This is a genomic window from Silvimonas terrae, from assembly GCF_014202765.1.
GTDB classification, from domain to species: domain Bacteria; phylum Pseudomonadota; class Gammaproteobacteria; order Burkholderiales; family Chitinibacteraceae; genus Silvimonas; species Silvimonas terrae.
Genome location: NZ_JACHHN010000003.1, coordinates 1 through 57,671, shown reverse-complemented (window position 1 = coordinate 57,671; position 57,671 = coordinate 1). Strand labels below are relative to the sequence as shown.

At 58.4% G+C, this 57,671-nt stretch carries 49 protein-coding genes and 1 pseudogene (1 of these 50 running past the window's edge); 36 read left to right on the top strand and 14 right to left on the bottom strand.

Annotated elements, in window-relative coordinates; genetic code table 11:
- The 3 genes in view from HNQ50_RS07560 to HNQ50_RS07550 are tightly spaced (each overlapping or abutting the next) and all read left to right on the top strand, a layout consistent with a single transcriptional unit that may run on beyond the window.
- A protein-coding gene (locus tag HNQ50_RS07560; protein ID WP_221303063.1) for an efflux RND transporter periplasmic adaptor subunit crosses the window boundary here: on the top strand, nucleotides 1–849 show its 3' portion. It extends 327 nt beyond the left edge of the window; 849 of the gene's 1,176 nt are visible here — the last part of the coding sequence; its start codon lies beyond the left edge, outside the window; its stop codon occupies nucleotides 847–849.
- A complete protein-coding gene (locus HNQ50_RS07555) occupies nucleotides 846–4,037 on the top strand; it encodes an efflux RND transporter permease subunit (RefSeq protein ID WP_184099249.1) in 3,192 nt (1,063 codons plus the stop codon). The genes HNQ50_RS07560 and HNQ50_RS07555 overlap by 4 nt, the downstream gene beginning before the upstream one ends.
- Nucleotides 4,034–5,563 (top strand): efflux transporter outer membrane subunit, encoded by a 1,530-nt coding sequence (locus HNQ50_RS07550; RefSeq protein ID WP_221303062.1) that lies wholly within the window; start codon nucleotides 4,034–4,036, stop codon nucleotides 5,561–5,563. The genes HNQ50_RS07555 and HNQ50_RS07550 overlap by 4 nt, the downstream gene beginning before the upstream one ends.
- Before the next feature lie 1,020 nt (nucleotides 5,564–6,583).
- Here the strand turns inward: HNQ50_RS07550 and HNQ50_RS07545 are convergent.
- The 3 genes from HNQ50_RS07545 to HNQ50_RS07535 all read right to left on the bottom strand — a co-directional run bounded on the left by HNQ50_RS07545 (nucleotide 6,584) and on the right by HNQ50_RS07535 (nucleotide 8,228).
- Entirely contained in the window at nucleotides 6,584–7,174 is a 591-nt protein-coding gene (locus HNQ50_RS07545) for a DUF2185 domain-containing protein (protein WP_184099247.1), read from the bottom strand.
- A 110-nt stretch (nucleotides 7,175–7,284) separates the two neighbouring features.
- Nucleotides 7,285–7,461 carry a hypothetical protein gene (locus HNQ50_RS07540; protein ID WP_184099245.1) on the bottom strand — a complete coding sequence of 59 codons (177 nt, stop codon included), beginning with the start codon at nucleotides 7,459–7,461 and terminating at the stop codon, nucleotides 7,285–7,287.
- Between the two features lie 173 nt (nucleotides 7,462–7,634).
- The gene (locus tag HNQ50_RS07535; protein ID WP_184099243.1) at nucleotides 7,635–8,228 is read right to left on the bottom strand and encodes a superoxide dismutase; all 594 of its coding nucleotides are present in this window, start codon (nucleotides 8,226–8,228) and stop codon (nucleotides 7,635–7,637) included.
- Nucleotides 8,229–8,770: 542 nt separating this feature from the next.
- Here HNQ50_RS07535 and HNQ50_RS07530 point away from each other — a divergent pair.
- The 3 genes from HNQ50_RS07530 to HNQ50_RS07520 all read left to right on the top strand — a co-directional run bounded on the left by HNQ50_RS07530 (nucleotide 8,771) and on the right by HNQ50_RS07520 (nucleotide 10,896).
- Complete coding sequence (locus HNQ50_RS07530; protein ID WP_184099241.1) at nucleotides 8,771–9,700, top strand: CobD/CbiB family protein; 930 nt, start codon at nucleotides 8,771–8,773, stop codon at nucleotides 9,698–9,700.
- A gap of 75 nt (nucleotides 9,701–9,775) precedes the next feature.
- Nucleotides 9,776–10,429 carry a fumarylacetoacetate hydrolase family protein gene (locus HNQ50_RS07525; protein ID WP_184099239.1) on the top strand — a complete coding sequence of 218 codons (654 nt, stop codon included), beginning with the start codon at nucleotides 9,776–9,778 and terminating at the stop codon, nucleotides 10,427–10,429.
- Nucleotides 10,426–10,896, top strand: a complete 471-nt coding sequence (locus HNQ50_RS07520; RefSeq protein ID WP_184099237.1) for a GNAT family N-acetyltransferase — start codon at nucleotides 10,426–10,428, stop codon at nucleotides 10,894–10,896. The genes HNQ50_RS07525 and HNQ50_RS07520 overlap by 4 nt, the downstream gene beginning before the upstream one ends.
- A gap of 105 nt (nucleotides 10,897–11,001) precedes the next feature.
- On the opposite strand, the gene tsaD is transcribed toward HNQ50_RS07520, so the two are convergent.
- Complete coding sequence (gene tsaD / locus HNQ50_RS07515) at nucleotides 11,002–12,018, bottom strand: tRNA (adenosine(37)-N6)-threonylcarbamoyltransferase complex transferase subunit TsaD (RefSeq protein ID WP_184099235.1); 1,017 nt, start codon at nucleotides 12,016–12,018, stop codon at nucleotides 11,002–11,004.
- 158 nt (nucleotides 12,019–12,176) lie between these two features.
- Between tsaD and rpsU the strand changes: the two genes are divergently transcribed.
- The 25 genes from rpsU (at nucleotide 12,177) to HNQ50_RS07390 (ending at nucleotide 42,558) form a co-directional block, all read left to right on the top strand.
- On the top strand, nucleotides 12,177–12,389 hold the full coding sequence (rpsU, locus tag HNQ50_RS07510; RefSeq protein WP_053936257.1) for a 30S ribosomal protein S21: 213 nt from the start codon (nucleotides 12,177–12,179) through the stop codon (nucleotides 12,387–12,389).
- 96 nt (nucleotides 12,390–12,485) lie between these two features.
- Complete coding sequence (locus HNQ50_RS07505; protein ID WP_184099234.1) at nucleotides 12,486–12,926, top strand: GatB/YqeY domain-containing protein; 441 nt, start codon at nucleotides 12,486–12,488, stop codon at nucleotides 12,924–12,926.
- 70 nt (nucleotides 12,927–12,996) lie between these two features.
- Nucleotides 12,997–14,952, top strand: coding sequence for a DNA primase (gene dnaG / locus HNQ50_RS07500; protein ID WP_184099232.1), 1,956 nt, complete (start codon nucleotides 12,997–12,999; stop codon nucleotides 14,950–14,952).
- 149 nt (nucleotides 14,953–15,101) lie between these two features.
- Nucleotides 15,102–17,054: an RNA polymerase sigma factor RpoD gene (rpoD, locus tag HNQ50_RS07495; protein ID WP_184099230.1), complete on the top strand. Its 1,953-nt coding sequence runs from the start codon at nucleotides 15,102–15,104 to the stop codon at nucleotides 17,052–17,054.
- 672 nt (nucleotides 17,055–17,726) lie between these two features.
- Nucleotides 17,727–19,127, top strand: a complete 1,401-nt coding sequence (locus HNQ50_RS07490) for an NHL repeat-containing protein (RefSeq protein ID WP_184099228.1) — start codon at nucleotides 17,727–17,729, stop codon at nucleotides 19,125–19,127.
- A gap of 148 nt (nucleotides 19,128–19,275) precedes the next feature.
- Entirely contained in the window at nucleotides 19,276–20,565 is a 1,290-nt protein-coding gene (locus tag HNQ50_RS22475) for a glycosyltransferase (RefSeq protein WP_184099226.1), read from the top strand.
- Entirely contained in the window at nucleotides 20,540–20,836 is a 297-nt protein-coding gene (locus HNQ50_RS07480; protein ID WP_184099224.1) for a hypothetical protein, read from the top strand. The genes HNQ50_RS22475 and HNQ50_RS07480 overlap by 26 nt, the downstream gene beginning before the upstream one ends.
- Before the next feature lie 108 nt (nucleotides 20,837–20,944).
- Nucleotides 20,945–22,117 (top strand): porin family protein, encoded by a 1,173-nt coding sequence (locus tag HNQ50_RS07475; RefSeq protein WP_184099222.1) that lies wholly within the window; start codon nucleotides 20,945–20,947, stop codon nucleotides 22,115–22,117.
- Between the two features lie 367 nt (nucleotides 22,118–22,484).
- A complete protein-coding gene (locus HNQ50_RS07470) occupies nucleotides 22,485–24,020 on the top strand; it encodes an undecaprenyl-phosphate glucose phosphotransferase (protein WP_246428635.1) in 1,536 nt (511 codons plus the stop codon).
- A 35-nt stretch (nucleotides 24,021–24,055) separates the two neighbouring features.
- Complete coding sequence (locus HNQ50_RS07465; RefSeq protein ID WP_184099220.1) at nucleotides 24,056–24,958, top strand: EpsD family peptidyl-prolyl cis-trans isomerase; 903 nt, start codon at nucleotides 24,056–24,058, stop codon at nucleotides 24,956–24,958.
- Nucleotides 24,955–25,743, top strand: coding sequence for a polysaccharide biosynthesis/export family protein (locus HNQ50_RS07460; RefSeq protein WP_184099218.1), 789 nt, complete (start codon nucleotides 24,955–24,957; stop codon nucleotides 25,741–25,743). Before HNQ50_RS07465 ends, HNQ50_RS07460 begins: the two co-directional genes overlap by 4 nt.
- A gap of 15 nt (nucleotides 25,744–25,758) precedes the next feature.
- Nucleotides 25,759–27,159, top strand: a complete 1,401-nt coding sequence (locus HNQ50_RS07455; RefSeq protein ID WP_184099216.1) for a Wzz/FepE/Etk N-terminal domain-containing protein — start codon at nucleotides 25,759–25,761, stop codon at nucleotides 27,157–27,159.
- On the top strand, nucleotides 27,156–28,016 hold the full coding sequence (locus HNQ50_RS07450) for a polysaccharide biosynthesis tyrosine autokinase (RefSeq protein ID WP_184099214.1): 861 nt from the start codon (nucleotides 27,156–27,158) through the stop codon (nucleotides 28,014–28,016). Before HNQ50_RS07455 ends, HNQ50_RS07450 begins: the two co-directional genes overlap by 4 nt.
- Nucleotides 28,017–28,050: 34 nt before the next feature.
- Nucleotides 28,051–28,929, top strand: coding sequence for an exosortase B (xrtB, locus tag HNQ50_RS07445; RefSeq protein WP_184099213.1), 879 nt, complete (start codon nucleotides 28,051–28,053; stop codon nucleotides 28,927–28,929).
- A complete protein-coding gene (gene epsI / locus HNQ50_RS07440) occupies nucleotides 28,926–29,621 on the top strand; it encodes an exosortase-associated protein EpsI, B-type (protein WP_184099211.1) in 696 nt (231 codons plus the stop codon). Before xrtB ends, epsI begins: the two co-directional genes overlap by 4 nt.
- A complete protein-coding gene (locus tag HNQ50_RS07435) occupies nucleotides 29,618–30,919 on the top strand; it encodes an O-antigen ligase family protein (RefSeq protein ID WP_184099209.1) in 1,302 nt (433 codons plus the stop codon). The genes epsI and HNQ50_RS07435 overlap by 4 nt, the downstream gene beginning before the upstream one ends.
- A gap of 182 nt (nucleotides 30,920–31,101) precedes the next feature.
- On the top strand, nucleotides 31,102–32,256 hold the full coding sequence (locus tag HNQ50_RS07430) for an acyltransferase family protein (RefSeq protein WP_184099207.1): 1,155 nt from the start codon (nucleotides 31,102–31,104) through the stop codon (nucleotides 32,254–32,256).
- Complete coding sequence (locus HNQ50_RS07425; protein ID WP_184099205.1) at nucleotides 32,253–33,164, top strand: glycosyltransferase family 2 protein; 912 nt, start codon at nucleotides 32,253–32,255, stop codon at nucleotides 33,162–33,164. The genes HNQ50_RS07430 and HNQ50_RS07425 overlap by 4 nt, the downstream gene beginning before the upstream one ends.
- The gene (locus HNQ50_RS07420) at nucleotides 33,161–34,219 is read left to right on the top strand and encodes an acyltransferase family protein (protein ID WP_184099203.1); all 1,059 of its coding nucleotides are present in this window, start codon (nucleotides 33,161–33,163) and stop codon (nucleotides 34,217–34,219) included. Before HNQ50_RS07425 ends, HNQ50_RS07420 begins: the two co-directional genes overlap by 4 nt.
- Before the next feature lie 89 nt (nucleotides 34,220–34,308).
- Nucleotides 34,309–35,799, top strand: a complete 1,491-nt coding sequence (locus tag HNQ50_RS07415) for a lipopolysaccharide biosynthesis protein (RefSeq protein ID WP_184099201.1) — start codon at nucleotides 34,309–34,311, stop codon at nucleotides 35,797–35,799.
- Entirely contained in the window at nucleotides 35,786–37,699 is a 1,914-nt protein-coding gene (locus HNQ50_RS22470; protein ID WP_184099199.1) for a heparinase II/III family protein, read from the top strand. Before HNQ50_RS07415 ends, HNQ50_RS22470 begins: the two co-directional genes overlap by 14 nt.
- Nucleotides 37,700–37,718: 19 nt before the next feature.
- The gene (locus tag HNQ50_RS07405) at nucleotides 37,719–38,972 is read left to right on the top strand and encodes a glycosyltransferase (protein ID WP_184099197.1); all 1,254 of its coding nucleotides are present in this window, start codon (nucleotides 37,719–37,721) and stop codon (nucleotides 38,970–38,972) included.
- Between the two features lie 77 nt (nucleotides 38,973–39,049).
- Nucleotides 39,050–39,955, top strand: a complete 906-nt coding sequence (locus HNQ50_RS07400) for a glycosyltransferase family 2 protein (RefSeq protein WP_184099195.1) — start codon at nucleotides 39,050–39,052, stop codon at nucleotides 39,953–39,955.
- Between the two features lie 46 nt (nucleotides 39,956–40,001).
- Entirely contained in the window at nucleotides 40,002–41,315 is a 1,314-nt protein-coding gene (locus tag HNQ50_RS07395) for a nucleotide sugar dehydrogenase (protein ID WP_184099193.1), read from the top strand.
- A complete protein-coding gene (locus HNQ50_RS07390; RefSeq protein ID WP_184099191.1) occupies nucleotides 41,299–42,558 on the top strand; it encodes a glycosyltransferase family 4 protein in 1,260 nt (419 codons plus the stop codon). The genes HNQ50_RS07395 and HNQ50_RS07390 overlap by 17 nt, the downstream gene beginning before the upstream one ends.
- Before the next feature lie 179 nt (nucleotides 42,559–42,737).
- Here HNQ50_RS07390 and HNQ50_RS07385 read toward each other — a convergent pair.
- Nucleotides 42,738–43,226: pseudogene (locus tag HNQ50_RS07385) on the bottom strand (FxDxF family PEP-CTERM protein); the annotation flags it as partial.
- Nucleotides 43,227–43,923: 697 nt separating this feature from the next.
- Here HNQ50_RS07385 and earP point away from each other — a divergent pair.
- Nucleotides 43,924–45,042, top strand: coding sequence for an elongation factor P maturation arginine rhamnosyltransferase EarP (gene earP / locus HNQ50_RS07380; protein ID WP_246428634.1), 1,119 nt, complete (start codon nucleotides 43,924–43,926; stop codon nucleotides 45,040–45,042).
- Between the two features lie 115 nt (nucleotides 45,043–45,157).
- A complete protein-coding gene (gene efp, locus HNQ50_RS07375) occupies nucleotides 45,158–45,721 on the top strand; it encodes an elongation factor P (protein ID WP_184099185.1) in 564 nt (187 codons plus the stop codon).
- Between the two features lie 76 nt (nucleotides 45,722–45,797).
- Here the strand turns inward: efp and HNQ50_RS07370 are convergent, their stop codons facing one another.
- From HNQ50_RS07370 to acs, 3 genes are all read right to left on the bottom strand, one after another.
- Nucleotides 45,798–46,517: a pseudouridine synthase gene (locus HNQ50_RS07370; RefSeq protein WP_184099183.1), complete on the bottom strand. Its 720-nt coding sequence runs from the start codon at nucleotides 46,515–46,517 to the stop codon at nucleotides 45,798–45,800.
- A gap of 10 nt (nucleotides 46,518–46,527) precedes the next feature.
- Complete coding sequence (uvrB, locus tag HNQ50_RS07365; RefSeq protein ID WP_184099181.1) at nucleotides 46,528–48,546, bottom strand: excinuclease ABC subunit UvrB; 2,019 nt, start codon at nucleotides 48,544–48,546, stop codon at nucleotides 46,528–46,530.
- Between the two features lie 295 nt (nucleotides 48,547–48,841).
- Nucleotides 48,842–50,812, bottom strand: a complete 1,971-nt coding sequence (gene acs / locus HNQ50_RS07360) for an acetate--CoA ligase (protein ID WP_184099179.1) — start codon at nucleotides 50,810–50,812, stop codon at nucleotides 48,842–48,844.
- Between the two features lie 277 nt (nucleotides 50,813–51,089).
- Here acs and HNQ50_RS07355 point away from each other — a divergent pair, with 277 nt between their 5' ends.
- Nucleotides 51,090–51,749 carry an aquaporin gene (locus HNQ50_RS07355; RefSeq protein ID WP_184099177.1) on the top strand — a complete coding sequence of 220 codons (660 nt, stop codon included), beginning with the start codon at nucleotides 51,090–51,092 and terminating at the stop codon, nucleotides 51,747–51,749.
- Between the two features lie 122 nt (nucleotides 51,750–51,871).
- Here the strand turns inward: HNQ50_RS07355 and HNQ50_RS07350 are convergent, their stop codons facing one another.
- Together HNQ50_RS07350 and HNQ50_RS07345 are read right to left on the bottom strand one after the other, a co-directional pair.
- The gene (locus HNQ50_RS07350) at nucleotides 51,872–53,557 is read right to left on the bottom strand and encodes a cation acetate symporter (protein WP_184099175.1); all 1,686 of its coding nucleotides are present in this window, start codon (nucleotides 53,555–53,557) and stop codon (nucleotides 51,872–51,874) included.
- Complete coding sequence (locus tag HNQ50_RS07345; RefSeq protein ID WP_184099173.1) at nucleotides 53,554–53,865, bottom strand: DUF485 domain-containing protein; 312 nt, start codon at nucleotides 53,863–53,865, stop codon at nucleotides 53,554–53,556. The genes HNQ50_RS07350 and HNQ50_RS07345 overlap by 4 nt, the downstream gene beginning before the upstream one ends.
- Before the next feature lie 264 nt (nucleotides 53,866–54,129).
- Here HNQ50_RS07345 and HNQ50_RS07340 point away from each other — a divergent pair, with 264 nt between their 5' ends.
- The gene (locus tag HNQ50_RS07340; RefSeq protein WP_184099171.1) at nucleotides 54,130–55,017 is read left to right on the top strand and encodes a LysR family transcriptional regulator; all 888 of its coding nucleotides are present in this window, start codon (nucleotides 54,130–54,132) and stop codon (nucleotides 55,015–55,017) included.
- A 111-nt stretch (nucleotides 55,018–55,128) separates the two neighbouring features.
- Here the strand turns inward: HNQ50_RS07340 and rpmG are convergent, their stop codons facing one another.
- On the bottom strand, nucleotides 55,129–55,284 hold the full coding sequence (gene rpmG, locus HNQ50_RS07335) for a 50S ribosomal protein L33 (RefSeq protein ID WP_184099169.1): 156 nt from the start codon (nucleotides 55,282–55,284) through the stop codon (nucleotides 55,129–55,131).
- A 14-nt stretch (nucleotides 55,285–55,298) separates the two neighbouring features.
- Nucleotides 55,299–55,532 carry a 50S ribosomal protein L28 gene (gene rpmB / locus HNQ50_RS07330; protein WP_184099167.1) on the bottom strand — a complete coding sequence of 78 codons (234 nt, stop codon included), beginning with the start codon at nucleotides 55,530–55,532 and terminating at the stop codon, nucleotides 55,299–55,301.
- A 327-nt stretch (nucleotides 55,533–55,859) separates the two neighbouring features.
- Between rpmB and HNQ50_RS07325 the strand changes: the two genes are divergently transcribed.
- Nucleotides 55,860–56,150, top strand: a complete 291-nt coding sequence (locus HNQ50_RS07325) for a helix-hairpin-helix domain-containing protein (protein WP_184099165.1) — start codon at nucleotides 55,860–55,862, stop codon at nucleotides 56,148–56,150.
- Nucleotides 56,151–56,424: 274 nt separating this feature from the next.
- Here HNQ50_RS07325 and HNQ50_RS22305 read toward each other — a convergent pair whose 3' ends face one another.
- The gene (locus HNQ50_RS22305) at nucleotides 56,425–56,547 is read right to left on the bottom strand and encodes a hypothetical protein (protein WP_281386153.1); all 123 of its coding nucleotides are present in this window, start codon (nucleotides 56,545–56,547) and stop codon (nucleotides 56,425–56,427) included.
- 734 nt (nucleotides 56,548–57,281) lie between these two features.
- Nucleotides 57,282–57,671, bottom strand: a 390-nt coding sequence (locus tag HNQ50_RS07320) for a DNA translocase FtsK (RefSeq protein ID WP_281386151.1), incomplete at its 5' end; no start/stop codon positions are given.

Sequence of the window (57,671 nt, the reverse complement as noted above, 5' to 3'; positions counted from 1 at the left end):
GGTGCCGAGCACAAACTGGTGTTTGCCAAACAGCAACTGGATCGGGATCACGCCCAGGCCAAACGCAACCTGATTGCCACCAATCAACTGGAACAGACCCAGGACAACTTCACCGCCGCCCAGGCCGCGCGGGATCAGGCGGCGGCACAATTGAAGCTGGCGCAGAACAATCTGCAATACACCTCGCTCACCGCCGATCATGATGGCGTGATCACCAGTGAAAACGCGCAGACCGGTGAGGTCGTCAAAGCCGGCCAGGCGGTGTATGGCCTGGCGTGGAATGGCGATACGGATATCAATCTGGACGCCGCCGAGCGTGATCTGGGCAAAATGGCGGTCGGCCAGGCTGCATCGGTCACCTTTGCCGCGCTGCCAGACAAACACTACGACGCCAAAGTGCGAGAGATCTCCCCCGCCGCAGACCCGCAAAGCCGTACCTACCGGGTCAAACTTACCTTGTTGCACCCTGGGCCGGAAGTGCGCCTGGGCATGACGGGCGACGCCATGCTGCAACCTGTGGGTAGCAAGAGCGCGGCGGTTGCGCGTATTCCGGATGCCACTTTCCGCCTGCCGGCTACGGCCATCTTCCATCAGGGTAAAGACCCGGCGGTGTGGGTGGTCAAGCCAGGCAATACGCTGGAATTGCGCCCGGTCAGCGTGGTGGATTACGGTGAGCGTACCGCCACTGTGGCCACGGGTTTGAAAGACGGCGAGCAAATTGTGCTGGCCGGGGTACACACGGTATTTGCCGGCGAGAAAGTCAAACCGGTCAAACCCCTGTTTGATGGTGAGGGCGACAACAGTCAGGCCAGCCAGCCTGCCGCCGTATCGGCGGAGGCGCTCCAATGAGTGAGCAGCAACCGGATCAGCACGCGCCGCAAGCGCCTGCCGAACACCCGCACGAAGAGCCACCCATCACACCGGCAGAGGCTAGTCACCGTTTCAATCTTTCTGCCTGGACACTGCATCACCAGCCGCTGGTGATCTTTCTGCTGGCCCTGATCACGCTGTTTGGCGTGCTCAGTTACGGCAAACTGGCGCAGTCAGAAGACCCGCCGTTTACCTTCAAGGTGATGGTCATCCAGACCAACTGGCCGGGCGCCACCGCACGCCAGATGCAAGAAGAAGTCACCGACCGCATTGTGCGCAAGCTGCAAGAAACGCCCAATGTGGATTTCATGAGCAGCTACTCGCGGCCGGGTACCTCCATGATCTTCTTCAATATCAAGGATTCCGCACCCGCCAAAGACGTGCCGGATACCTGGTATCAGGTGCGCAAAAAAGTCGGGGATATTGGTTATACGCTGCCGCCGGGCGTGCAGGGCCCGTTCTTCAATGACGAGTTTGGCGACGTCTACACCAATATCTACGCCTTGCAGGGCGATGGTTTCAGCTTTGCCCAGATGCACGATTACGCCGAGCGTCTGCGCTCAGAACTGTTGCGCGTGCATGGTGTGGCCAAGGTGGATTTTATTGCCGACCAGGAACAGCGCATTTACGTGGAAATCTCCAACACGCAAATGGCCAAGCTGGGCCTGACGCCGCAACAGATTGCCGATGCCGTCAACGCACAAAACGCGGTGGCTGCTGCCGGTACATTCTTCACGGCGGATGACCGCGTGTTTGTGCGCCCCAGCGGGCAATACAAAGATGTTGAAACCCTGGCCGATACGCTGATCCGCGTGAACAACCGCACCATTCGCCTGGGCGACATTGCCACCATCAAGCGCGATTACACCGATCCGCCTGCGCAATACATGCGCTTTAACCAGCAAAACGCGCTGGGCATTGGCGTGACCATGCAATCGACCGGCGACGTGATTGCGCTGGGCAAGGCGCTGGATGGCGAGATGAGCCACCTGCAGGCACAACTGCCAGCCGGGCTAAAGCTGGTGGAAGTCTCCAGCATGCCGCACGCGGTGTCGCACTCGATTGATGACTTTGTCGAGGCTGTGGCCGAGGCGATCGGCATTGTGCTGGTGGTCAGTCTGATCAGTCTGGGCTTGCGCACCGGCATGGTGGTGGTGATCTCGATCCCGCTGGTGCTGGCCGCCACGGCGCTGGGCATGCACATGTTCGGCATTGGCCTGCACAAGGTCTCGCTGGGCACGCTGATCCTGGCCTTGGGCTTGCTGGTAGACGACGCCATCATTGCCGTGGAGATGATGGCGGTGAAGCTGGAACAAGGTTACGACCGCCTGCGCGCGGCTGCGTTTGCCTACAGCAGCACGGCGTTTCCGATGCTGACCGGTACGCTGGTCACCGTCTCTGGTTTCTTGCCGATTGCGCTGGCAGAGTCGGCCACCGGCGAATACACGCGCTCCATCTTTGAGGTCTCCGCCATTGCGCTCATTCTCTCGTGGCTGGCCGCGGTGATTGTGATTCCGCTGCTGGGCTACCGGATTCTGTCAGAGCACCCGACCCGCCGTGCGTTTGGTCATCATGAAGACGGCCCACAGGCAGAACACCACGACATCTACGACACGCGCTTTTACCGCAAGCTGCGCCATGTGATTGGCTGGTGTGTGAAGCAGCGTGTCATCGTGTTGGTGATTACGGTGGTGATGTTCATTGCCGCCATGGCGGCGTTCACCCTGGTGCCGCAGCAGTTTTTCCCCAGCTCAGACCGCACCGAGTTGCTGGTCGATCTGCGACTGCCGGAAGGCGCGTCGTTTGCGGCCTCGCTGCGCGAGGCGCAACGGCTGGAAAGCATCATTGCCAAGCGGCCAGAGATCGACCATTACGTCGATTTTGTCGGGGCCGGCGCACCGCGTTTTTATCTGCCGCTGGATCAACAGCTTGATTCGCCCAATTTCTCGCAATTTGTGATCACCGCCAAATCCATCGAAGACCGCGAGAAACTGGCGCATGACCTGACCGACATTCTGCATAACCAGTTTGCTGCCGTGCGTACCCGCATCAGCCGGCTGGAAAACGGCCCGCCGATTGGCTTTCCGGTGCAGTTCCGCGTCACCGGTCCGGAAATCGGCACGGTACGCCAGTACGCGGAGAAAGTGGCGCAGATCATGCGGGCCAATCCGGATACCACCAATGTCCAGTTTGACTGGGATGAACCGGGCGAGCGCTCGGTGCACTTTGAAGTGGATCAGACCAAGGCGCGCGCGCTCAATGTCTCGTCGCAGGACATTGCCAACTATCTGCAAATGTCCCTGTCGGGCTACACCGTGACGCAGTTCCGGGAACGCGACAAACTGATTGCGGTCGATCTGCGTGCGCCGGAACGAGACCGGGTAGACCCATCCCGCATTGAGCGTCTGGCCATGCCGACGCAAGAGGGCACCGCCGTACCACTGGCCGCGCTGGGGCATTTTAGCTACGGCGTGGAATATGGCGTGGTGTGGGAGCGTGACCGCCAGCCCAATATCACTGTGCAATCCGACGTGCAGCACGGCGCGCAGGGTATTGATGTCACCAATGCCATCGACCCAAGGCTCGACAGCCTGCGTCAGCAATTGCCGATTGGTTATCGCATCGAGATCGGCGGTGCGGTGGAAGAAAATGGCAAGGCGCAAGGCTCCATCAACGTGCAGATGCCGGTGCTGGTGATTGCTGTGCTGGTGTTGCTGATGGTGCAACTGCAAAGCTTCAGCCGCGTGTTGCTGGTGGTATTGACTGCGCCGCTGGGGCTGATAGGCGTGGTCATCGCCTTGCTGCTGTTCCACATGCCGTTTGGCTTTGTGGCGATGCTGGGCACCATTGCCATGTTCGGCATCATCATGCGCAACTCGGTGATTCTGGTGGATCAGATTGAGCAAGACATCAAGAGCGGCCATCAGCGGCTGGATGCCATTATCGGTGCCACAGTGCGACGCTTTCGCCCCATTACGCTGACCGCTGCGGCCGCCGTGCTGGCGCTGATTCCGCTGCTGCGTTCCAACTTCTTTGGCCCCATGGCCACGGCGCTGATGGGCGGTATTACCGTCGCCACGGTGCTGACCCTGTTCTATCTGCCCGCGCTATATGCCTTGTGGTTCCGCGTTAAACGCACGGAAACGGCAGAGAAGGACGCATCATGATCCGTTCAACCCAACTCATGACCCGAACCCTGAAACCGCTGGCCCTGACCAGTCTGACCGTCCTTTTGACTGCGTGTGGTGCCTTTGGCCCGGAGCGCAATCCTCCCGCCATGGCGCAACCGGCGCACTATGCCATTGCCTCGCAACCCGCCGCCTTCGATGCGGACGGTACGGCGCAAACACTGGACGTGGGCGCGGCACCGGTGCCGCAATGGTGGACCGCCTATCACTGCCCTGAACTGAACGCGCTGGTGGAAGAGGGCTTGAACAACAGTCCGTCGCTCAAGTCTGCCCAGCGCACCTTGCAGGCCGCACGGGATGGCTTGCGCTCGCAGATTGGCGAATCGTTGTTTCCGAGCGTGGATGTCGGCTTTGCACCGGCCCGTCAGCGCGGGCTGGGCTTGCCTGGGCTAAGCCAGGAAACCTTCCTCTACAATGTGTTTGAAGCGCAGGTACAGGCGTCATATACGTTTGATTTCTTTGGGGCTTCGGTGCTCGCCGACCGCGCGCTGGCCGAGCAGGTGGACCAGCAGGCATTCCAGTTTGCGGCCACGCGCCGGGGGCTGGCGACCAATATCGTCGTCGCCACCATCAACGTGTCGGCTCTGCAAGAACAATTGAACTACACCACGCAAATGGTCGCCCTGGGTGAAGAGCGCGCACAGCAAATGAAAGATCGCTACGAACTGGGTAGCGCCGCCCATGACGATGCGCTGGCCGCTGAACAAGACGCCGCCAACACCGCCGCCACACTGCCGCCGCTGCGCATGCAGTTGCTGGCAGCGCGCCATGCCCAGGCCGTGTTGTTGGGCCGCGCCCCGGATCAGGCCCCGCCGGTGTTGCCACTGGAGAAATTCACCCTGCCGCACAATGTGCCGGTGGCGATCCCGAGTGACCTGATCCATCAACGCCCGGACATCCTGGCGGCCGAGGCGGCGGTACGTGCCACGGCCGATGAAGCGGGCGCGGCCACGGCGTCGATGTTCCCGGAACTGACCTTGTCGGCCAACTATGGTCGGGGCGGGTTCGACTGGACCACGTTCAGCTCGCCCGCCGGCTTGATCTGGGGCATTGGTGCGCGGCTAACGCAACCGATCTTCCACGGCGGCGCGCTGGTGGCCCGCAAGCATCAATACGAAAACGCCCACGAAGCCGCTGTGGCCGAATACCAGCAAACGGTATTGTCGGCATTCCAGAGCGTGGCCAACACGCTGGTTTCGCTGGAAGAAGACGCCAATACGCTCAAACAGACCGTGCGCGCTGAAACCGCGACGGCCGATATGGCCAGCGACACCCAGGCGCGTTACCGCCTTGGGGCGACACCGTACTACGCGACGCTGACGGCGGGCCAGCAGATGTACCTGGCACGGATCCAGTCCAGCCGTGCCCGTGCGGCGCGGCTGAACGACACGGCGGCGTTGTTTGATGCCATGGGAGACCCGCCGGTGAAGATGGAACCGCATGGGTTGTTTGGGATACGGATGCCGGAGCCTTATGTGGCGTCGGGGGTGACGGTGGCGAAGTGAAGGCGGTGTGGCCACCGCCGGTGGTCCTCGTTCGCAGGTGTAGGGTGGATTCGGAGCGTTAGCGACAATCCACCATTGCTGTGTTTGCGTGTTAGCGCCTGACGGCGCGGTTGTTTTTGATGCCGGCAGTGGCCGGAGCACGTTACTTTTCTTTGCTTTGCCAGCCTCGGCGGCCCCAAGAAAAGTAACCAAAAGAAAGGCGACCCTGCGACAGCGCCCACTTCGTGGGTTCCCTGCGCTTCTCGTGAGGGCCGGCTGGCTCCAGGGAACTCGCTACGCTCAAACACCCTTACGCCGAAACCCCGGCCCTCCCTGCGATGCTCGGCGCTGTCGGAGGGGAGGCAGGTCAAAAGCAACGGCAACATCAAATGCCAAAGCCAAAGCCAAAGCCAAAGCCAAAGCCAAAGCCAAAGCCAAAGCCAAAGCAACCCAACCCCGCAAACCGTCTGCTCGCAAGAGTGATTTACCTTGCTCACCACTTCGTCATTCCCGCGGAAGCGGGAATCCAGCCCGCAGCCCAACGGGCTGCCTGCGGTGGACGGTCACCATGACTCTGAACTCACCCGGGAGGAATGCAAGCATCGTAGCTGGATTCCGGCGCAAGGGGGCCGCCGAGGACCGGAATGACGACTCAGTGGAATGCATGCTGAATTTGCCGTTGCCGTTGCCGTTGAAGTTGAAGTTGAAGTTGGTGTTGGGGTTGCTTTTGATTTTCTTTCCCCGTCAAAGCCAAGCGCCGAAGAAGCGGAGGGAGACCTTAGGCTCCCGACCGACTGAGGGAAGCCCGGAGGGCCGCCACCCCGCTGCAACTGTCATCTGGAGCGCCAGTGTCTTTGTGGGGGTACCCACCAAGGGGGCAGGCTGGGGTCGCCTTTCTTTGGTTACTTTCTTTGGGGCCGCCGAGGTGGCGAAGCAAAGAAAGTGACGTGCTCCGGCCACCGCCGGTATCAAAATGTCTTTCACACCGCGCCGAAGGCGCTAAGCCATGGGTTCAACGACTTTCAAAAGCCCGGCACCCCGTCACGGTGCCACAAACATCCTCGTCTCCCCCACCCGCACAAACTCCGCCCCCGCTGGCGAATCCAGCAGATTCACAATCGAATCATCCACATTCAACACCGCCCCCAAGGTCACGTAAGAGACATTCGCCGGGCTGTCCATGTAGTCCTCGGATTCATCACCGGCCGTCATGCACCAGCCGCTGTCTTCTTTGCTCTCGGCCTCTTCACGGTACAAAAAGCCCACCGGGCGGCCCAGTTTCAGTACCTGATTGGAGACCAGGCAGTACGTCTGATACTGCGCCAGCGGGTTAGGTGTGGTGTCGTTCTCAATGCGCAGAATGTGACCGTGGGCGAAGGCGACAGAATCACCGCTGTTGATGCCCGCATCGGCAATCGGGTTATCGAAGACGCCACCAAACTGGCCCGCGCCAGAGACCAGTTTAATGGTCACGGCGGCTGGCAGCGGCTGGCTGGCGCCGGCCAGTTTCACGCCCAGTTGCACGCGCTGGCCCGGAGCCAGGGCTTTGAGGGCGACTTCAGACGGGGCGTTGAAAGTGTAGGGGAATTGCGCGGCGACGGCGGCGGCGCCATCCAGAGACCAGTTGGCCATGTCGGATCATCCGTTTTGCTGTGAATGGGCCAGATGATACGGTGCATGGCAAACAGACAAAAGCCCGGACTGTCGATGCCGCCGGGCTTTGTTGGGTGGCGTGTCGCGGTTTACTGCGGCGGATCGCGAAAACGGGTGTTGCGCACGGCCCCGACAATACCAAGGCCAATGGCAATAACCAGCCCGGCCAACAGCCAGTGGTCGGGTACGTGGGCCAGGTGGGCGGCGTAAGCCAGGCCGGCAATGGCAATGACCACGCCGATCAGATAAAGCGCAAAAGAAGACATGCGGCCTCCGGTTTCGGGCTTTTGGAGTGACCAGTGTGCCCACGCGCGGGAGGGCGTGCCATCGGCGGAGCAGGGCGCGTGTTGTCGGATATGGCTGACGCCAGCCATGAAAAAACCCCGCGGCCAGGCCAGCGGGGTTTTGGTCTGTTGCCGCAATGCGGCAATCAGCGCAATCAGGCAGCGAAGCGTTGGGAGACAACGTCCCAGTTCACCAGCTTCCAGAAACCACCCAGGTAGTTCGGGCGGCTGTTGCGGTAATCGATGTAGTAGGCGTGTTCCCAGACATCACAGGTCAGCAGGGCAACATCAGCGGTGGTCAGCGGGGTGGCGGCGTTGGAGGTGTTCACCAGATCAACGGAACCGTCGGCCTTCTTCACCAGCCAGGTCCAGCCGGAACCGAAGTTACCAGCGGCGGAAGCATTGAAGGCTTCCTTGAACTTGTCAAAAGAACCCCACTTGGCATCAATGGCGGCAGCCAGAGCACCCGTCGGAGCGCGGTCAGCACCGGCAGCGTTCGGGGTGAAGCCCAGCCAGAAGAACGTGTGGTTCCAGATTTGCGCCGCGTTGTTGAACAGGCCGCCGGCCGGAGCCTTCTTGACGGTGTCTTCCAGGCTGGCGTTTTCGAACTCGGTACCCTTGATCAGGTTGTTCAGGTTCGTGATGTAGGTCTGATGATGCTTGCCGTAGTGGTATTCCAGGGTCTCTTTGGACATGTACGGGGCAAGAGCGTCGAGTGCGTACGGCAGTTCAGGCAGTTGATGCGCCATGGGATTCTCCTCGGTTTGGCTGGGGATGCGGACCCGGTTGATATGCCATTGCGGCAGCCGGTACCCACACCGTTAAAACTGGACAAACGTGATCTGTGGAAACGCGATCTTATAACAAGTTGGGTGACAGCCAGATGTTTTCAAGTATCAGATTGCTGTTTGCAGGCTGACATGGCCGCCACGTTTGGGCGTCATCGGCGGGTGTGGTATCTTTGCGGGCCGAAGTACCGTGAGTTGCGCGTACTGTCTATCCTGTCATCATACGAAAAATCCGGAGCGATACCGTACGAGACGGGCTGATCTACCGGTCCGCCCCCGTCTGACAGTGTGTGTTCCGCTGGATGGAGCCAAGAACCTGTTCATGGTCTTTGCACGCCCGGCGGATTCATGACTCAAGCGGTGCGCTACGGCGTTGCAAGCCGCTTGTGGCGCCCTTGTGGTGCCCCGCTTTCGGGGTACCAGTACCACGGCGCGACTTGCGCCTTGTCCGGCACGCGCTTGTGTCATGAACGCTGGCGCGCAAAGATTATGAATAGGTTCTTATGACTTTTCTGGCATTGATTCTTGCGCTGGCGCTTGAGCAGTTGCGCCCCATTAGCAGCCGCAACCCTGCGTATCTGGCCTTTATCCGCATGGCCAATAATCTGGAACGCAGCCTGGATGCGGGTGAATTCCGTAATGGCGTCTATGGCTGGTTGCTGGCCATGATTCCGCCATTGGCGGTGGCGTTGATTGTTTACTTTGTGCTGGCCCATCACAGCAAGCCGCTGGCGGTGGCCTGGACCGTGGCCATGCTGTATTTCACCATGGGCTTTCGTCAGTTCAGTCACGCGTTTTCCGGGATATCCCGCGCCTTGCAGGCCGGCGAGACCGATGTCGCACGCCTGTTGCTGGCCGACTGGACAGGTCAACACACCTCTGAAATGAACGAAGACGAAATCTCCCGCGTCGCCATCGAACAAGGTCTGGTTGATTCTTACCGTTACGTGTTTGGCACAGTGTTCTGGTTTGTGGTGCTGGGCTGGTTTGCCGGCCCGGCTGGTGCGGTGCTCTATCGCACTTCCAGCTTGCTGGCGCAAAAATGGGGCGCGTTTGATAACCCCAATGCGTTCGGCCGTTTTGCCCGCTGGGTGCAGGATTTGCTCGATTACATCCCGGTGCGCCTGACCGCCGTGAGCTTTGCCATCATGGGCGACTTTCAGGATGCGGTGGATTGCTGGAGCGCCCAGGCGCGCACTTGGGCGGATTACACCAGCGGTATCTTGCTGTCTGCCGGCGCGGGGGCCATCGGCATCAAGCTGGGTGACGTGCTGCACCAGGATCACACCGTCAAGTTCCGCCCGGAACTGGGCCTGGGTGATGCCGCCAATCCGGATTACCTGGCCAGCGCGGTCGGCCTGATCTGGCGCTCTGTGCTGCTATGGCTGGCCGTGATCCTGATGCTGAGCCTGGCTGGCTGGGTCGGTGGTTGAGCCCGGAGCATCTTGATCCGCATCATTTGTCATCCAGAACTGTCAAAGTCCCGTTAGTCTGAGTGGAGCTGGGCCGTGCCGCAAATCCAGATCGCTGATCAAATCCTGAACGTGGCCAACCTGTTTTGTGTTGGCCGCAATTTTGCCGCGCACGCGGCGGAAATGGGCTCCTCCATCGGTGAGGAACCCATGGTATTCCTCAAGCCCACTTCGGCCATTTTGCCGGCGGGCGAGCCGATTCCCTTACCGTCCTGGTCGCGCGAAATCCATCACGAAACCGAACTTGTGGTGGCGATCGGCAAGGGCGGCCGCAATATCGATCCGGCCCATGCCATGGCGCATGTTGCCGGCTACGCGCTGGGGCTGGATCTGACCGCGCGGGACGTTCAGGCAGAAGCCAAGAAAAAAGGCCAACCCTGGACTCTCGCCAAAGGGTATTACGGCGCAGCCGTACTGACCGGTTTTGTGCCGGTGACGGCCATTGCCGACCCGGCCCAACTGACTTTTACCCTGCACATTGACGGCGAACTGCGTCAGCATGCCGATACCCGCAATATGGTGTTCAACATCCCCACACTGATTGCGTGGATTTCTTCCCGGTTTGGTCTGACCGAAGGAGACTTGATCTACACCGGAACGCCGGAAGGTGTTGGCCCGATCCAGGCGGGTGAAACACTGCAGCTGGTCTTGCCGGGCCTGATTGACCAGTCTTTTGTGGTGGCCAAATGAAACTGGTGCGTACCAGCGCCGATGATCTGACCGCTCTGCAGGCCTGCTTTTTTGCCTCGGTGTCTGTGCTGGCTGCCGCCGATTACACGCCGGAACAACGCCGGGCGTGGGTTGATCTGGCGCTCAATAATGCCGAAGACTGGCGGCAGAAACTGGCCACGCAATTTGGCTGGAAAGCCGTAGAAAACGAGACGGTGCTCGGTTTTATCCTGTTGGTGCCGCAAGACAATCTGGTCGATTGGTTGTACGTTGCGCCCGCTGCGGCCAACAACGGCGTTGCCACACAACTCCTGCGCGAACTGGAACGCACCGCGCGCAATCTGGGAATGTCGCAACTGGAAACGCATGCCAGCGTCACGGCGCAGCGCTTCTTTGCCCGTCGGGGCTATGAAGTGGTGGAACAGCAGGTGGTTGAGGCTGGGGGAAGTCACTTGCCTCGCGCCTTGATGCGCAAGTCATTGCAGTAACCCTGATTTAACCTGGTCGCCGCGCGCCTCGCTGCATCATCTATAAAAAAACGCCGCTGGTCGTTCAGACTGCGGCGTTTTTTTATGGCTGATGCCAGAAAGCGATCAGGCCACGGCCGGCAAGCTGGCCAAATCCCAGCGCGGACGCGCGTTATAGCTGTAACTGTGCGCGGCAAACTTGAGCCGCATGGCCCCCGCAAACGCAATCATCGCCCCGTTGTCGGTACACAAGGCCAGCGGCGGGTAAAACACCTCGAATCGGTGGCGCTTTGCCGCATCGTCCAGCGCATTGCGCAACTGCTTGTTGGCACCTACGCCGCCAGCAATCACGAGGCGCTGCATGCCGGTTTGCTTGAGTGCGGCCACACATTTTTTCAGCAGGACTTCTACCATGGCTTCCTGGAACGCCGCGCAAATGTCGGCCACGGTTTTTTCATCCAGTTCAGCTTGCTGTTTCACCAGATTGAGTACGGCCGTTTTCAAGCCAGAAAAGCTGAAGTCCAGATCGCCAGAATGCAACATGGGGCGCGGCAGTTTGAAGCGCGTCGCATCGCCCTGATCGGCCAGTTTTGAAAGGGCGGGCCCGCCTGGATAACCCAGGCCCAGCAATTTGGCGGATTTATCAAAGGCTTCGCCGGCCGCGTCATCGACTGTTTCACCCAGCAATTCATACTGGCCAATGCCACGCACTGCCATCAGCTGGGTATGACCGCCAGACACCAGTAAGGCGATGAACGGAAATTGCGGACGCGGTTCAGACAGCAGCGGCGACAGCAGATGGCCTTCCAGGTGATGCACATCAATCACCGGTTTTTGCAACGCAAAGCCAAGGGCATTGGCTACACTGGCACCCACCAGCAAGGCGCCGGCCAGACCTGGGCCGGCGGTGTAGGCAACGGCGTCAATATTTGCCAGTGTGAGCCCGGCTTCTGCCATACACGCCTCGGTCAGCGGTAGTACGCGGCGAATATGATCGCGCGAGGCCAGTTCTGGCACGACACCACCATATTCGGTATGCATGGCAATTTGCGAATGCAGGCGATGTGCCAAAAGACCGCGCTCTGTATCAAACAGCGCAACCCCGGTTTCATCGCATGAAGATTCAATACCCAACACCAGCATCTTGCCGCCCTGTGACCTAAACTCTTGGATTAAGGACGTTATCGTACCTGTTCACGCCACACCCGCAAAGCGTTGGGTTTTGACATTTGTTTTCAGGTGGTGGATAATCGCCAGCTTTCTTCCGGGCAATAGCCCTAAACAAACAGGATTTCTGCTCGATGCCTTCTGTACGCGTTAAAGAGAACGAGCCCTTTGAAGTGGCAATGCGTCGCTTCAAGCGCTCTGTTGAAAAAACCGGTCTGCTGACCGAACTGCGCTCCCGTGAATTCTACGAGAAGCCAACTGCTGAGCGTAAGCGCAAGCTTGCCGCTGCTGTGAAGCGCCACTACAAGCGCCTGCGCAGCCAGCAACTGCCCCCGAAGCTGTACTAAGCCGGGTCGCAATCGAATATTGAGAGGCCGCACACGTGCGGCCTTTCCGTCTTTGTGTCGTTCGCGGCGACACCTTCAGATCAAAAAGGAAACAGCATGAGCCTCAAGGCACGTATTACCGAAGACATGAAGACGGCGATGAAAGAGAAGCAGACGGAGCGTCTTGGGACGATCCGCCTGTTGCTGGCTGCCATGAAGCAGCGCGAGGTGGATGAGCGCATCGAACTGGATGACGCCGCCATTGCCGCCATCATCGAAAAAATGCTCAAGCAACGCAAAGACAGCATTACTCAATTCGAAGCCGCGCAGCGCCAGGATCTGGCCGACAAAGAAAAGTTTGAAGTTGCCGTGCTGACCGACTATCTGCCGGCACGCCTGTCTGACGAAGAAGTGGCCGCTGCGGTCAATGCCGCGATTGCCGCTCACGGCAAGACGCCGGCCGCCATGGGCAAGATCATGGCGGACCTGAAGGCGCAGCTTGCCGGCAAGGCCGACATGGCCGAAGTCAGCAAGCTCGTGAAGGCTGGCATGCAATAAGGCAGGAAGGGCACTCGCGTCGATCAAGGTCTGGTTTTGATGGCGTCTGTGTGCCCGTTCTGGCGCGCCGATGGCTCGTATTCCGGACTCCTTCATTCAGGATCTGCTCAATCGCGTTGACGTGGTCGACGTGGTTGAACGCTACTTGCCGTTGAAAAAGGCCGGGCAGAATTACTCTGCCTGCTGCCCGTTCCACAAAGAAAAATCACCCTCGTTCACGGTCAGCCCGACCAAGCAGTTTTATCACTGCTTTGGCTGCGGTGCGCACGGTTCGGCGGTGAATTTTGTCATGGAATACGAAGGGCTGAGTTTTCCGGAAGCCATACGCAAACTGGCAGAATCCGTGGGTTTGCAAGTGCCGGAAGAAGCCGCGCCCAATGAGCCCAAGGCCGAGCCGGGTATTTATGACGTGCTCAAGGCGGCTGGTGATTATTACCGCCAGCAACTCAAAAGCGCGCCGCAAGCCATTGCCTACCTGAAAGGGCGCGGGCTGGATGGCAAAACCGCGGCGCACTTTGGTTTGGGTTACGCTCCGGCCGGGCAGGCGCTCAAGCAGGTATTTGAAGACTACGACTGGAACAAGCTGCTGGCCGAAGCCGGTCTGGTGGGGGATGACGAAGAATCGCATCGCCGCTATGACCGCTTTCGGGACCGGGTGATGTTCCCGATCCTCAATCAGCGTGGTTCGGTGATTGGTTTTGGCGGCCGGGTTATGGGCGACGCCAAGCCCAAGTATCTGAACAGTCCGGAAACCCCGGTGTTTGAGAAAGGGCGGGAGCTGTATGGCCTGACGCAGGCGCGTGCCGCCATTCGTGCCAATGGCCGGGTGATGGTGGTTGAAGGCTATATGGATGTGGTGATGCTGGCGCAGCACGGCGTGGAATATGCCGTGGCAACGCTGGGTACGGCATGTACGCCGCATCATGTGCAAAAACTGCTTAAGCTTGCCGATGAAGTGGTGTTCTGTTTTGACGGTGACAAAGCCGGCCGCAAGGCGGCGTGGCGTGCGCTGGAAAACAGTCTGGAGTACCTGGTCGATGGCAAACGGCTGGCCTTCCTGTTTTTGCCGGAAGAGCACGATCCGGACAGCTATGTGCAGGAGTTCGGGCGTGAGCGCTTTGAAGAAGTTGTGAGCCAGGATGCTGTACCGCTGGCGCAGTTTCTGCTTCGCGAACTTTCCGCACAAGTTGAACTGGACACCGAGGAAGGGCGTGCCAAACTGGTTCATCTGGCCAAGCCTTTGCTGGCCAAGGTGCATGCGCCGGCTTATGCGCTCATGGTCAAGAAACGGCTGGCGCAATTATGCCAACTGGAACTCTCGGAACTTGAACCCATATTGAGTACAGGGCAGGGTGGCAGTGGCAACACTGCACAAGATCATCATTCTTACGCACCACCGCCGGGCTACGCGCCCATGCCTCAAGAAGAGGGTTGGCAACCGGTGCAGGATTATGAGCAGGACGGCGGCGCTATGCAGCAAGGGCAACGCCGGTTTCAGCGTCGTAGTGAAGGTGGCTGGAAGGGTAAGCGCAAGTCGGGTGGCAAGTGGCGCAACGATGAGGACGAACGTCCGTTTTTGCCGCCGCGGGTGCAGCCCGACATGGTGCAGGGTCTGTTGCAACTGGTGTTGTATGAGCCGGTACTGGCGACGGGTGTAGAGCCAGTCTGGTTAACCTGGCCGGACAATGGCGACGATCTGTTGCTTGATGTCCTGAAGTCGGCCCGGCAACACGGGGCACGCATGAACTCTTCGCAATTGCTGGAGTTGTGGCGTGAATCCGAGTACTACACGCGGTTGGCAGCGCTGGCCGCCAGGGGTGCTGAAAAATTTGACCGCTGGCCGCCGGAAGAGCGTCAGTCGGAGTTTGCAAATTCGCTTGTGGCGGCCGGGCAAAGTCTGGTGCGCGCGGCTACACTGAACCGAAAGGCAGAACTGGAACACAGGCAGGCCCATGGCGGGCTCTCCGATGCTGAAAGGCAGGAATATATGACCTTGTTGATCCAGTCCCGCTCATCGGCTAACTGACATGTTGCGCATCTATTCTTGCGCAATAAGTCCGGTCTGAAATGTACAGACTGGAACAATTGTAAAATGAATCTTCTGTTCCCATGTGGATCAGAGGGTTATCTGATATAATCCTCGGTTTTTCCGAATCTTTCTGAGTCTCACGAGTCATGGCGGCAGAACACGAATTCGATAAAGAAGACACCGAACGCACCGATTTCCGCGCTGGCGGACGGGAAAGCGACGATGAACCCCTTGATCCTGAAGCCCGTAAGGCCAAGTTCAAGTCCCTGATCGTGCTCGGTAAAGAGCGCGGTTATCTTACATACGCTGAAATTAACGACCACTTGCCTGAAGACATGCTCGATGCCGAGCAGATCGAAGGCGTGATCAGCATGATCAGCAACATGGGCATCCAGGTCTACGATGAGGCACCCGATGCCGAAGACCTGCTGATGTCCGACGCCACGCCAGCCGTGGCGGATGATGACGCTGTAGAAGAAGCCGAAGCTGCGCTCTCGTCAGTGGACTCCGAATTTGGTCGTACTACCGACCCGGTGCGGATGTACATGCGCGAAATGGGTACGGTGGAACTCCTGACCCGCGAAGGCGAAATTGAAATCGCCAAGCGGATTGAGGACGGCCTCAAGCACATGATCCAGGCGATTTCGGCCTGCCCGACCACCATCACCCAGATTCTGGAGCTGGTGGACAAGGGCCTGAACGACGAAATCCGCATCGACGACATTATCGACGGCTTTATCGACCCCAATGCGGTTGAGGAAGTCGCGCAGCCGCCGGTTGAAGTGGTCGAAGAAGAAGCGCTGGAAGACGACGAAGAAGGCGAGGAAGGCGAAGAGGGCGACGATAGTGCCGCCATCTCCAGTGCCAATCTTGAGCTGCTGAAGGAACAGGCGCGTGAGCGCTTTGAAATCGTCCGTGCCGCTTACGCACGTATGGTGGCCTCGCTGCAAAAAGACGGTGTGCAAAGCAAGGGTTATCTGGAAGCGCAACAAGTCATCTCTGATGAATTCCAGAACATCCGCTTCTCTGCCCGCCAGGTCGAGTTCCTCTGTGATCACCTGCGCACCATGGTGGATGAGATTCGCGGCTACGAGCGCGAAATCATGGACCTGTGTACGCAGAAGGTCCGCATGCCGCGTGAACATTTCATCAAAACCTTCCCGGGTCGTGAAACCGATCTGGAATGGGTGATTGAAGAGTTGTCCTCCGGCCAGGCCTATGCCGAAGTGCTTGAGCGTTATCAGCACGCCATCATGGAAAAGCAGGGCCGACTCAAAGAGTTGCAAGAAGTCGCCATGCTGCCGATCAAAGAGCTCAAGGAAATCAACCGTCAGATGTCGACGGGTGAAGCCAAGGCTCGCCGCGCCAAGCGCGAAATGATCGAAGCCAACTTGCGTCTGGTGATCTCGATTGCCAAGAAGTACACCAACCGTGGTCTGCAGTTCCTCGATCTGATCCAGGAAGGCAACATCGGCCTGATGAAGGCCGTGGACAAGTTCGAATACCGTCGCGGTTACAAGTTCTCCACCTATGCCACATGGTGGATCCGTCAGGCCATTACGCGTTCCATCGCGGACCAGGCGCGCACCATCCGGATTCCGGTTCACATGATCGAAACGATCAACAAGATGAACCGTATCCAGCGCCAGATCCTGCAGGAAACCGGTCTGGAGCCGACGCCGGAAGAACTGGCTGGCCGCATGGAAATGCCGGAAGACAAGATCCGCAAGATCTTGAAGATCGCCAAAGAGCCGATCTCTATGGAAACCCCGATTGGTGACGATGATGATTCGCACCTGGGTGACTTCATTGAAGATTCGGTGACCGTGGCACCGGCAGAAGCTGCGGTCTACGCCGGCCTGCGTGAAGCCACGCGTGAAGTGCTCGACACCCTGACACCGCGCGAAGCCAAAGTGCTGCGCATGCGTTTCGGTATTGATATGAGCACGGATCACACGCTGGAAGAAGTGGGCAAGCAATTCGACGTGACCCGTGAACGGATTCGTCAGATCGAAGCCAAGGCACTCAGAAAGCTGCGCCACCCGACCCGTTCGGAGCGGCTGAAGAGTTTCCTTGAAAGTGTGAGCAACGAGCCGTAATATCACGCCTCCCGGTCGGGTCACTGACCGGGAGTTTGTTTGATATGGGCCTCTAGCTCATGCCTGGTTAGAGCAGCGGACTTAACAAAGCGTCTTTCCTGTAGCCTGCAAGGTATGGATGACGTTGTATGGGTTGCCTTGGGGCAAGTTAGCTCTGCCCTCTGGTAGAACTGCTCAAATTCGGGGAAGCCTCTGGTATCGATCACCTCGACGCCGTGGTAATCCCGAGCGAAGCCCGCAAGCTGTGTGGCGGGAACGTGTAGAGACTGTACGGGCAGGTCGTAAAGACAAGAGACAGTCCAGACCACAAACCCGAAAGGGGCGGCGAAAGCCGTAGCTGGTAAGCATAATCCGTTGGTGCCGGGTTCGACTCCCGGGGGGCCCACCAGAATATCCGGTCGTGTCATCACATGACCACAGAAAACCCCGCTCAAGCGTAAGCCTGGCGGGGTTTTTTCATGCTTTGCGTTTGTGAGGTGGCGGGGAGCCATTTGCGCTGGATTGCCGCAGATGAGCGTGATCAGCTTGCCACGATGGGCGTCGACCGGCAGGCTTTTGATATCACGAGACATCTGCGAAAAGCGCCCCTGTTGGTCTTCACAGTTGTGGCGCCAGTCTGCCACACAGTAATCTGGTCCCCTTTGGTCAGCTGCGCATTATTTTGCGAAAAACATGAATAAAAACAGTTTGATTGGCATGGTGCTCTTGTCACTGTCGGTGTCACTGACTGCTTGTAATCATGATCAGAATGACCCCGCGCCAACGCCGTCTGATAGTGACACCCCCGGTGTGTCACCCACGCCTGCGCCAACCCCGACGCCGGTTGTGCAACAGTTACCCACCATAGGGGGCACGCTGAGTGGACTGGCCGCGCTGACTTCGGTGACCTTGCGCAACAATGGTGGAGACGCGCTGACTCTGACGGCCAACGGGCCGTTTTCTTTTGCAACGCCTGCTACGGCGTATGCCGTGACCGTGGGTGCGCAGCCGCCGGGTTTTCAGTGGTGTACGGTGACCAATGCCTCAGGCGCGGCGGTATCCAGCATCAATACGATCAGCGTGACGTGTGCCGGCGCGGTGGGGCAAGTCCAGACGGTCGCTGGCGCGGCCAACACGCCCGGTAACCAGAATGCGCAGGGCCCGGCCGCACGGTTCGCGGATCCCCTCGGTCTGGCGGCGGATGCGGCTGGTCAGGTGTATGTGGCCGATTTCGGTAACCAGCAAATCCGCAAAATTGCGGCTGATTACACGGTGTCCGCGCTGGCCGGCATTGCCGGTACGTCAGGTCATGCGGATGGGCCAGGCGCTACCGCCGGGTTTTACTACCCGCGTGGGGTGGCGATGGATGCCGGCGGCTACATGTATGTTGCGGACACCAACAATAATGAAATCCGCAAAATTGCGCCCGATGGCACGGTCAGCACGCTGGCTGGATTGTGGTCCAGTGCGGGGAACAACGATGGTCAGGGGGCGGGCGCCTCATTCTTCTTGCCCGGCGGGGTGGCGGTTGACGCCCAGGGGGTCGTGTATGTTGCGGACACAGAAAACCACAATATCCGCAAAATCATGCCGGATGGCACGGTGACGACCCTGGCCGGACGTGGCGTGGCGGGAGATGCTGATGGCATAGGCAATGCAGCCGCATTTGATGAGCCCGGCGCGATTGCGGTGGGTGTTGATGGCACGGTGTATGTGGCCGACACGACTAACAACAAAATCCGTAAAGTGGCCTCCAATGGGATGGTCACCACCCTGGCAGGTTCCGGCGTGACGGGGAATGCGGATGGGGTGGGTGCCGCCGCGCAGTTTTTCTCACCCTACGGGATCGCGATCGATGCCGATGGCAACGTCTATGTGGCGGATACCAATAACCGGGAAATCCGCAAGATCACGCCTGATGGCACGGTCAGCACGCTGGCGGGAACGAGTGCGGTCTCTGGCGTGGCCGATGGCAAAGGCGCAGCGGCCACATTCCAGTTTCCGTACGGTATCACCGTGGATGCGGCGGGTAATCTGTATGTCTCTGATTACAGCGCGGCCACCATTCGCAAGATCACCCCGGTTCAGCCGTAACGGCACGGTAAACGTGTTGCAGTGCACAGCGAGATTGCATTCAGTTTGATTCTGACTGTATCTTTCTATTCGTATTCATGAATAGAAAGCGTTTGAGCGGATTCTTGATAGAGAATCAGTTCAATGCCTACAGACAGGATGGCCCGTCGTGACTGAACACCCTCACCGTAATGCGGCTCCCCTGGCCGTGCTGGTTTGCGAAGCCTTGCCCCGCTCGGGCGAGAATGGACCGGGGAGCTACAATATGACCATTCTGCGGGCCATCGCAGCATTGGGTTACCGGCTGCATCTGGTGGTCACGGGGCTGAATGTCGCCGGGACCGTGGTCGCGCCGGAGGTGCCATGCACGGTCAGCTATCTGCATGCTCGGCAGGTGGGGCGCTGGCTGCTGCCTTTATCCGTGGGGGCCGCCGCGCGCTGGGTGAAAAACCGGCTTGGGCTCAAGGGGCGCAAAACGGCCACAGACAAGGTGGCCTGGATCGGGCGGTTTTTGTCAGAGCCTGAACTGGCGCGTATCCCAACTGGTTTGCCGGCAGAACCCGTGGCGGTATTGCTGGTCGACACCATTTTCCGTGCTGATGCGGTGCGCGCCATCCCGCAGGCCCGCACCAAAGTGCTGATTGCGCACGATGTGTTTCACCTGCGCTGTGCCTCGTTCCGTGCCAACGGTTTCATGCCACGCCCGGCAATAGTGCCGGAGCAGGAGGCGGCCAGAGCCCGCCTGTTTGACGCCATTATTGCCATCAACCCGCACGACGCCACCGAACTGGCAGCACTTGCCCCGGCAGCCCGGGTAAGCACCGTCTTGCCGGTGGTGGCCAATGCCGGGCGTGTGCCTGGCCCCCAGGCGGGGCATGAACGCCAACCTCACCGGATTTTCTATCTGGGCTCCCGGGCTTATCACAATGTGGATGGGCTGCGCTGGTTTCTGGAACACGTCTGGCCCGTGGTGCGCGCCAACGTGCCAGACGCGCATCTGGATGTCGCGGGCGCGGTCTGCGGTGAATTTGCGGGGGCCGGTCCTGGGGTGACTCTGCATGGACGGGTAGATGATCTGTCCAGCGTCACCCGCTACTGCAGTTTTGCGGTGAACCCGGTGCTGATGGGCAGCGGCATCAAGATCAAAATGGTGGATTACTTTTGTGTCGGTCTGGGGTGTATCACCACTGCCAATGGTGCCGCAGGTTTTCCTGAACAACCCGCGCCCCCGTTCGATGTGGCCGAGGGCAAAGCTGATTTTGCCAGTGCCGTGGTGCGCACCATGCAACAGCCCGACCACGCCGCCTTGCTGCGGGAGCGCACCATTGCCTACACCCCGCATTTCTCTGCAGAGGCCGCCGTGGCCCGCTTGCGTGAGCTGCTTCTATCCGGTGGGGGCGTGGCGCTGGCGGCTGCGGGCTCTGCGCCGGCAGATGCGCTGGTCCAACCCTCAATCTGACTTTCCCTGGCCTGGTCACTGTGGTGGCGCAGGCCATTTTTTTGCCTGGTACAAAGAAAGGTTCGACCTTGCTGCTGACTGGTTTCTATTTTTGAGGGCGACCGTTGTTCAGTCGGCGGTGGAAGCCGCTACCCTGATGGTGACCTTGCAACTGGTTGAAATCAATATGTTTTCTTTTGAAATTGTATCTGCGCTGCACAAATTCATCAGAATTTGCGTTTATCTTTTCAGTAAACGACGACATTCATTTAAAGAAGTAATAATTATTTGAAAGACTCTGGTAAAAAAGTATAAAGAAGCAAAGTTGTGCCCGGCATGCCCGAACGGGGAGGCGCCGCCGGTAGGGAGCAGTCCACATACAAGCTGTCAGGAGATACAAATGAAAACAAGACTGAAATTACTGCCACTAAGCTCGGTACTGGCTTCTGCCCTGTGCGCAGCCGCCTATGATCCCACTGACTCGATCAGCACTTACGCAGAGTTGGGCTACGTCTATGACAGCAACGTCTTTCGGCTGAGCGACTCACAAGACACTGAGGCCGTGCTGGGCAAGGATCATCGGGGCGACTCCATCGTGACGCCTCAGGTGGGCGGGCATATCGACGCCACACTGTCGCGCCAGGTGTTTTCTGTCGATGCCAACGTTTACATGCCGCGTTACCTGTCATTCAGCCAGCTCAACTATGTGGGCTGGAACAACAGTCTGGGCTGGAATGGCGAGATTGGTCACAACTGGTTTGGTTCGGCCTCGTTTGGCGACCAGAAGGTGGTGTCTGACTTTGGCGATATCCTGCTGAACCAGGAAGATCTGATGCGCACGCTGACCGGCAGCGCAGAGGCCGGTTACCGCATTAATAGCAGTGTGGCGGTGGTGGTCGATGCCAGCCGTGCCAAGGTGCGCCACAGCCAGGAAACCATTCTGGATCTGTACAACGACCAGTACGGCGCCAAACTGCAATACACCACGGATCGGGGCGGCGTGTTTGCCTTGGGTGAGCGCTATCAGAAGGTGGATTACAACAGTCAGACCTTCAATGGCTTTACCGTGAACCAGGATTACACGCAGCGTGTGACGCAGCTCACAGCCTATTATCCGTTTGACCCCCGGCTGGACATCGCCGGTGGCTATGGTCTGGTGAAGATCCATACCGACACTACGGATCAGAGCGACTGGCAGGCCAATGCGACGCTGAATTATCACGCTACCGATCGCACCAAGTTTTCGCTGGGCTATTCGCACGCCCTGAACGCGCCGGGCAGTACCTACGGTGAGTCGATCAAATCACACTATTTGCTCGGCACAGAGTGGAAGGTCACCGACAAAATTGTGACCAATGCCTCCCTGGCTTACGACAAATACGACTATCCAGCCTCGTTGAACGTCGCGGCGTACAACGACAACGTCAAGACAGCCAATGTCGGGGTGAGCTGGAAACCCCGCTCTTCTATTGAGACTTCGGTCTACGCCACCTGGGCTAACCGTGATTCCACGGTTGAGCTACGCACATACGACGACTGGCAACTTGGCGCAACAGTCAAAATCCTTTTTTAAATAGCTTAAGTCATCTTTAAGGTTGTAAGGAATATTCTAACAATCGTAGAAAGTAAATCACTTGTGTTTTGTGTTTATCAGATGTAAAAAGCTTTCTGGAAGTTTCTTGCTGCGTTGCACAACGGATAGTCCTGAAAACAGGCGTGCCCTTGAAAGCCTGATTTTTTCTGGGTTTTGCAATCAGCAATGATAACGACCCGCTTGCATGGTGACGGTTTGACCACCGTAGCGATGGATGCGACGTGACGAGCCCGATAAGGACCCGGTCACACTGGTATTCGGGATCTATCAGCATTTGCTGACATTACTTTTGTAACTAGTAAGTAATGTGGACTGGTTCAAACCCCCTGGACACGGAGTTGACGCCATGGAAAGACTCATTAACCGCAGCCCCAACGTAGAGCAAATGGCGCAGCCGCTCACCCACGGTAGCGGCGGCAATCTGCTGCATTTTTCCGCGCGGGAAGCCGACGCTCCGGCAGTGGGCATGCTCAACGACCGGTTTGAAGAGTTTTCCAAGGCCGCTCCGATTGCCAGTCTGTTCAAGCTGGTGATTGATCCGGTCATGGTGGTGGCGACGTTGCTGGTGCTGGCCCGGGCGTTTGACCTGGCTTATGACGGCTACATCATCATCCTGGCGGTGATTGCCTTTTTGTTGTCGGCGCTGATTCTGGAAGGGACCTTCCTGTTTGTGCCGGGTTACTCGCGGCCTTTGCTGGGTATGGCGCGTTTTGCCACCGGCTGGGCGCTGATCTGCGCGCTGGTCATCATGATTGGCTGGGCGACGCACTGGTCGGTGTATTACGACGAAAACTTTGTGCTGTCCTGGATGCTGCTGGCGCCGATCAGCCTGGTGGCAACGCACTGGCTGATCCGGGTGGGTTTCCTGTTCAAGGAAGGCCGTTCGCGCTCGCAATCGGCCACCCGCAAGGTGGTGGTGATCGGGGCCAACAAGATGGGCCGCGCGCTGGCCCGCCGCATGCAGCACAGCGCCTTGCAGAACATGACGTTCCTGGGGTTTTTTGATGACCGCGGGCTGGATCGGCTGGAAGGCGTGCGCGAAGAAGAATTGCTGGGCGGGCTGGATCGGCTGCCGGAGTTCATCCGCAATAACGATGTGCATGAGCTGTATATCTCGTTGCCCATGACCAAGCAGCCGCGTGTCATGCAGATGCTCGATGAAATGCACGACAGCACGGTATCCATTTTCTTTGTGCTGGATTTCTCGGTGTTTGATCTGATTCAGGCCCGGTTTGAACTGGCCGCCGGCATGCCGGTGGTGGCCGTGTGCGAAAGCCCGTTCCTGGGTTTGCGCGGCCTGGCCAAGCGGTTCTCGGACATTGTGCTGGCGACGCTGATTCTGTTGTTGATCTGGCCGGTAATGCTGGCGGTGGCCATTGCCGTCAAGTTGACCTCCAAAGGGCCGGTGTTTTTTACCCAGCAACGTTATGGGGCGGATGGCGAGCGGATTACGGTTTACAAATTCCGTTCCATGAAAGTGCATTCAGAAGATGCCGGTATGGTGACTCAGGCCACGCGTAATGATTCACGGCTGACTCCTATTGGTGGTTTTTTGCGCCGGACCTCGCTGGATGAATTGCCGCAATTTATCAATGTGCTGGAAGGCAAGATGAGCATTGTCGGGCCGCGTCCGCACGCCAATGCGCATAACGAGATGTATCGCAAGCTGATCAAGGGTTACATGATGCGTTACAAGGTCAAGCCGGGTATTACCGGTTGGGCGCAAGTGAATGGTTATCGGGGTGAAACTGAAACCCTGGACAAAATGCAAAAACGTATTGAATACGATCTGGATTATTTGCGTAACTGGTCTTTGTGGCTGGATATCAAAATCATTCTGGCAACGGTCATGATGATTATCCGCGACAAAAATGCGTATTGAAAAACGGATTTGACAGAAGGAATCAAGGGGGACGTATGGTGCAGCAGTTTGGTTTCAATTTTATCCTGGCATTGGCGGTTACTGCCGCATTGTCGGGGTGCAAAAATGATACGCAGGCCAATGCACCGCCCAGCCAGGTGCTGGCCCGTGTCAATGGCGATGAAATCACCGTGAATCAGCTTAATTATTTGCTGGCTTCGCAAAAATCGGTGGATGACCAGACGCGGCAACGCATGCTGGAAAACCTCGTGACGCAAGACGTGCTGGTGCAAAAAGCGGTTGAGGCCAAGCTGGATCGGGACCCGCGCGTGCTTTCCAGCATCGAGTTTTCCCGCCGGCAGATTCTGGCTCAGGCCATGCTGTCCAAAGAAGTGGGTACACCGCAACCGGTGACGGATGCTGATGTCCAGAAGTTCTATGCCGAGCGGCCTGAATTGTTTGAAAAGCGCAATATATATACGCTGGACTCTTATCTGGTGGCCAATAACACGCTGACCGATGCAGTAAAAAAACAGCTTGATTCCGTCCATACCCCGCAAGATATGCGTGCGACCTTGCAAGCTGCCGGTATTACTTTCCGGGAGGCGCAAGAACGTACCCCGCCAGAAAAAATGCCGCAGCAACTGTTGAAGGTCGTTACCCCCCTGAAGGCGGGTGATGTCGCCATCGTGGTGCAAAACGATCAGGCCATGCTGGTATTGCTCGATAGCGTGCAACCTGTGCCGGCTTCATTGAAAGATGCAACGCCTGCCATTCAGGCTTATTTGCAGCAGGAACGCGCGCAAAAGCTGGCTGAACAGAAAATTGAAACATTGAAGAAAGCGGCAAAAGTGGAATACGTGCAGCAATTTGCAGCTGCTGCACCCCAGGCCGCTCCGGCTGCCGCAACACCGGCAAATAACAACGACCATATCAAATCAGGGATGGGTCTTAAATGAAAACACTGATAACGCTATTTGTACTCTGCATGCTGGCGATTGCAATGCAGGCTAAAGCGGCTGACTCGGGCGAATATCGCCTGGGTACCGGCGACGTATTGAAGATTTCGGTTTATGACCATCCTGAACTGGAAAAAGAAATTCAGGTCAGCCAGGAAGGCACGATTACCTATCCCATGATTGGTACGGTTTCCGTTAAAGGTAAAACCTTTTCTGAAGCGGAAGCGCTGATTGCCAAAAAACTGGTTGATGGCGATTTCATCAAGAAACCCAATGTCAATATTCTGGTTTCTCAATACAAAAGCCAGATGGTATCCGTGGTGGGCGAGGTGAATCACCCTGGCCGTTTCCCGCTGGATTCCTCCATCAATGTGGTGGATTTGCTGGCTCTGGCCGGCGGTATTTCCGTGAACGGGGGCGACCGCATTTTTCTGGTGCGGGATAACCAGCGCACTGAAATTCTGCTGCCGCGGCTGGTCTCCGGGGGCGATGGCGCTGCGGTACTGGATACCAAACTGAAGAATGGCGACGTGATCTACGTGCCGCGTATGGCCATGGTGTATGTCTATGGCGACGTCAACCGCGCCGGTGGTTTCCGGCTGGAACAGAACATGTCGGTGATGCAGGCGCTATCGCTGGCCGGTGGCTACACCACCCGGGCATCGCACTCCAGCCTTGTGGTTACGCGGACCAGTGCAGACGGCAAGGTGACCCGCATGGATGCCAAGCCGGATGACCACTTGCAGGAAAACGACGTCGTTTTCGTGCCTGAAAGCATCTTCTGAGTGTCGGAGAGAGCGATGACAATCGGACAACTTTTACAGATTCTTAAAGCGCGCAAGCGGCTGGTGCTGCTGGTGCTCTTTCTGATGGTCGCCATGATGGTGGCAATCGTGATGTTCTTCCCGCCACGCTACGCGGCCGAAGCCATCCTGACCATTGATGTGGGCTCGGTCGATCCGGTCAGTGGTCAGACCGATAGCCAGACCAGTGCACCAGGTTACTTGTCGACCCAGGCCAAGATCATTGAAAGCCATAACACGGCCATCAAGGTCATCCATGCGCTCAAGCTGGGTGACGACAAAGCCGTGCAGCAGAGCTACATCGATGCCACGCAAGGCAAGGGCACGCTGGATGACTGGCTGGCCGACCGTTTGCTGCACGACGTGAAAGCCACGGTAGCGCGGGATGGCAACATCATCACCATCAAATACACGTCACCAGATCCCAAGTTCTCTTCCATGATGGCCAATGCCTTTGCCGCGGCGTATGTGCAAATGGTGACGGATCTGCACTCGGGCACAGAGCAACAGAATAACGCCTTCTTCCAGTCCCAGCTCAAGACCTTGCAGGCCAACCTGGCCACCGCGCAGCAAAAACTGGCGGTGTTCCAGCAAAAGAACGGCATTGTCGCCACGGATGAAAAGATGGATGTTGAATCCCAGCGCCTGACCGAACTGTCCACGCAAATGGTGGCGGCGCAGGCCCTGGCGCTGGAAGCGCAATCCCGGGCGCGCGGCAGCAGCAACCAGCCCGATGTGATCAACAATCCGCTGGTGCAGAACCTGAAAGGGCAGGTGGCGCAACTGGAGGCCAAGTTCAAGGAACTGGCCGCCAAGGAAGGCAGCAACAATCCGGCCTATCAACAGGCGCTGGCGGAGTTGAACGAAGCCAAGGCGCAACTGGCGCAGGCCATGGCGACCTACAGCCAGGGTTTGTCCAACGGTGCCAGCAACGCCAGTTCGCGTCTTGCCGGTCAGCAAAAAGAAATGGAAACGCAGCGTGAAAAACTGCTGCAAATGAAGACGTTACGGGCGCAGTCGCAAATCATGGAGCGTGAAGTGGAAAGCGCCCAGAACGCCTTTGATACCGCCTTGCGCCGGCAGACCGAGACCTCCTTGCAGGCCCGCGTGACCCGTGGCGATACCGGCATGCTCAAGTCCGCACCGGAACCCTTGGGCCCGTCCTTCCCCCGTCCGGAAATCATGATTCCGCTGGGCATCATTCTGGGGCTGTTGTTCGGCGGGGCACTGGCCGTCGTGGTGGAACTCTCTAACCGCCGCCTGCGCTCTGTCGTGGATGTCGAACTGCTGCTCAATCTGCCGGTGCTGGCCACCATCAATACCAAGCACGGCAAGGTTGCGCTCTTGCCCCAGCGCGGTACAGCCAAACTCACGCTCAATCACGGAGCAGGCTCATGAAAAATGAACTGATTGTCGCTGAAGCCGCGGACCAGTCCGCGCGGATCGGGCAGATTTTGCTGGGTGACGGCAAGCTGACCCAAGCCCAGGTTGACCAGATTACCGAAGTACAGATGGAAACCGGCATGCGCTTTGGCGAGGCCGCCATCAAGCTGGGCCACGTCACGGATGAAGATATTCGCCGCGCCGTTGCCCGCCAGTTTGATTACTCCTGGCTCGATGCCCGGGATGGCGCCTATGACGCCTCTTTGGTCGCCGCCTACAAGCCGTTCTCCCGCGAGGTGGAACAACTGCGTAACTTGCGCAGCCAGTTGGTCCTGCGCGAAGACGCGGTGGCCGAGCGCTGCTTTGTGGTGGCCAGCGTGGATGACGAGTCGGCCTCCAGCTGGGTGGCGGCCAATCTGGCGGTGGTGTTTGCCCAGTTGGGCGAACGCACCTTGCTGATCGACGCCAATCTGCGCTCGCCCAATCTGCAAAAGCTGTTTCGCCTGGGTACCGGGCATGGCCTGGCCGACATTCTGGCCGGCCGCTCGGGTAACGACTGCATCCAGCACCTGGGTCAATTGGGCGATTTGTCGGTGCTGACCTCCGGCACTGTGCCACCCAACCCGCAGGAACTCTTGAGCCGGCAGGCTTTTCGCGGCCTGTTGCAAGAAGCCCGCCCGCATAACGACGTGATCATTATCGACAGCCCGCCGCTGACCGATGGCGCTGACGTGCAATTGCTGGCCGCGCGGGCCGGTGCCGCCGTGCTGGTGGCGCGCCGGCACAAGTCTTCGGTGCGCGCCATGTTGCAGCTGCGCGATGAATTGCTGGTCACCGGTGCCACGGTGCTCGGCGTGGTCATGCTCAACTAATCAAGCCCGGAACCTGGTGAAAAGGCCCGCCCTTATGGATCGCATTCCGGTTACCCCGCAATTTGCCCTGCCGGGTCTGTTCAACGGACGTCGTCTGGCCGTGCTGGCATTTGCCAGCGCGTTGTTGCCCACGCTGTACACGCTGATGAACACGCTGTGGGCCACGCCTGATCAGGAACATGGTCCGATCATTCTGTTGCTGGTGCTCTGGCTGTTCTGGCGCAAGCGCGGCGCGCTGGCGGCGTTACCGGTGCGCCCTGCCGCCGTGGGGTGGCTTGCCTTGCTGGTGTTTGCCTTGAGCTACGGTCTGGGCCGCTCGCAAGGGATTTACTTCCTGGAAACCGGCTCGTTCATCGTGCTGGTGGCCGGCTGGCTGTTGCTGGAAAAAGGCTGGGCTGCGGTGCGGCTGATGTGGTTTCCGCTGTTTTTCATGCTGTATTTGCTGCCCTTGCCAGGCCCGGTGGTGGATGCCATCACCTCTGGCCTGAAAGAGTCGGTGTCGCATGTGGCAGAGGCCGTGTTGTATTGGGCTGGTTATCCGATCGCCCGTAATGGGGTGGTGCTCAACATTGGCCAGTATCAGTTGCTGGTGGCGGATGCGTGTTCCGGGCTCAACTCCATGTTCAGCTTGTCAGCCCTGGGTTTTCTGTTTGTGCATATCACCCAGCCGCCGTACTGGTGGCAGCGCGTGATCATCATTCTGGCGCTGCTGCCCATTGCCTTTATTGCCAATGTGGTCCGTGTCATGGCGCTGGTGTTGCTGACCTACTACCGGGGCGATGCGGCGGGCCAGGGCTTTATGCATACCGCCGCCGGCCTGACCGTGTTTGTGGTGGCGCTGGTGCTGGTTGGCATCCTGGGTGAAATCCTGATGCGGCTGGGGCGTCATGCGCCCAAAAGGAGTCTGCAATGACGCTGGCTTTGCCCACTATGCAATGGCGTCCGGTCTTGCTGGCGGTGCTGATTGCGGCTGGCCCGGTGCTGGCCTGGTCGTTCACACCACACCACTTGATGGCCGATAGCCGCCAGAGCATTGATCTGGAAAACACCATGCCCAAGCGCATTGGCGAATGGCAAATGGTGCCCGACGCGGGTCAGGCCGTGATCTCGCCCGACGTGCAAGCCGCGCTGGACAAGTTTTATTCGCAGACGCTCTCTCGCGTGTATGTGAACCCGCAGGGTTATGCACTGATGTTGTCCATTGCTTATGGCAAACAGCAGACGGATTCGCTGCGGCTGCATAACCCGGAAATCTGCTATTCCGCACAAGGTTTTGCGCTATCTGACCGCGCCAATGCCACCGTGCTTAACCCGTCCGGGCCCTTGCCGGTCAAGCGGGTATTTGCGCAGGCCGGCTCCCGGTCCGAGCCGATTACCTACTGGATCACGGTGGGCGATATCGTGGCCAATGAAACCACCCACCGCAAATTGCTGCAGGTTCAATATGGCCTGAAAGGGCAGATTCCGGATGGCGTGCTGGTGCGGGTTTCCAGCCTGGATACGGATACCGGCCGCGCCTACGCCATGCAGGATTCGTTCATTCATGCCATGAACAAAACGCTGTCGGCTGACGCCTTGCGCATGATGATGGGGCAGGGCTCATGACCGCCATCCGCCAGGTGCGCCCCCAACCTTCGCTGGCTTTCCGGGAAGAACAAGCCCGGCCCAAACCGGACAAGGAATGGAAGCGGTTTCGCAATTACTGGTTATTTGCCAACGGCTTCATGATGATCAATCCGGGCATGCTGCTCGGGCTGGGTAGTCTGAATTCGGTAGAGCGTTTCCTGTTTTTGCTGGCAGGCGTGTCTTATCTGCGTACCCGCAAACCGGACCTCGTCAACCTGGGGCTGTTTGGTGGCATTGTCGCCCTGACCTGGGTGTTTGGTTTGTTGACCTCTTTTCCGGACTTTTCCTGGTTCCGCTACGCCCAGGCCATTGTCTCGTTCTTTGCCGTGATGTGCTTTATGTGCGCCTGGCCCACCCAGCGTGAACGCAAGCTGATGCTGTGGACACTGGCCATTGTGCCGATCGGCATGGTGGCGCTGGGTGGCGTGTACCAGTTGGGCGGGATCGGCAGCGTGCTGGCGCATGACTACACCGGCGTGACCCGCTTGCAAGGCAATTCCATTCCGGCGTTTCTGGCTGCCGCCGGGTTTGCCGGCAGCGTGGCCGCCGCCTTTTTGACGACGACATATGACCGGCGCTGCATTGTGCTGGCGGGTCTGAATCTGGCGATCACCATTTTGACCGCCACGCGCATGCCCTCTGCGGCAGCCCTGATTGCGGCCAGCGTCATTTTGTTCTCTGGCCTGCGCTCCGGCGTATGGCGGCTGATCTTGCTGTTTTATGGCGTGGCGCTGCTGGCCGGCTTTTTTGCCCTGTTTGGCCAGCAACTGCTGACCCGGCTGGAAGCCGGTGGCTCCAGCGGGCGTGAGCTGATGTGGAACGCCTTGCAAGCTGCGCTGGAACACTACCAATGGACTGGCGTGGGCTTCGGCCATCACGGTTTGTTGATCCCCGAAAGTGTGTCGCACTTTACCGGCACGGTGGCCGCGCACAACGAATACCTGCGCATTGCGGTGGAGTTGGGCTATGTCGGCGCCGGCATTTTTCTGCTGCTGTTCGTCAGCATGTTTGGCCGTCTGCTGCTGGACCCGCGCAACGGTAACCGGCTGGCGTTCTTTGTCACCGTAGCCATGTATTTCATGGATTCGTATTCCGACAACACGATCACCGCCACCAGCTGTTTCATGATTCTGGTCGCCGGCCTGACCGGTGTGGCACTGGCGGACCCCGTTCGCCGCAAAAAACACGAGACCCCGGTCGCCATGACAGGCTGGGCCGGACCCCAGGCACTGAATGGCAATCCTGGCCTGCGTGCCGCACGCCGGGTCGTCAGCTGAATGGCCCGGCCGCGTGATGCGGCGCAGTTCCTGGCCGGCCGGGAGGCGGGACCAGCACAAGAAACAAACAAGACAAGCCCGGTTTACCGACGGGGTTTGTCTGGATCGACAGACCGCACAAGGGAGAAACCTGACCATGCAACCGTCTCACCACGTTTGCGTTCTGGCCACTGGAGGCATGCATGAGTGCCTTTGATAGCCAGTTGCTGCCTGCGTCGACCGGCCAGAGCCAGACAGAGGCCAGTGCCACCGCAGCACCCGTACCGGCCGATATTTCGGTGCGCTTTGCGCTGTTGCGGTTTCCGCTGATCGTGGCGGTGGTGTACATCCACAGCTTTGTCACTACGGTGGGGCTCTCGTCCTTTCGCATTGGCGACATGTATTCCTCGCCCGTCTCATGGATGGTGCGGGAGTTCTTCTCCCAAGAGGTGTGCCGCATTTCTGTCCCCGGTTTTTTCCTGATTTCCGGATATATGTTTTTCTGGAATTTCCAGGGTACCTGGCAAGGCTATGCCGGCCGCCTGAAAAAACGCGTGCCGACGCTGCTGGTGCCCTACGTATTGTGGAACCTGCTGGTGATTGGTTTTTACGCCGGCTTGCAAAGCATTCCGGCGGCCAGCGGGTTTATCTCCGGGCAAAACCTGCCGATTGCCCGCTTTGATGCCATGGATTGGCTCAACGCCTTTATTGGCTGGCGGGCGTATCCGGCGGCATACCAGTTCTGGTTTATCCGTGACCTGATGGTCATGGTGTTGCTCTCCTTGCCGCTGTACTGGCTGTTGCGCTACGCCAGCCATGTGCTGATGGCACTGATGCTGGCGGCCTGGTTTTTACAGTTGCTGCCGGGTATTCCGCCGTTTGATGAGCCACCGCTGTTTTTTGTGGCAGGCGCCTACATCGCCTACCACCGCATCGGCTTGTCCGGGCTGGACCGGATCGGTCCCTGGCTGACCGCACTGACCCTGTTGCTGGCTGGCGTCTCCACCGCCAATGAAGTGGGCAACCTTGGGCTGGGCGCGGTGCCGCATCAGTTAATGATCCTGTGCGGGCTGGCCAGTCTGTATTGGCTGGCCGGGCTGGTGCGGGTGCAATCGGCCTTGTTCAAGGCACTGATGTGGGGCGCTGCTGCCAGTTTCTTTGTGTTTGCCGCGCATGAGCCACTGATGATGGGTGTGCGCAAACTGATCTATTACGTGCTGCGGCCAGATGCGGATGGCGCACTGCTGCTGTATTTCCTGATCCCGCCGCTGGTGATTGGCATCTGCCTTGCCATCTGGAGTGGTATGCGAATTGCAACGCCGCGCGTGCTGGCGGTGCTGACCGGAGGCCGTCTATGACCCCCATCCCCACCCTGGTCCAGAACGCCCGGGAAGCCGCGCTGGATTTTGTGTTGTTGACCACTTGCGACTATCAAGGGGGCCGCCGTGATGAACTGGAACGGCTCATCGACAGCGTGAAAAAGAGCGTGGCCGAGCATGGTTTGCGCGTGCGCCACTATCTGTTGCTGCAACGCTGCCAGGCCGAAGACGTGGCGCCCGATGTTCCCGAATACACGGTGCTGATGCGGGTGGGTCGCCAGGTCTCGCTCTCGGCCGCGCGTAATCTGATGTTGCGGCAAGTCCATGCCGACGGCGTGCTGGCGCGGGCTCGCACCGTATGTTTTCCGGATGATGACGCCTGGTATCCGGACGGCACGCTCAGCGCCATTGCCACCCTGTTTGCCCGCGATGCGCAACTGGGCGTGATCATCTGCCGTTATGCCTCCAGTCCGGTGACGATTGCCCAATGCCCGGGTGGGCTGGCACTGGCAAAGCGGCCAGGTTCCAGACAGTTTGTGGTCAACGCCTCCTCCAACACATTGTTTGTGCGGGCGGCGGTGGTGGAACACGTGCGTTACTTTGATGAGCGTCTGGGTGTCGGTGCGGCGCTCAATGGCGGGGAAGACCTGGATTTTGCGCTGCGTGCCCGTGCCCAGGCCAAGGGCAATGCACTGTGGCTGGATGCACCGCTGGTGGGGCATCGCGACAAAAACCGCACGCTGCGTGCCCGCTACTTTACCGGCAGCCTGTACGCCATTGCCCGGTCCTCCGGTGATCCTGGCGTGGCGGTGCAGGCCCTGCGCAAGGTCGCGGTCGGTTTGTACATGGTGTTGACCGGCGATTTTGCGCCACGTGACTTGCTGCACTCCGTGCGTGTGGGTTTGCAAGCGCGTACCCAGCCAGAGCCGGAGGTCAGCAGCCAATGACCCAGGATTCTGCATCCGCACTCTATACCGGTCAGGTGCTGACCAATGCGCCTGGCCGGGAAGCCGCCAGCACGCGCTGGCCAGATATCGAGCGCGGCAAGGGGCTGGCCATCATCCTGGTGGTGCTGGGGCATTTGCTGCGCTACGACACGCTGTCTGAACCGGCCTGGTATGAATGGGTCAAGCACACCATTTATTACTTTCACATGCCGTTCTTCATGTATCTGAGTGGCTTTGTGTTTTTCCTGACCGGTGCGCAAACCACCTGGGGCGGCGCGTTTGGCCAGTACCTCAAGCGCCGGGCTAACCGTTTGTTACTGCCCTTTGTGCTGTTTGCCGTGTTGATTGTCACCGGTAAATATCTGGCGGGGTTCTACCTGTACGTACAAGACCGTCCGGATGGCGGTTACTGGGCTGGTTACTACCACTTGTTTATCCAGACCGAAGACAGCCCGGCGCTGTCGGTCTGGTATGTGATGGTGCTGTTTGTCTATTCCGTACTGACCCCCGTGCTGTGGCGCTGGTCGGGTGGACGCATCCTCTGGTTGCTGGCGCTGGCCGCGCTGCTGCACTTTGTCCCGCTGACGGACGATTTCTACCTGGATCGGGTAGCGCGCTTCTTTGTGTTCTTCCTGGCTGGTGGCGCCATGGCGGTGTATCGCACGCAATGGCTCAACTGGGTGGACCGGCTGGCCTGGCCCGCGCTGGCCTTGTTTGTGGCAGCGGCCGTCAGCATGAATGACACCCCGTACACCCTGTTTGTGGTGGGTGGTTTGTCGCTGTTTGCGCTGCATGGCCTCGTGCGGATGCCTTTTCTGGGGCAGGACAAGCTGCTGTACTTTTTTGGCCGTAATTCGATGGTGATCTACCTTTTCAACACGATTTTCATCGGTCTGGCCAAAGGCGTGTTCATCAAGTTTTTCCCATACACCGGCAACTGGATGTTCCTGTTGTTGCTGGTGACGTTCTGCGCCGGGCTGTTGTTACCCGTGCTGCTCAAACAGGTGATAGACCGCTTTGCGTTTATGAAGCCGGTCTCCCGCATCATTGCCTGAGCCAGGGGTATTGCCATGAATCCGTTGATCCGCGCTTCATTTGATCTTAGCCCCAAGCCCACCGCGGCCCCGATCATGGAGGCGTGCGCATGAGCAGCCAGATTGATGGCGGCGTAGCCGTGCTGGGCAAAGATAATGTCGCTGGCAAGGTGCGTTCCGGGCTGATCTGGTCGGCCATCCGTAACTGGGGTGGCCGTCTGGTTGGCTTTGTTATTTATTTCCAGTTGGTGCGCTTGCTGGAACCGGCCTCTATCGGCGCTTTTGCTGCCGCGTTTGCCGTGTTCTCGTTCCTGGAACTGTTTGTCGATCAAGGGCTCGGTGACGCCATTGTGCAGCGGCCCAATGTCACGCAGGGCCAGCTCAACACGGTGTTTCTGGTTAATTTTCTGTTGTCGTTGGTGGTGGTGGGCAGCATCTGGCTGGCCGCGCCGCTGATTGAACATGCCATGAAGATTCCGGGGCTGATTGCCATTTTGCGGATTGGCAGTTTGTCCTTGTTGATCAATGCCCTGGGCTTTTGCCAACTGGCGCTGTTCCGCCGGGATTTCCAGTTCAAACGCCTCGCCATGCGCGGGCTGGTCTCGACAGTGGCTGGGGGCGTGGCGGGTGTGGTGCTGGCCAGCCTCGGTTTTGGTGTCTGGGCGCTGGTGGCGCAATTGCTGGTGGCGGCCGTGATCAACCTGGCCATGCTGTGGTGGCGCTCGCGCTGGTATCCGTCGCCTGAGCTGGATTTCACCGGTCTGGGCCAGATGAGCCGGTTTGGATTAAATATCCTGGGCATCCGCGTGGTGGAGTTTGGCGCTTACCGGGTGCTGGATCTGGCCGTCGGCTTCTGGATGGGCGTGGTCGCGCTGGGCATGTATTCCGTGGGCTCCAAGCTCTATTACATCTTTGCCCAGTTGCTGGCGTCCGTGCTGCTGGATGTCGCCATGCCCGCGTTTTCACGCATTGCCGGGGATCGGGTACGCCTGCGGGAGGTGTACTACCAATCGGTCTCCATGACCGTATTCTTTGCGGTGCCGGTGTGGATACTGGTGGCGGTGCTCTCGCCGGAATTGTGCCATGTGGCCTTCGGCGCGCGCTGGGCCGGCAGTGAACACATTCTGTTCCCGCTGGCGCTGGTGGGGGCGGTGCAATCCATACAGTACTACGACAGCACCATTCTGAATGCCTGCGGCAAACCATCGCATTCGCTGATGCTCTCGTCGTTCAAGGCGATTGCCGTGTTGATCAGCATCTGGTTTACGCACCATTACTCGCTGCAGGTCATCATCATGGGCTATGTACTGGCCTTGCTGGTGCCCATGCCGCTGAGCTTCTGGTTGACCCGCAGTGCGCTGGGCTTGTCCTTGCCGGAACTCTTGAAACACATCATGCCGTTTGGGCTGGCGGTGCTGGTGATGGCGATTGGCGTGGTGCTGCTGCAAGGGCCGTGCGCCACCATGCCGGCCTTGCTCGGCCTGCTGTTCAAGGGCTGCGTCGGCGTGCTGTTGTATCTCGCCACGCTTTGGCTGTTTGCCCGTCAGCGTCTCCTGACTTTGCTGTCTTCTGTGAGGAGCATGAAACGTGGCACGGCCTGATCTGATGACTTGCCTGTTGGCGCTGCTGCTGGTGGCGGGCCCGGCCTCGGCCGAAGACGACCAGTCCGTGCGTACCCGCATGGCCGAGGTCAAAGCCGGGACCGGCCCTTACGCCCCGGGCCGCCAGGCGCAAGAAGACTGGGACCGCGCCCGCAACCTGATGAACTCAGACCCGGCCTGGCGCGATTTCATCACGCAGCGGCGCTATGCACTGAACGCCTGGATGAAAGAGCAGCATGATGATCCCACGCAAGCGGTGGGTTGGGGCCACGATTATGTGGATCTGGGCACCGGGGCCTGGCTGACCTGGACGCCATCGACCCCCATGCCGGCGGCTACTGGCAACAACCAGAAGCAGATTGCCGCCTGGGTGGCGCTGATGCGCATGTACAACCTGGACCGCATGCTGGATGCCGCGCGCCTTTACAAGCTGACTGGCGATACCCGTTATCGGGACTGGGCCGCTGCGCAGATGGATTTTTACGCCCGCAACTACCAGAAGTTTCCGCTGCAAACCTGGAACGGTCAGTCGCGCATGTTCAGCCAGGCGCTGGATGAATCCACCCAGATGTTTGCACTGGTCGATATCGTGCGTTTGCTGCGCGGCAGTGTGGATCAATCTCGCATCACAGACTGGCAGAACAATCTGTTTGCGCCCATGGTGAACCTGCAACTGCAATCCCGGCACGAGGTGCACAACATCTCGGTCTGGGAGTCTGCTGCCGTCACGGCGGCCGGCATGGAGTTTGCCAAGCCAGACTGGATCGCCGCCGGCACCCAGGGCCCGCTGGGCCTGCGCGGGCTGCTGGATGCAGGCATGTCGGCAGATGATTTCTGGTTTGAGGGCACGCTGTCTTATCAGGAATATGTGGTGCAGGCGCTGGTCTCGGTGCTGACCGCCGCGTCCGTGCGCAATCAGCTCGATAGCCTTAAAGATGTGCTCTGGCGCGCGCAGAACTTGATGATCGCCCCGGCGCAACTGACCTTCCGTCCTGGCGTGACACCCGCTATGAACGACACGCAACCCAACCGGCCCAGCCCCAACCGGCCATTGTGGTTACAGTCCTGGCGCGTCTTGCCCACCTGGATGGGGCTGGCAGATGCAGCCAAAACCCGGGATTGGAGCACCTTCCTGGATGCCCCGCCTGCGGTGAGCAAACCCGAAGCGGCGCCGGCGGTGAAGACGGCGCATTTTCCCGGGCTGGACGCCATCCAGCTAGTGAACGGGCAATGGCATGCCTTGCTGGTCTATGGCCAGAAATCCCGCTCGCACGCTCACCAGGAAGGGCTGAACCTGCAAGTGCAATACGGCGACGACTGGATTTTGCGCTCACCGGGCACGGTTGGTTATGGCTCGCCACTGCATGCCCGGTATTTCCGCCAGGGGGCGTCGCATAACGTACCGCTGGAAGAGGGCGATGGTCAGTTGCCGTACCCGGCCGAAGGACGCTTTGTCAGCCTGACCGACGATGCCGCCGCCGCCGCGCAACCCACCTGGCGTAAAGACGCCGCTGCGCAGCGGCAGGTCACCATTCATGGCAACGAGTTGACCGACACGGTGGAGATCACCCGCCAGGCGCAAACCCCGGCGCGGCTGGGCATGACCTACAACACCAACTGCCAGGTAAAAGCAGAGGGCGCCGGCAACGGGAGCGGCGCTTTGCCGGCGACCAGCGCGTTTTCCTACTGGAAAAACACCAGCATTTATGATGTCCCCGGCAACTGGTCGGCGGTCATGCAGTGCGGCGCACACAGCTACCGCTTGACGGTCTCTGGCCCGCAACACGTGTTTGTCGGCGTGGTGCCGGACTCGGTCAAGCCGTATGCCCGTACCGGTATTTATCTGGAAGGCAATGCGGCCGCCGTCCGTTTTGTCACCCGCTTTAGCCCGATAAATTGAAATCGACAGGACACGGTTCATGCGATTAACCCTTGTATGTGGCGAGTTGCCTTACCCCCCCAACCACGGCGGCACCGTGGATATGTGGCGCCGGGTGTGCGCGTTGAAAGACGCCGGGGTAAGCGTGCGCGTGGTGTGCTGGCACCAGGGGGCGCCGGATGATGCCACCGTGGCGGCTTACGTCTCCAAGGTGCGTGAGGTCGCGGAAAGCGTGATCGTCTATCCGTTTCAGCACAGCCACAGCAGCAAATTCTGGCGGCTTGCCCGGCTGTTCTCCCTGCCCTGGGCTGCCAGTGCCCGCTGCCTGTCCGGCAAGGATTTTGCTGCCTTGCTGGCGAACGAGCGGGCCGCGCAGCCGGATGCAATCTGGCTGGATGGGCTCTACGGCGGCGACGTTGCCCTGAAACTGGCCCGCCAGTTGCAAAAGCCTTTGTTCTATCGTTCGCACAATATTGAACACCGCTACACCGGTTACCAGTTGGCGTCGGCTCGGGGCTTGAAAACCCGGCTGCACTGGTGGTTGCGCGATCAAGGCGTGCGGCATTACGAGTTGCAAGTGCTGCGTACCGCACAGGCTTTTTTTGATATTTCGGTCGACGACCTGGCCACGTGGAAAAGCCAGGGATTTACCCACGGGCACTGGCTACCGACCTTGATCGATACCCGGATGGCGCAGGCGCTCAGCGCGCCACCGGTGACGCCACCGGCGTTTGACGTAGGTTATCTGGGCAATCTGTTCATGCCCAATAACGTGTTTGGCATCAGCTGGTTTATCGAACAGGTGGTGCCGCTCTTGTTGCAGCAGCAACCCGGTTTGCGCCTGTTTGTGGCCGGTAGCCGGCCCAGCGCGCAAGTGCGTGCACTGGTGGCCAGCGTGCCGCAGATCACGCTGATTGAAAGCCCGCCCGATGTGGTCCCGGTATTGCGTAATGCCCGCGTGTTGATCAATCCGGTGTTTGCCGGCAGCGGCGTCAACGTCAAATCGGTGGAAATGCTGTTTACCCCCGCAGGCCTTGTGAGCACACCGCAGGGTCTGGGTGGGCTACCGCAGGTGGTGGCCGATTGCTTCCAGGTGGCCGATCAGCCTCAGGCGTTTGCCGACGCCATTTTCAGCGTGCTGCATACCCACGCCGACCCATTACCCCGCCAGCGCGCCCGCTTGTTGTTCCAGCCTGACCGCGTCAGCGAAATATTGCCCATTTTGCAAGAAGAACCTGCCCGCTTGATGCCTGCCATTGGCGCTGTGCCAGCGCGTGTTGGGCATGGGGGCTGACCGGCCCGTGTTCCGGGCAGTAACGACACTGCGATCCATTTATTCAAATATCAACATCAACAAAGAGACCTTGAACAATGTCAGTGCATGAACCGACTGTGAGCGTGGTGGTACCGAGCTACAAACGCGCACACCTGCTTGAGCAGACACTGCCCACCTATTTGCAGGAACACGTCATCGAACTGATTGTGGTGGATGACTGCTCGCCAGATAACACGCCAGACGTGATAGCGGGTTTGATGAAGCGTGACAGCCGTATCCGCTATTTGCGGCAGGACCGCAACCAGGGGCAGATGGCCGCCAAAAACCGGGGCAAAGCGCAAGCCCGGGGCGATTACATCTATTTTGGCGATGACGATTCGGTGCTGTTGCCCGGCTCTATTGCCGCTTTGCTGGAAACCGCCCGCAGCCATCCGGGCAGTGTGGCCGGCGCTGCGGCGGTGTACATGAACTACAACGAGACCTCGCCCGTGGCCGCTGCGGCCCGCCGCCGCCCGGTGCAAACCCCGGCAGAGGTGGTGGACTTGCACCAACTGCGGTTCCGCTTTGACTCGGTGTCAGACCAACTGCTGACGCTACCGGTGTGCGCCGCCTGCTTTTTGATGGAAGCCGGCCAGGCACTCAAGCAGGACTTTGACAGCATTTACAAGGGCAACGCCTATCGCGAAGAGACGGATTTTCTGCTGCGCGTGGCGGCCCAGGGCGTGCCGATGGTGATGGACACCCGCGCGGTCCAGGTCAACTTGCCCGTCAAATTGTCCACTGGCGGTTCGCGCAAGGGGTTCTGGCGCACGGAGTACTACGTGCTGGCCAATTCCTTGCTGATGATCAAGCGCAACCGGCACATCCTGCGGCAACTGGCGCCCGGTTTTTCCGGCGCCACCGCCATGACGTCCTTGCTGGGCGAGCGGGTGGGCGGGGTGATCCGCCGCAACACCAATCGCGGCAAAAAACTTTGGAAGATGCTCACGGCCAGCGCATGAGCGTCTTCCCTACCAGGTTCGTTATTTTAAAAAGAGGTACAGGAAAATGAAGATCAGCATCTTTGGTATGGGTTATGTGGGTGTGGTGGCGGCCGGGTGCCTGGCCAGTGAAGGCCACACAGTGATTGGTGTAGAACCAAACGCAGGCAAGGTAGAGCTGATCAACAAGGGCGTGCCTCCCATTGTTGAGAAAGATATTGCCGAAATGGTCGCCGCCGCTGTCAGCGCTGGTCATTTGCGCGGCACCACGGACGTGCATTCGGCCGTGCTGGCGACAGAGATGTCGTTTATTTGCGTGGGCACGCCCAGTCAGCTCAATGGCGCGCTGGATCTGCGATACGTTCGCCGCGTGTGCGAGGAAATCGGTCTGGCCATCAAGGAAAAGAGCGATTTTCACATTGTCGTGGCGCGCAGCACCATGCTGCCCGGCACGATGAAAGACGTGGTCATCCCCACGCTGGAGCAATACTCCGGCAAGAAAGCCGGCGTGGATTTTGGCGTGTGCAACAACCCCGAGTTTCTGCGCGAAGGCACCGCGGTATGGGATTACCGCAATCCGCCCAAAACCGTGATTGGCGAGACGGACCGCAAGAGCGGGGACGCGCTGGCCGCCCTGTATGCCGATCTCAAAGCGCCGCTGATCCGCACCGATATCGAAACCGCAGAAATGGTGAAGTATGTTGATAACGTCTGGCACGCGCTGAAGGTGTCGTTTGCCAACGAGATCGGCAATATCTGCAAGAGCCTGACCATCGACAGCCATCACGTCATGGATATTTTCTGCAAAGACACCAAGCTCAACCTCTCGCCGTATTACCTCAAGCCCGGGTTTGCTTTTGGCGGTTCTTGCCTGCCCAAAGATGTGCGTGCGCTGACCTACAAGGCGCGTAGCCTGGATCTGGACGTACCCATTCTGAACGCCATTCTGCCCAGCAATGAGCGGCAGATTGAACGCGGTTACAGCATGATCACCGCCAAGGGCAAACGCAAAATCGGCGTGCTGGGTTTCTCGTTCAAGGCCGGTACGGATGACCTGCGCGAAAGCCCGATTGTGGAAGTGATCGAGCGACTGATCGGCAAGGGCTATGACCTCAAGCTCTATGACCGCAACGTCAACCTGGCCGCGCTGACCGGTGCCAACCGCGATTACATCTTCAATATGATTCCGCACATCTCGCGCATCATGGAGCAATCGCTGGATGCCGTACTCGATCACGCCGAAGTGCTGGTGATCGGCAACAATGCGGCAGAATTCCAGGACGCGTTCACCCGTCTGCGCCCCAATCAGGAAATCATCGACTTTGTCCGCGTGCAGGATCACAAGAGCGAGGAGGGCAAGTACGATGGCATCTGCTGGTAAACCTCGCAAAATCCTGATGATCGTAGAGAACCTGCCATCCCCGTTTGACCGGCGGGTGTGGCAGGAGGCCACCACGCTGCGCGATGCCGGCTATGAAGTCTCCATCATTTGCCCCACCGGCAAAGGCTATGAAAAGCATTTCGAGGTGGTAGAAGATATTTATATCTACCGCCACGAATTGCCGCTGGAAGCCGAAGGTGCCAAGGGGTACTTGCTGGAGTACTCGGCCGCGCTGTTCCATGAGTTCCGCCTGGCCTTCAAGGTGCTGTTCAGCCGGGGCTTTGATGCCATTCATGCGTGCAACCCACCCGATCTGATTTTCCTGGTGGGCGGATTTTTCAAGCTGTTCTTTGGCAAGAAATTCCTGTTCGACCACCATGACATCAATCCGGAACTGTACGAGGCCAAATTTGGCCGGCGGGATTTCTTCTACAAACTGATGGTGTTGTTTGAGCGCTGGACGTTCAAAACGGCCAGCGTGTCGATTGCCACCAACGAATCGTACAAACGCATCGCCATCGAACGTGGTGGCATGGACCCGGCCAAAGTACATGTGGTGCGCAGTGGCCCCAAGCTCGATCGCCTGCGCACCGTACCCCCGGTGCCGGCGCTCAAGCAGGGGCGTTTGTTCCTGATCGGTTATGTCGGGGTCATGGGCAAACAGGAGGGGATTGATTACCTCCTGCGTGCCATGGCGTACATCGTGAAGGAACGCAAACGCACCGATATCCAGCTGGGTTTGGTGGGGGGCGGCACGTCGCTGGATGAAATGCAGGCTTATGCGCAGGAACTGGGCATTGCCGAATACGTCACCTTTACCGGCCGCGTGCCAGACCAGCAATTGCTGGAAATGCTCAACACGGCAGATGTCTGCGTGAATCCGGATGTGGCCAACGAAATGAACGACAAGTCCACCATGAACAAAATCATGGAGTACATGGCGTTGGCTAAACCCATCGTGCAGTTTGATCTGACCGAGGGGCGTTTCTCGGCCCAGGATGCTTCTTTGTACGCCAGGCGCAACGATGAAGTAGATATGGCCGAGAAAATCCTCACCCTGCTGGCCGACCCGGCCTTGCGTAAAACCATGGGTGACTATGGTCAGCGGCGCGTGATGAACGAACTGGAATGGAAATACGAAGCCCCCAAACTGCTGGCCGCCTATGATGCGCTGTTTGCCTCATCGGCCCAGCAGCAACTGAGTGCGCCGCAACCGGCCAAAGAAGCCGCGCGCAGCGATTAGCCCGACGCAGGTACGAAAAAAGCCCGGTATGATCCGGGCTTTTTTGCGCAGCCCGTTCAGGCAAGCCAGCGGGCCGCGTTGCAAACAGAATTGGGGAGCATAAAAAAACAGGCCCGCGACGGCATTCGCGGACCTGTGTGTACTGGTGTGTCACCTGATGAGGCGACACATGAGACTGATCAAGCAGCAGCTTCTGTGGTATCCAGACGCGCAGAATCACCCATCTTGCGGCGACGTGCACGTGCGGCAACCAGAGCCACCAGACCCAGACCCATCAGGGCATAGGTTTCTGGTTCCGGCACCGGAGTCAGCGTACCTGCAATGGCGTAGGCACCAATAGAGGCGCCCTGGGCCAGCGTACCGTTGACGATCAGGTTGTAGGTGTGGCCCGAGAAGAACAGTTCCGCTGCGGTGAAAGCGGGTTCATCGATAGTGACCGAACCATAGTTGGTGTTGGTCGTTGTATCGATCAGGGTCAACGAAGTCGACGAGGCGAGGCCTTGCAACGGAGAGGTAAACAGGAAATTGGCAAACAGCACATCGGTTGCCGCAGAGGTCGGTGTCACCATGAACGAGTAGGTGTCGGTGAACGCCCCGGTGGCGGAATTAATGATGTTGAAGGTGGACGGAGACAGCGCTGTCCCCAGATTAAAGCCAGAGCCATTCTGCACAGCGCCCACAGTTGGAGTGATCGTCCAGGTAGGAACGGCGAATGCACCGGCAGATGCACCAATGAAGGCTAAGCCTGCAACTAAAGTACGAAGTTTCATGACCCACTTCTCCTGATTCGTTGTTGCTTAATGCTACGAAGACCCGTGGCAGTACGGGTCCGGTTAGTGCCCGGTAAAACGTATGCTTAAAAACCGTCTCAAGCGTCGGGCTGTTGCTTGGGACTGAATCCTCGGGATGCCCCCCCGTGGTCAGGCTCGGTGACCTGTATATATGTTCTTGAAACCTTGTCACCTTGCTATGTGCTGACGAGTATTTAACTCGTTGCATCAGGTCAAATTCTAACAAGTAAGTAAACTGCTTTCAAATACTATTTATTAAATTTAACTTAAATCGAAAGAGCTTGTAAGTTTACGAGGATTGGAATGATATTTGCTGCGCTGCAATACTGTCAGATAGTCACGGCCTGACTGGTGATTTTTATAAAAAACTCTTTATAAATAATGTGTTTGCAACGATATTCTGATGAAGTATCTAAATTGGGCTTGTAAGATACTGTGATTTTCTTCCCTAAGTCTTACCAAATTTTGTAAGACTTAGGCTTTCCAGAAATTTGCCGCTTATCGGTTTTAGCCAGCAAAAACTGTATTATTTTGGCTAAAAGCCGTTTCGCGTAAGCTTTGTGTGAGAATGGTAATGAACTGGAGCGTGTTCTGCCGGGTGGTAGACAACTATGGCGACATCGGTGTTTGTTGGCGTTTGTCGCGCCAATTGCAGACCGAATATGACCAGCAAGTGACCTTGTGGGTGGATGATCTGACGGCACTCAGCCACATCGCGCCCGCCACGAAGACCGAGGTCGATGAGCAAGTGCTGGATGGTGTCTATGTCCGCCACTGGCATGCCCGATCTCGTCCGGCGGACGACAGTGATGTGGTGATCGAGGCGTTTGCCTGCGAACTGCCGCTGAGCATGCAGGGGGCCATGCGCCAGCGCGCCAGTGCGCCCGTGTGGCTGAACCTGGAATACCTCTCCGCTGAGGATTGGGTGATCAGTTGCCACGGCATGGCCTCACCCCAGGGCGGCCTGACCAAGTATTTCTTTTTTCCGGGCTTTGCGCCGGGTACGGGCGGGGTATTGGCAGAACAGGTCAGCCAGGCCGCCCGCAATGACTGGCAGTGGGCAGATCGCACCGCGTGGCTGGCGGCGCTGGGGGTAACCCGGCCGGACGTGTTGACGGTCAGTCTGTTTGGTTATGAAAACCACGCCATTGTGGATCTGATCGGGCAGATGCGCGCCAGCAATGAGCCACTCAATCTGCTGGTGCCGGTGGGGCGGGCTTTGTCACACGTGGCGGAGGCCGTCGGAGCGGGGGCGCTGTCGCCCGGGCAACGCGTTGATCTGGGGGGATTGCATCTTTATATCGTCCCCATGCTGGCGCAGGCGCAATACGACCGCCTGTTGTGGAGTTGCGATCTGAACTTTGTGCGCGGGGAAGACAGCTTTGTCCGGGCGCAGCATGCCAGGCACCCGCTGGTGTGGCACATCTACCCGCAAGATGATGCGGCACACGAGATCAAACTGGCCGCATTTGTGGACCGTTATACCCGGCACTGGCCCGCGCAGGATGCAGAAGTGTTGCGCGCCTTCTGGCTGGCCTGGAACCGTGGTGCGCTGGTGCCGGGGCAATGGGCCTTGTTGCGCGCGCTGTTGCCACACTGGCAAGCACACGCCAGGGTCTGGTCGGAACGGCTGGACGGCCTTGGCAATCTTGCCGGTAATCTGGTCAAATTTGCCAAAACCAAGTTAAAATAGCGGGTTACCAAGTTTCGTTTTATTTGCCGCCCGTTGTGATTGCTATTGATAAGCGCACCTGGGCAGCATTCGCAAACTCCACCCAGGCCCCTTTGGCAATCAGGAACCTTTAGCAATGAAGACCGCACAGGAAGTCCGCTCTGGCAACGTGATCATGGTTGATGGTCAACCACTCGTTGTGCAGAAAACCGAATACAACAAGTCCGGCCGCAACTCGGCTGTTGTAAAGATGAAGATGAAGAACCTGCTGAACGACAGCCCGTCCGAAGCAGTGTACAAGGCCGACGACAAGTTCGACGTGGTTGTGCTGGACAAGCGCGATTGCACGTACTCGTACTTTGCTGATCCGATGTACGTGTTCATGGACACCGAGTACAACCAGTACGAAGTCGAAGCTGAAAACGTGGGCGACGCTGCTGCGTTCATCGTTGACGGCATGGAAGAACACTGTGAAGTGACCTTCTACGAAGGTAAGGCCATCTCTGTTGAACTGCCGACCACCATCGTGCGCGAAGTGGAATACACCGAGCCGGCCGTGCGTGGCGACACTTCGGGCAAGGTGATGAAGCCTGCCAAGCTCAAGGGCTCTACCGTAGAGATCCCGGTTGCTGCTTTCATTGAAATTGGCGACAAGATCGAAATCGATACCCGCACCTACGAATTCAAGCGTCGCGCCTGATCGTTGCTGCCGTATCCAGTAAAAAAACCCGCCAATGGCGGGTTTTTTTACGTCCAGGTCAGCCGCTCGTGACCGGCTACGGTACGGCCCAGCCCAATGCGGTGATCACGGCAGCAAACTCATCGGCCAGCGGGCAGTGCAGTGACAAGGTTTTTCCAGTGCTCGGGTGAGCAAACTGCATATGGCTACATGCCAGAAATAATCTGTTTACACCCAGCTCTTCGGCAAACTTGCGATTGTGAATGCCTTTGCCATAGGTTGCGTCGCCAATGATGGGGTGACTGATGTGCTTCATATGGCGGCGTAACTGGTGTCGCCGCCCTGTAACCGGCGCCAGGGCCATGAGTGCATAGCGCGTGTGGGGGTAGCGATCGACGCTCCACGGCTGCTCGGTGATCGCCAGACGTTCAAAATGCGTGCAGGCAGGCTGAATGGGGCCTTGTGGCGCACCGCTGCGGATTTCAGATTCATCGAGCTGTTTGGCCAGCGCATGGTCAATGACGCCCGTTGCGGCAGGCCAGCCGCGGACGATGGCGTGATAGCGTTTTTCCACGCTTTGCGCTTCAAAGGCCATGGCCAGGGCGCGGCCGCTTTCTGGTGACAATCCGAACAACAACAAGCCGGATGTGCCCTTATCCAGCCGGTGCGCCGGATAGACTCGCCGTCCCAGTTGGTCGCGCAATAACTGCACGGCAAAACGCGTTTCGTGCCGGTCCAGCATGGAGCGGTGAACCAGCAACCCGGCGGGTTTATGGATGGCGACCAGATCGTCATCCTGATAAATGATCTGCAACATGTCTGGCGTATCAGTCGTGCCCGAATGCCCGTTCCCGCAGCGTCTTGAGCTGATCGCGCAATTGGGCGGCTTTTTCGAATTCCAGGTTCTTGGCCGCCGTCATCATGTCTTTTTCCAGACGCTTGAGTTCGCGCGCCAGGTCTTTCTCATCCATATCGGCCACCACGCGCTGGCGCTTGGCCTCCAGGCGTTCGGCGGCGGCGTCTTCGGCGTTGTAAACGCCATCAATAATGTCCTTGATCCGCTTGGAGATCGAGCGGGGCACAATGCCGTTGGCTTCATTGAATGCCAGTTGTTTCTCGCGCCGGCGTTCGGTTTCGCCCATGGCGCGTTTCATCGAGTCAGTGATGACGTCGGCGTACAGGATCGCCGTGCCATTCAGGTTACGCGCGGCACGCCCGATGGTCTGGATCAAGGAGCGCTCGCTGCGCAGGAAACCTTCCTTGTCGGCATCCAGAATCGCCACGAGCGAGACTTCCGGGATATCCAGGCCTTCGCGCAAGAGGTTAATCCCGATCAGGACGTCAAACACGCCCAGCCGCAAATCACGCAGGATTTCCACGCGCTCCACGGTATCAATATCCGAATGCAGATAGCGCACCTTGATGCCATGCTCGCCCAGATATTCGGTGAGTTGTTCTGACATCTTTTTGGTCAGCGTGGTCACCAGCACGCGCTCGCCTACGGCCGTGCGTTTGCCGATTTCCGACAACAAATCGTCTACCTGTGTGCCCACCGGGCGGACTTCCACGCGCGGGTCGACAAGGCCGGTAGGGCGGACTACCTGTTCAACGACCTGGCCTTGATGTTCTTTCTCGTAATTGGCGGGTGTCGCGGAGACAAACACCGTCTGCGGCATCATGTGCTCAAATTCTTCAAACTTGAGCGGCCGGTTATCCAGCGCAGAGGGCAGGCGAAAACCGTAGTCGACCAGGTTTTCCTTGCGTGAGCGGTCGCCCTTGTACATGGCACCCACCTGGCCGATCAGCACATGGGATTCATCCAGGAACATCAAACTGTCTTTAGGCAGATAGTCGATCAGGGTAGGGGGCGCTTCACCGACCTTTTTGCCGGAGAAATGACGAGAGTAGTTTTCAATACCTTTGCAAAAGCCCATCTCGTTGAGCATTTCCAGATCAAAGCGTGTGCGTTGTTCCAGTCGTTGCGCTTCTACCAGTTTGTTTTCACGGTGGTAAAACGCCAGCCGGTCAGTCAGTTCGGCCTTGATGGTGTCCACGGCACGCAGCACGGTGGCGCGTGGTGTTACGTAGTGGCTGGCCGGGAACACGGTAAAGATGCCCATGCGCTGTTTGATGTGGCCGGTCAGCGGATCAAACAGCTGGATGGTTTCTACTTCGTCATCAAATAAACTGATGCGCACGGCCAATTCGGCGTTTTCAGCGGGGAAGATATCAATCACATCCCCGCGCACCCGGAAATGTCCGCGGCTGAAATCCATCTCGTTGCGCTCGTACTGCATGCTGGTCAGGCGCTTGATGATCTCGCTCTGCGGGCGGGTTTCGCCTTCTTTCAGATGCAGGATCATCTGGTGGTATTCAGACGGGTCGCCAATACCGTAAATGGCCGAGACAGTGGCGACGATAATGCAATCGCGCCGCTCCAGCATGGCCTTGGTGGCCGAGAGGCGCATCTGTTCAATGTGCTCGTTGATGGCCGAGTCTTTCTCAATGAACAGATCTTTGGACGGTACGTACGCTTCGGGCTGGTAGTAATCGTAATAAGAGACGAAATACTCGACCGCGTTCTGCGGAAAGAACTCCCGGAACTCTGAATACAACTGCGCGGCCAGCGTCTTGTTGGGGGCCATGACAATGGCGGGGCGGCCTGTTTGCGCAATCACATTGGCCATGGTGTAGGTCTTGCCCGAACCCGTCACACCCAGCAGCGTTTGATATTTGAGGCCATCCTCCAGGCCTTCCAGCAGGGAGGCAATGGCGGCGGGTTGATCGCCTGCGGGCGGGAAAGGCTGAAACAACTTGTATGGTGAACCGGGAAATTCAACAAACACGTGGTACTCCTTCGCGCGTAGGCGGCAACAAGCGCGTTATTCTACGCCCTTGTTGCGGCAAATGAAACGATCGTTCTACGTTGGTTCTGTTGCAAGATACAGACGGCGTGTGGCAAAAAAAAGACCCCATGCGGACATGGGGTCGTGATGGCTGCCGGGGTCGGTCGACAGCAATGATGGGTCGCGACCACAACTCTGCTGGCCGCGTTACGCTCGCTTGCCGTACTTGTTTGTACTGTCTGCGCTCGCATGCCTTGCCAGCAGGGTCATGTTCGCGGCCTGAGAGGTTGGTGGATCAGAGTGCGCTGTGCCGCAACTGATCCAGAATCGCCGGGTTTTCCAGGGTTGATACGTCCTGGGTAATTTCTTCGCCTTTGGCAATCACGCGCAACAGACGGCGCATGATCTTACCCGAGCGGGTCTTGGGCAGGTTGTCACCAAAGCGGATTTCATCGGGCTGGGCAATTTTGCCAATCTCGTGGGCTACCCATTCACGCAGTTCTTTGGCGATGCGCTTGGCCTCTTCGCCTTCCGGACGCGCTTGCTTGAGCACCACAAAGGCCACCACGGCTTCGCCCTTGATTTCATGCGGTTTGCCGACCACGGCGGCTTCGGCCACCAGCGGGTTGGCCACCAGGGCAGATTCGATTTCCATAGTGCCCAGGCGGTGACCGGACACGTTCAGCACGTCGTCAATCCGGCCCATGATCCAGATGTAGCCGTTTTCATCAAAGTGCGCAGAGTCGCCGGCCAGATACAGCTTGCCGTTGAACTCTTCCGGAAAATACGTCTTCTTGAAGCGCTCGGCGTCATTCCAGATGGTCCGCACCATGGATGGCCACGGGCGCTTGATCACCAGTGCGCCGCCCTTGCCCGGATCAACCGGCGCGCCAGCCTCATCGACGATATCGGCCATGATGCCTGGCAGCGGCAAGGTGCAAGAGCCCGGCTTGGTAGCCACTGCGCCGGGCAACGGGGCAATCATGTTGGCGCCGGTTTCAGTCTGCCACCAGGTATCCACAATCGGGCAGCGGCTACCGCCGACCACTTCGTAATACCAGATCCAGGCTTCGGGGTTGATTGGCTCGCCTACGGTGCCCAGGATGCGCAAGCTGGATAGATCGTGTTGCTTGGGCAGGTCTGCACCCAGTTTGATCAGCGAGCGGATCGCCGTCGGTGCGGTGTAGAACGTGGTGACCTTGTGCTTGGCGATCATGCTCCAGAAGCGTGAAGCATCCGGGTAAGTGGGCACGCCCTCAAACACCACTTGTGTGGCGCCAATGGCCAGTGGGCCGTAGCACACATAGCTGTGGCCGGTAATCCAGCCTACATCGGCGGTACACCAGTACACATCGCCTTCGCGGTAATCAAAAACCCATTTCATGCTGACGAGCGCGCCCAGCAGATAACCGCCGATGCTGTGCTGGATGCCCTTGGGCTTACCGGTCGAACCGGAGGTATACAGAATGAACAGCGGGTCTTCCGCGTTGGTCCATTCCGGCTCACATTGGGCTGGCTGGTTTTGGGTCAGCTCATGCCACCACAGATCGCGGCCCGGTTTGAAGGCCACGTTGTCATGATCAGCGCGGCGATACACGATCACGTGCTTGATCGACTCGCTGCCTTCCAGACCCAGCGCTTCATCCACCACCGCTTTCAGTGGCACCGGCTTGCCGCCGCGGACGCCTTCATTGGCGGTGATGACAAGGGTGGCGGCCGCATCCTGGATACGGTCGCGCAGCGCGCCGGCAGAGAACCCGCCGAACACCACCGAGTGGATGGCCCCGATCCGCGCACACGCCTGCATCGCCACCACGGCTTCGACGCTGTGCGGCATGTAAATGACAACGCGGTCACCCTTTTTGATGCCTTGCGCCTTGAGGGCGTTGGCAAACTGGCAAACCTGGGTATGAAGCTGGCGATAGGTCACGTGCTTTGAGGTGCCGTCATCGGCCTCAAAGATAATGGCGGTCTTGTCGCCGCGGGCATCCAGGTGGCGATCCAGACAGTTGTAAGAGATGTTCAGTTCGCCATCTTCAAACCATTTGAAGAACGGGGCATTGCTCTCGTTGAGCACTTTCTGGAATGGCTTTTTCCAGGAAATCAGGTCACGGGCCAGTTCGGCCCAGAACCCTTCGTAATCGTTATTGGCTTTTTCGCACAGGGCGTTGTAGCCCTCCATGCCGGAGACATTGGCTTTGATGCGGAAGTCTTCGGACGGGGGGAACAGCCGGTTTTCCTGGAGAACAGAATCGATAGTGCTCATGAGGGTTCCTTGATTGCACGCCAACGTAGGTAATTTTGTGTATGCCGACTGTAAACGGCGTGCGGCAAGCAATCCAATCGTGTTTTCTGATGCGCCAAATCAGTTCCGCTGATAGTGCAATGCAGCATGAACCAGGGCTCCAGACAGCTGACTGGCTGATTTATGAGAATGTCGTTCTTAACACCTATGGCATATGGCAAGTCATTGGATTTACGTGGTTATTGTTTGATCTGGTTGCTAGATTTCGCCATTTTCAAGTGAAGTGGGTGAGGGTGAAATGGCAACTAAAGCGTTGGGCGCCGAATTTCTGGGGACAGCCATTCTGGTGCTGTTCGGGTGTGGTTCCGCAGTATTTGCGGGTGAATACATTGGCTACGCCGGGATTTCGCTGGCGTTTGGTCTGGCCATCGTCACTGTGGCTTACGGCTTTGGTCACTTGTCTGGCGCGCATGTGAATCCGGCGGTGACGCTGGGCGCATGGGTCGCTGGGCGCATGCCGCCGGGCCTGGCTGTGGGCTACATTGTGGCGCAGTGTCTGGGGGCCATGGCCGGGGCAGGGGTGATCTATCTGGTGGCGTCTGGCATGGGGGCGCACGCAGGCCAGTTTGGTCAGAACCTGTATGCGCCGGGTGCGTTGCAGGCGGCACTGGTCTTTGAGTTTGTCGCTACCTTTATTTTTGTGCTGATGATTCTGGGTACCACTTCGCGCACAGAGAATGGTCTTGTCGCCGGTCTGGCTATTGGTCTGACCCTGACCGCAATTCACCTGGTCGGTATTCCGCTGACCGGTACATCGGTCAATCCGGCCCGCAGCTTTGGCCCGGCGCTGTTTGCTGGTGGCCAGGCGCTCAACCAGCTGTGGCTGTTTATTGTTGCACCTGCTGTGGCGGGTGTCGTTGCCGGCTTTGTCCACCGCAAGGTGCTCAGCCAGCACTAAGGCTGAATGGTTTGATGCAATTGAAAATGCCCCGCAGTGCGGGGCATTTTCGTTTCTTCTTCTTGTTTGCAGTGTCGTACCTTCTTTTGAGGCCTCGCTGTGTCCATCCATCCTGTTATTGCTTAATGCTTTGCTGCACCTTCTGCACCCACGCCCGTCATGGAGCGCACGAACTGGGCCGGGAAGGCGGCGTGTTCACGCTGGGCTGCGGTGCTGGTATCCAGCTTCGACACCAGGTAGATCACGAAGAACGCCAGCGGCATGGAGAAGATTGACGGGTTGTCGTACGGGAAGATCGGTGCGGCATTGCCCAGAATCTTCACCCACACGGTCGGGCCGGTCACAATCATGGCCACTGCGCTGATCAGGCCAACCGAGCCGCCGGTGACCGCGCCACGGGTAGACAGGCCACGCCAGAACATGGACATGAACAGCACCGGGAAGTTGGCCGAAGCGGCAACCGAGAACGCCAGGCCCACCATGAAGGCCACGTTGGTCTTCTGGAAGGCAATCCCCAGCAGGATGGCGATCACCCCCAGGGTCAGCGTGGCGTATTTGGAGACGCGGATTTCTTTGGCTTCGTCGGTATGACCGCGGGCAAACACGTTGGCGTACAGATCGTGCGACACCGCCGATGCACCCGACAAGGTCAGACCGGACACCACCGCCAGAATGGTGGCGAAGGCCACGGCAGAGATAAAGCCCTGGAACCAGTCGCCGCCGACGGCGTTAGCCAGGTGAATGGCCGGCATGTTGGCGCCACCAATCAGCTGCGTCACGGCCTTGCCTTTTTCCATCACGGTGGTGGTGTACTCCGGCTTGCCCATCACCAGCATGATCGCGCCAAAGCCGATAATGAAGGTCAGGATGTAGAAGTACCCAATGAAGCCGGTGGCAAAGAAGACGGATTTGCGCGCTTCCTTGGCGTCTTTCACCGTGAAGAAACGCATCAGGATGTGTGGCAGACCTGCCGTACCAAACATCAGGCCCACGCCCAGCGAGATGGTTTCAATCGGGGTGGTGCCACCCGGTGCCATGATGGCCGCGCCTTTGGGGTGAACCTTGATCGCCGCAGCAAACAGGTTATCCAGGCTAAAGCCGGTGGCCGAGAGCACCATGAACGCCATGAAGGTTGCGCCCAGCAGCAGCATGACTGCCTTGATGATCTGCACCCAGGTGGTGGCCAGCATGCCGCCAAAGGTGACATACAACACCATCAGCACACCTACAATCACCACGGCGTAAGAGTACGGCAGACCGAACAGCAACTGGATCAGCGCACCGGCACCCACCATCTGGGCAATCAGGTACAGCGTGACTACGACCAGCGTGCCCACGGCGGCAAAGGTGCGGATCGGGGTTTGCTGCAGCCGGTAAGAGGCCACATCGGCAAAGGTGTACTTACCCAGGTTGCGCAGGCGTTCGGCCACCAGGAAAGTGATCAGCGGCCAGCCCACCAGAAAGCCCAGCGAGTAAATCAGCCCGTCATAACCCTTGGTAAACACCATGGCGGAAATACCCAGGAACGACGCGGCAGACATGTAGTCGCCCGCAATCGCCAACCCGTTTTGCAGACCGGTAATGCCACCGCCAGCGGCATAGAAGTCTTTGGCTGAACGGGTGCGTCGCGCGGCCCAGTAAGTAATGCCCAGGGTAAACGCAACAAAAATAACAAACATGATAATGGCGTGCCAATTGGTAGCACGCTGGGTGACCGGGCCTTCGATGGCGCCGGCAGCCAGTGTTTGTACGCTGGCGGCGAGGGTCAGTGCAGCCAGCCCCACGCGGTTGACGATACCTGTGTTCATCGGCGTGCATCCTCGACAAGTTGTTGGTTGAGCTGATCAAACTCGGTGTTGGCGCGGCGTACGTAAATGCCGGTCAACACAAAGGCCAGTACGATCAGCGCAAGGCCAACCGGAATGCCCAGCGTCGTCACCCCGCCTGCGGATACGGGGGCGCCCAGTACGGCAGGTTCAAAAGCAATCATCAGGATCAGCCCGAAATAGGCGACCAGAATGACCAGCGTCAACAACCAGCTCAAACTGCTTTTCTTTTGTACCAGCTCGTGGAACTTGGGATTGTCCTGGATTCTTTGAATCACCTGGTCATCCATGCTGCTCTCCTCTCATCAGTGCGGAACTCCCTGCGTTGGTGCATGAGTACGTTCTCCCGACGTATTTCACCCATGCGCGCAAGGTCCATGGCTAATGTATGAGCAGCGCCAGGCATAAGCTAATTGCAAATTTTGATGTTCAAAATCAGGAATGCTTATGTTGCGTTGCACGAATCTTACTCAAAGTGGCGCGTTTGCTTGATTGCAACTACATAACGCACAGCTTTGCGGCATGTCGGAGCGATCTGCGCAATAATCGGGCGTATGGAAATCTATCAACTGCGTACATTTGTTGCGGTTGCACAGCAGGGCCATCTGACGCAAGCGGCCGAGTTGTTGCATCTTTCCCAACCGGCGGTGACGGCCCAGATCAAGGCGCTGGAAGAAGAACTGGGTATGTCGTTGTTTGAGCGCTACCCTGGCGGCGTACAACTGACGGAAGCGGGCAAGGCCTTCTTGCCCGACGCAGAGCACATCCTGTCGGTTTCACGGGACATGTTGTACCGCGCCAAATCCATGTCGGCTGAACCCCGCGGCAAAATCCGCATTGGTACGGTGGGCGTGCCGGCGCGTTTGCGTATTGGCCCGTGGCTGGCCTTGTTACGTCAGCGCTGCCCGTTGATTACCGTGCAGACCACGCACGGTATTTCTGGCGTGATTCTCAATGACGTACGCAAGAAGATTCTGGATGGGGGCTTTTATTTTGGCCGCAACCCGTTCCAGAACGTGAACACGGTGCCGTTGGCGGAGTTGGGGTTTTGTGTCGCCATGCCCGCCGCGCTGGGGCATGAACACCATGAATCTGACTGGAAAACCCTGGGCAAGCTGCCCTGGTTGGGTCTATCGCAATTCATGAGTCTGTGCGGCATTACCCAGGAGTTATGGCGCACGCATAATATCGCGCCCAAGCGGGTGGGGGAGTTTGACGACGAAGGCACGCTGGTGGAACTGGTGAAGGCGGGGCTGGGGATTTCGTTACTGGCAGAGCGCACTGCCCGGCGTTTTGCGGCAGATGGCTCGATTGTGCTGTGGCGCGGTGGCGAGATTGCCATTTCTGCACCATTGCAGTTTTTGTATTCGGCCGAGCGGCAAAATGACCCGATGATTGCCATGTTGCTCGATACCCTGCGCGAGGTCTGGATGCCTGAATGAGGTATTCGACGGCACAGCCAATAAAAAACCCGCTCAATGAGCGGGTTTTTTATTTCCGGCACGGGACCAGGGAATCCGTTTGCCGTTGGAAAAGCCAACGACGAAGCTGAATTACTTCAGCTTGATTTCCTTGTAAATCACGTGCTTGCGAACAACCGGATCGTACTTCTTGATCTCGAGTTTTTCGGGAGTGGTGCGCTTGTTCTTGGTGGTCGTGTAGAAATGACCGGTACCGGCGCTGGATTCGAGCTTGATTTTTTCACGCATGATCGTTTACCTGGTTACAGTTCGCCGCGGGCGCGCAGGTCAGCCAGGACGGCATCAATGCCGTTCTTGTCGATGGTGCGCAGGGCAGCATTGGATACGCGCAGGCGCACCCAACGGTTTTCGCTTTCAACCCAGAAACGGCGAGATTGCAGATTCGGGAGGAAACGACGCTTGGTTTTGTTGTTGGCGTGGGAAACATTGTTCCCGGTCATCGGACGCTTGCCGGTGACTTTGCAGACACGTGCCATGGTTAGGATTCCCTGACTTCTGGAAAAAACACGATTTATATCACGACTTGGCGATCAAGTTCAAGCCAAATCAGCGGGCGACATATTCTACACGCGACAGAGCCGTGCTGTGTAAACAAGCAGTTAAGTCTTGTCGGTACCAGAAACAATGCACTGCTGCACCGGCGCAGAGCGCCCGGCGTCGTGATGTCGGACGCGTATGCTAAAGCGCGCTGGCGTATTTGGGAATAGTTGTGATGGGATGTGTGGCTTGCCGGTTAAATTTTTGTGACGAAACTGGCCATGCGGATGGCGCAACCCTTGTTCTCTTTTGTCTGGAGTGGATAGATGCATCCTGCCAAAGTAAAGCGTGAGCACGTGCAGCGCTTGACCGACCTGCCCAATATTGGCCCGGCCATGGCGGCGGATTTACAGATGTTGGGGATTTCCCGGCCTGAGCAACTCACTGGTCGCGATCCTTATGCCTTGTATGACGAACTGTGTGCAGTTACCGCGACCCGGCATGATCCTTGTGTGATTGATGTGTTTATTTCTGTGGTGCGGTTTATGGACGGGGGTGAGGCGCGGGCGTGGTGGGCGTTTACGGCAGAGCGGAAGGGGTTTTTGGGGGAGGGGTGAGGCGGAACCCAAACCTTTGTTAGTGCCTGACGGCACGGTGTTTACATGTCGGGGGTTGCCCGACAGCAAGGCACTTTCTTTTGGGTCGCCAAAAGAAAGTACCCAAAGAAAAGGCGACCCCTGCGACAGCGCCCCTTCGGGGTTCCCTGCGCTTCTCGCGTGGCCCGGCAGGCTCGGGAACTCGCTACGCTCAGACACCCCTCGCCGAATTCCCGGGCCCCGCTGCGATGCTCGGCGCTGCCGGAGGGGAGGTAGATCAAAAGCAACGGCAACATCAAAAGCCAAAGCCAAAGCCAAAGCCAAAGGCAAAGCCAAAGGCAAAGCCAAAGCCAAAGGCAAAGGCAAAGCAACCCCAACCCCAACCCCAACCCCAACCCCGCAAATCATTTGTTGGCAAGAATGGTTCACCTTGCCCACCACCTCGTCATTCCCGCGAAGGCGGGAATCTAGCTGCAATATCTACAAGCATGAGAACGCTGCTCCGGTCTACTCCATCGTCATTCCGGCCCTCGGCGGCCCCCTTGGGCCGGAATCCAGCCCGCAGCCCAACGGGCTGCTTGCGGTGGATTGTCGCTTTGCGCCGAATCCACCCTACGGATTTGGTATAGCGACGATTTGCGGCACGGTTGCCGGGATTGCCGCTCTTTTTTTGGGAGGGCTGTCGGAGGGAGGCTTCATTGCACCTGCCAGCAAGGGCCACCTGCGGTGACCGTGCTGGATTCCGGCTCAGGGCCGGAATGACGAGGTGGTGGAGTGCGTGTTGACTCCGCAGTTGCAGTTGCAGTTGCAGTTGCAGTTGCAGTTGCGGTTGCGGTTGCCGTTGGTGTTGGTGTTGGGGTTGCTTTTGACTTTCCTTCCCCCATCAAAGCCCAGCGCCGATGGAGTGGAGGGAGACCTCAGGCTCCCAACCGACTGAGGGAAGCCCGGAGGGCCGCAAGGCTGGGGTCGCCTTTCTTTGCCTACTTTCTTTGGCGAAGCAAAGAAAGTAGGGTGCTCCGGCCACCGCCGGTATCAAATGCTTTTCACACCCGCGCCGCCAGGCGCTAACACCTCACACAACCACCCCCAAAAACAAAAAAAGCGCCAAGCCCCCCCAGCGCTTTTTCCTCATAGCTGCCCAGCAGCAAAAACCTACTCCCCGGCCGCCGGCGCCAGCACCGTCCGGTTGCCATTGCTCTCCATCGCACTCACCAGTCCGGCCCCTTCCATCTGTTCAATCAGCCGGGCCGCGCGGTTGTAGCCAATGCGCAGTTGCCGCTGGACGGAGGAGATCGAGGCCCGGCGGCTCTTGAGCACAAAGGACACCGCTTCGTCGTACAGCGGGTCGCTGTCCTCGCCCCCCGCTTCCGCCCACGGCGCGCCGCTGCTGCCGGCGGCGGCTTCGGCGTCCAGGCCGCCGTTGAGGATGCCTTCCACGTAATCGGGCTCGCCGGTGGTCTTGAGGTATTCCACCACGCGGTGGACTTCGTCATCGGCCACAAACGCGCCGTGCACGCGCTGCGGGTAGCCGGTGCCGGGCGG

Coding starts and splice junctions, on each gene's coding strand:
- HNQ50_RS07555 (WP_184099249.1), top strand. CDS start 846: ATGAGTGAGCAGCAACCGGATCAGCACGCGCCGCAAGCGCCTGCCGAA.
- HNQ50_RS07550 (WP_221303062.1), top strand. CDS start 4,034: ATGATCCGTTCAACCCAACTCATGACCCGAACCCTGAAACCGCTGGCC.
- HNQ50_RS07545 (WP_184099247.1), bottom strand. CDS start 7,174: ATGGCCAACTGGTCTCTGGATGGCGCCGCCGCCGTCGCCGCGCAATTC.
- HNQ50_RS07540 (WP_184099245.1), bottom strand. CDS start 7,461: ATGTCTTCTTTTGCGCTTTATCTGATCGGCGTGGTCATTGCCATTGCC.
- HNQ50_RS07535 (WP_184099243.1), bottom strand. CDS start 8,228: ATGGCGCATCAACTGCCTGAACTGCCGTACGCACTCGACGCTCTTGCC.
- HNQ50_RS07530 (WP_184099241.1), top strand. CDS start 8,771: ATGACTTTTCTGGCATTGATTCTTGCGCTGGCGCTTGAGCAGTTGCGC.
- HNQ50_RS07520 (WP_184099237.1), top strand. CDS start 10,426: ATGAAACTGGTGCGTACCAGCGCCGATGATCTGACCGCTCTGCAGGCC.
- tsaD (WP_184099235.1), bottom strand. CDS start 12,018: ATGCTGGTGTTGGGTATTGAATCTTCATGCGATGAAACCGGGGTTGCG.
- rpsU (WP_053936257.1), top strand. CDS start 12,177: ATGCCTTCTGTACGCGTTAAAGAGAACGAGCCCTTTGAAGTGGCAATG.
- HNQ50_RS07505 (WP_184099234.1), top strand. CDS start 12,486: ATGAGCCTCAAGGCACGTATTACCGAAGACATGAAGACGGCGATGAAA.
- dnaG (WP_184099232.1), top strand. CDS start 12,997: ATGGCTCGTATTCCGGACTCCTTCATTCAGGATCTGCTCAATCGCGTT.
- rpoD (WP_184099230.1), top strand. CDS start 15,102: ATGGCGGCAGAACACGAATTCGATAAAGAAGACACCGAACGCACCGAT.
- HNQ50_RS07490 (WP_184099228.1), top strand. CDS start 17,727: ATGAATAAAAACAGTTTGATTGGCATGGTGCTCTTGTCACTGTCGGTG.
- HNQ50_RS07480 (WP_184099224.1), top strand. CDS start 20,540: ATGCGCTGGTCCAACCCTCAATCTGACTTTCCCTGGCCTGGTCACTGT.
- HNQ50_RS07475 (WP_184099222.1), top strand. CDS start 20,945: ATGAAAACAAGACTGAAATTACTGCCACTAAGCTCGGTACTGGCTTCT.
- HNQ50_RS07470 (WP_246428635.1), top strand. CDS start 22,485: ATGGAAAGACTCATTAACCGCAGCCCCAACGTAGAGCAAATGGCGCAG.
- HNQ50_RS07465 (WP_184099220.1), top strand. CDS start 24,056: ATGGTGCAGCAGTTTGGTTTCAATTTTATCCTGGCATTGGCGGTTACT.
- HNQ50_RS07460 (WP_184099218.1), top strand. CDS start 24,955: ATGAAAACACTGATAACGCTATTTGTACTCTGCATGCTGGCGATTGCA.
- HNQ50_RS07455 (WP_184099216.1), top strand. CDS start 25,759: ATGACAATCGGACAACTTTTACAGATTCTTAAAGCGCGCAAGCGGCTG.
- HNQ50_RS07450 (WP_184099214.1), top strand. CDS start 27,156: ATGAAAAATGAACTGATTGTCGCTGAAGCCGCGGACCAGTCCGCGCGG.
- xrtB (WP_184099213.1), top strand. CDS start 28,051: ATGGATCGCATTCCGGTTACCCCGCAATTTGCCCTGCCGGGTCTGTTC.
- epsI (WP_184099211.1), top strand. CDS start 28,926: ATGACGCTGGCTTTGCCCACTATGCAATGGCGTCCGGTCTTGCTGGCG.
- HNQ50_RS07435 (WP_184099209.1), top strand. CDS start 29,618: ATGACCGCCATCCGCCAGGTGCGCCCCCAACCTTCGCTGGCTTTCCGG.
- HNQ50_RS07430 (WP_184099207.1), top strand. CDS start 31,102: ATGAGTGCCTTTGATAGCCAGTTGCTGCCTGCGTCGACCGGCCAGAGC.
- HNQ50_RS07425 (WP_184099205.1), top strand. CDS start 32,253: ATGACCCCCATCCCCACCCTGGTCCAGAACGCCCGGGAAGCCGCGCTG.
- HNQ50_RS07420 (WP_184099203.1), top strand. CDS start 33,161: ATGACCCAGGATTCTGCATCCGCACTCTATACCGGTCAGGTGCTGACC.
- HNQ50_RS07415 (WP_184099201.1), top strand. CDS start 34,309: ATGAGCAGCCAGATTGATGGCGGCGTAGCCGTGCTGGGCAAAGATAAT.
- HNQ50_RS07405 (WP_184099197.1), top strand. CDS start 37,719: ATGCGATTAACCCTTGTATGTGGCGAGTTGCCTTACCCCCCCAACCAC.
- HNQ50_RS07400 (WP_184099195.1), top strand. CDS start 39,050: ATGTCAGTGCATGAACCGACTGTGAGCGTGGTGGTACCGAGCTACAAA.
- HNQ50_RS07395 (WP_184099193.1), top strand. CDS start 40,002: ATGAAGATCAGCATCTTTGGTATGGGTTATGTGGGTGTGGTGGCGGCC.
- HNQ50_RS07390 (WP_184099191.1), top strand. CDS start 41,299: ATGGCATCTGCTGGTAAACCTCGCAAAATCCTGATGATCGTAGAGAAC.
- earP (WP_246428634.1), top strand. CDS start 43,924: ATGAACTGGAGCGTGTTCTGCCGGGTGGTAGACAACTATGGCGACATC.
- efp (WP_184099185.1), top strand. CDS start 45,158: ATGAAGACCGCACAGGAAGTCCGCTCTGGCAACGTGATCATGGTTGAT.
- HNQ50_RS07370 (WP_184099183.1), bottom strand. CDS start 46,517: ATGTTGCAGATCATTTATCAGGATGACGATCTGGTCGCCATCCATAAA.
- acs (WP_184099179.1), bottom strand. CDS start 50,812: ATGAGCACTATCGATTCTGTTCTCCAGGAAAACCGGCTGTTCCCCCCG.
- HNQ50_RS07355 (WP_184099177.1), top strand. CDS start 51,090: ATGGCAACTAAAGCGTTGGGCGCCGAATTTCTGGGGACAGCCATTCTG.
- HNQ50_RS07350 (WP_184099175.1), bottom strand. CDS start 53,557: ATGAACACAGGTATCGTCAACCGCGTGGGGCTGGCTGCACTGACCCTC.
- HNQ50_RS07345 (WP_184099173.1), bottom strand. CDS start 53,865: ATGGATGACCAGGTGATTCAAAGAATCCAGGACAATCCCAAGTTCCAC.
- HNQ50_RS07340 (WP_184099171.1), top strand. CDS start 54,130: ATGGAAATCTATCAACTGCGTACATTTGTTGCGGTTGCACAGCAGGGC.
- rpmG (WP_184099169.1), bottom strand. CDS start 55,284: ATGCGTGAAAAAATCAAGCTCGAATCCAGCGCCGGTACCGGTCATTTC.
- rpmB (WP_184099167.1), bottom strand. CDS start 55,532: ATGGCACGTGTCTGCAAAGTCACCGGCAAGCGTCCGATGACCGGGAAC.
- HNQ50_RS07325 (WP_184099165.1), top strand. CDS start 55,860: ATGCATCCTGCCAAAGTAAAGCGTGAGCACGTGCAGCGCTTGACCGAC.